General features: G+C 73.0%; 57 protein-coding genes (1 of these 57 running past the window's edge). 26 read left to right on the forward strand and 31 right to left on the reverse strand.

Annotation, left to right across the window (positions count from 1 at the left end; genetic code table 11):
• On the reverse strand, positions 1-693 hold the 5' end (the start) of the coding sequence (locus tag BSB02_RS27655; RefSeq protein WP_240506681.1) for a sensor histidine kinase. The gene continues 876 nt to the left of window position 1, outside the view; 693 of the gene's 1,569 nt are visible here — the first part of the coding sequence; it begins with the start codon at positions 691-693; the stop codon falls past the left edge of the window.
• Between the two features lie 107 nt (positions 694-800).
• Between BSB02_RS27655 and BSB02_RS27660 the strand changes: the two genes are divergently transcribed.
• A complete protein-coding gene (locus BSB02_RS27660) occupies positions 801-1,397 on the forward strand; it encodes a class I SAM-dependent methyltransferase (protein ID WP_084963469.1) in 597 nt (198 codons plus the stop codon).
• Positions 1,398-1,406: 9 nt separating this feature from the next.
• Positions 1,407-2,588, forward strand: coding sequence for an acyl-CoA dehydrogenase family protein (locus BSB02_RS27665; protein ID WP_084963471.1), 1,182 nt, complete (start codon positions 1,407-1,409; stop codon positions 2,586-2,588).
• Between the two features lie 15 nt (positions 2,589-2,603).
• Here BSB02_RS27665 and BSB02_RS27670 read toward each other — a convergent pair whose 3' ends face one another.
• Both BSB02_RS27670 and BSB02_RS27675 read right to left on the reverse strand, forming a co-directional pair.
• Entirely contained in the window at positions 2,604-3,029 is a 426-nt protein-coding gene (locus tag BSB02_RS27670) for a DUF6098 family protein (RefSeq protein ID WP_084963473.1), read from the reverse strand.
• Positions 3,026-3,586 carry a hemerythrin domain-containing protein gene (locus BSB02_RS27675; protein WP_084963475.1) on the reverse strand — a complete coding sequence of 187 codons (561 nt, stop codon included), beginning with the start codon at positions 3,584-3,586 and terminating at the stop codon, positions 3,026-3,028. The genes BSB02_RS27670 and BSB02_RS27675 overlap by 4 nt, the downstream gene beginning before the upstream one ends.
• A gap of 77 nt (positions 3,587-3,663) precedes the next feature.
• Here BSB02_RS27675 and rfaE2 point away from each other — a divergent pair, with 77 nt between their 5' ends.
• Both rfaE2 and BSB02_RS27685 read left to right on the forward strand, forming a co-directional pair.
• Positions 3,664-5,064, forward strand: a complete 1,401-nt coding sequence (gene rfaE2 / locus BSB02_RS27680; protein WP_084963477.1) for a D-glycero-beta-D-manno-heptose 1-phosphate adenylyltransferase — start codon at positions 3,664-3,666, stop codon at positions 5,062-5,064.
• Positions 5,065-5,075: 11 nt separating this feature from the next.
• Positions 5,076-6,110 (forward strand): glycosyltransferase family 9 protein, encoded by a 1,035-nt coding sequence (locus BSB02_RS27685; RefSeq protein WP_240506682.1) that lies wholly within the window; start codon positions 5,076-5,078, stop codon positions 6,108-6,110.
• On the opposite strand, the gene BSB02_RS27690 is transcribed toward BSB02_RS27685, so the two are convergent.
• The 5 genes from BSB02_RS27690 to BSB02_RS43160 all read right to left on the reverse strand — a co-directional run bounded on the left by BSB02_RS27690 (position 6,107) and on the right by BSB02_RS43160 (position 12,026).
• A complete protein-coding gene (locus tag BSB02_RS27690; RefSeq protein ID WP_084963481.1) occupies positions 6,107-6,877 on the reverse strand; it encodes an enoyl-CoA hydratase/isomerase family protein in 771 nt (256 codons plus the stop codon). The genes BSB02_RS27685 and BSB02_RS27690 overlap by 4 nt on opposite strands.
• Positions 6,865-7,782: an alpha/beta hydrolase gene (locus BSB02_RS27695; protein WP_084963484.1), complete on the reverse strand. Its 918-nt coding sequence runs from the start codon at positions 7,780-7,782 to the stop codon at positions 6,865-6,867. The genes BSB02_RS27690 and BSB02_RS27695 overlap by 13 nt, the downstream gene beginning before the upstream one ends.
• A gap of 10 nt (positions 7,783-7,792) precedes the next feature.
• A complete protein-coding gene (locus tag BSB02_RS27700) occupies positions 7,793-8,479 on the reverse strand; it encodes a gamma-glutamyl-gamma-aminobutyrate hydrolase family protein (RefSeq protein WP_084963485.1) in 687 nt (228 codons plus the stop codon).
• A gap of 154 nt (positions 8,480-8,633) precedes the next feature.
• Positions 8,634-9,329 (reverse strand): AfsR/SARP family transcriptional regulator, encoded by a 696-nt coding sequence (locus tag BSB02_RS27705; protein WP_158088737.1) that lies wholly within the window; start codon positions 9,327-9,329, stop codon positions 8,634-8,636.
• A gap of 42 nt (positions 9,330-9,371) precedes the next feature.
• Positions 9,372-12,026: a CHAT domain-containing protein gene (locus tag BSB02_RS43160; protein ID WP_206184925.1), complete on the reverse strand. Its 2,655-nt coding sequence runs from the start codon at positions 12,024-12,026 to the stop codon at positions 9,372-9,374.
• Positions 12,027-12,119: 93 nt separating this feature from the next.
• Here BSB02_RS43160 and BSB02_RS27715 point away from each other — a divergent pair, with 93 nt between their 5' ends.
• The 4 genes from BSB02_RS27715 to BSB02_RS27730 all read left to right on the forward strand — a co-directional run bounded on the left by BSB02_RS27715 (position 12,120) and on the right by BSB02_RS27730 (position 15,989).
• Positions 12,120-13,541, forward strand: a complete 1,422-nt coding sequence (locus BSB02_RS27715) for a S8/S53 family peptidase (RefSeq protein ID WP_084963488.1) — start codon at positions 12,120-12,122, stop codon at positions 13,539-13,541.
• A gap of 13 nt (positions 13,542-13,554) precedes the next feature.
• Positions 13,555-14,127: an RNA polymerase sigma factor gene (locus tag BSB02_RS27720; protein ID WP_084963489.1), complete on the forward strand. Its 573-nt coding sequence runs from the start codon at positions 13,555-13,557 to the stop codon at positions 14,125-14,127.
• Positions 14,128-14,134: 7 nt separating this feature from the next.
• Complete coding sequence (locus tag BSB02_RS27725; protein WP_084963490.1) at positions 14,135-14,599, forward strand: hypothetical protein; 465 nt, start codon at positions 14,135-14,137, stop codon at positions 14,597-14,599.
• Between the two features lie 313 nt (positions 14,600-14,912).
• Positions 14,913-15,989, forward strand: coding sequence for a globin domain-containing protein (locus tag BSB02_RS27730; protein WP_240506683.1), 1,077 nt, complete (start codon positions 14,913-14,915; stop codon positions 15,987-15,989).
• Between the two features lie 10 nt (positions 15,990-15,999).
• Here BSB02_RS27730 and BSB02_RS27735 read toward each other — a convergent pair whose 3' ends face one another.
• Positions 16,000-16,791, reverse strand: a complete 792-nt coding sequence (locus BSB02_RS27735; protein ID WP_084963492.1) for an SDR family NAD(P)-dependent oxidoreductase — start codon at positions 16,789-16,791, stop codon at positions 16,000-16,002.
• 36 nt (positions 16,792-16,827) lie between these two features.
• Positions 16,828-17,631 carry a helix-turn-helix domain-containing protein gene (locus BSB02_RS27740; protein WP_084963493.1) on the reverse strand — a complete coding sequence of 268 codons (804 nt, stop codon included), beginning with the start codon at positions 17,629-17,631 and terminating at the stop codon, positions 16,828-16,830.
• Positions 17,632-17,855: 224 nt separating this feature from the next.
• Between BSB02_RS27740 and BSB02_RS27745 the strand changes: the two genes are divergently transcribed.
• Entirely contained in the window at positions 17,856-18,116 is a 261-nt protein-coding gene (locus tag BSB02_RS27745) for a hypothetical protein (protein ID WP_143591231.1), read from the forward strand.
• Between the two features lie 47 nt (positions 18,117-18,163).
• Here the strand turns inward: BSB02_RS27745 and BSB02_RS27750 are convergent, their stop codons facing one another.
• Positions 18,164-18,592: a CBS domain-containing protein gene (locus tag BSB02_RS27750; RefSeq protein ID WP_084963595.1), complete on the reverse strand. Its 429-nt coding sequence runs from the start codon at positions 18,590-18,592 to the stop codon at positions 18,164-18,166.
• A 204-nt stretch (positions 18,593-18,796) separates the two neighbouring features.
• Here BSB02_RS27750 and BSB02_RS27755 point away from each other — a divergent pair, with 204 nt between their 5' ends.
• Positions 18,797-19,876, forward strand: a complete 1,080-nt coding sequence (locus BSB02_RS27755; RefSeq protein ID WP_084963495.1) for a WD40/YVTN/BNR-like repeat-containing protein — start codon at positions 18,797-18,799, stop codon at positions 19,874-19,876.
• Positions 19,877-20,038: 162 nt separating this feature from the next.
• Here BSB02_RS27755 and BSB02_RS27760 read toward each other — a convergent pair whose 3' ends face one another.
• From BSB02_RS27760 to BSB02_RS27790, 7 genes are all read right to left on the reverse strand, one after another.
• Positions 20,039-20,476 carry a VOC family protein gene (locus BSB02_RS27760; protein WP_240506684.1) on the reverse strand — a complete coding sequence of 146 codons (438 nt, stop codon included), beginning with the start codon at positions 20,474-20,476 and terminating at the stop codon, positions 20,039-20,041.
• 60 nt (positions 20,477-20,536) lie between these two features.
• A complete protein-coding gene (gene thyX / locus BSB02_RS27765) occupies positions 20,537-21,319 on the reverse strand; it encodes an FAD-dependent thymidylate synthase (protein WP_084963497.1) in 783 nt (260 codons plus the stop codon).
• A 56-nt stretch (positions 21,320-21,375) separates the two neighbouring features.
• Positions 21,376-22,161 carry an ABC-2 transporter permease gene (locus BSB02_RS27770; RefSeq protein WP_084963498.1) on the reverse strand — a complete coding sequence of 262 codons (786 nt, stop codon included), beginning with the start codon at positions 22,159-22,161 and terminating at the stop codon, positions 21,376-21,378.
• Complete coding sequence (locus BSB02_RS27775) at positions 22,158-23,105, reverse strand: ABC transporter ATP-binding protein (protein ID WP_084963499.1); 948 nt, start codon at positions 23,103-23,105, stop codon at positions 22,158-22,160. Before BSB02_RS27775 ends, BSB02_RS27770 begins: the two co-directional genes overlap by 4 nt.
• 51 nt (positions 23,106-23,156) lie before the next feature.
• Positions 23,157-24,302 (reverse strand): amidohydrolase family protein, encoded by a 1,146-nt coding sequence (locus BSB02_RS27780; RefSeq protein ID WP_084963500.1) that lies wholly within the window; start codon positions 24,300-24,302, stop codon positions 23,157-23,159.
• Between the two features lie 161 nt (positions 24,303-24,463).
• On the reverse strand, positions 24,464-26,659 hold the full coding sequence (locus tag BSB02_RS27785) for an anthranilate synthase component I (protein WP_084963501.1): 2,196 nt from the start codon (positions 26,657-26,659) through the stop codon (positions 24,464-24,466).
• 130 nt (positions 26,660-26,789) lie between these two features.
• Positions 26,790-27,548, reverse strand: a complete 759-nt coding sequence (locus BSB02_RS27790) for an SGNH/GDSL hydrolase family protein (protein WP_084963502.1) — start codon at positions 27,546-27,548, stop codon at positions 26,790-26,792.
• Between the two features lie 95 nt (positions 27,549-27,643).
• Between BSB02_RS27790 and BSB02_RS27795 the strand changes: the two genes are divergently transcribed.
• From BSB02_RS27795 to mctP, 3 genes are all read left to right on the forward strand, one after another.
• The gene (locus BSB02_RS27795) at positions 27,644-29,227 is read left to right on the forward strand and encodes a CocE/NonD family hydrolase (RefSeq protein ID WP_206184926.1); all 1,584 of its coding nucleotides are present in this window, start codon (positions 27,644-27,646) and stop codon (positions 29,225-29,227) included.
• A gap of 264 nt (positions 29,228-29,491) precedes the next feature.
• Complete coding sequence (locus tag BSB02_RS27800) at positions 29,492-29,695, forward strand: DUF3311 domain-containing protein (protein ID WP_084963504.1); 204 nt, start codon at positions 29,492-29,494, stop codon at positions 29,693-29,695.
• Positions 29,692-31,293, forward strand: coding sequence for a monocarboxylate uptake permease MctP (mctP, locus tag BSB02_RS27805; RefSeq protein ID WP_084963505.1), 1,602 nt, complete (start codon positions 29,692-29,694; stop codon positions 31,291-31,293). The genes BSB02_RS27800 and mctP overlap by 4 nt, the downstream gene beginning before the upstream one ends.
• A gap of 87 nt (positions 31,294-31,380) precedes the next feature.
• On the opposite strand, the gene BSB02_RS27810 is transcribed toward mctP, so the two are convergent.
• Complete coding sequence (locus BSB02_RS27810) at positions 31,381-31,962, reverse strand: TetR family transcriptional regulator (RefSeq protein WP_084963506.1); 582 nt, start codon at positions 31,960-31,962, stop codon at positions 31,381-31,383.
• A 37-nt stretch (positions 31,963-31,999) separates the two neighbouring features.
• Here BSB02_RS27810 and BSB02_RS27815 point away from each other — a divergent pair, with 37 nt between their 5' ends.
• Together BSB02_RS27815 and BSB02_RS27820 are read left to right on the forward strand one after the other, a co-directional pair.
• Positions 32,000-32,689 (forward strand): class I SAM-dependent methyltransferase, encoded by a 690-nt coding sequence (locus BSB02_RS27815; protein ID WP_084963507.1) that lies wholly within the window; start codon positions 32,000-32,002, stop codon positions 32,687-32,689.
• 51 nt (positions 32,690-32,740) lie between these two features.
• Positions 32,741-33,175: a PaaI family thioesterase gene (locus BSB02_RS27820; RefSeq protein ID WP_158088738.1), complete on the forward strand. Its 435-nt coding sequence runs from the start codon at positions 32,741-32,743 to the stop codon at positions 33,173-33,175.
• Between the two features lie 2 nt (positions 33,176-33,177).
• Here the strand turns inward: BSB02_RS27820 and BSB02_RS27825 are convergent, their stop codons facing one another.
• Positions 33,178-34,119, reverse strand: coding sequence for a GNAT family N-acetyltransferase (locus BSB02_RS27825; RefSeq protein ID WP_084963509.1), 942 nt, complete (start codon positions 34,117-34,119; stop codon positions 33,178-33,180).
• An 89-nt stretch (positions 34,120-34,208) separates the two neighbouring features.
• Positions 34,209-35,714, reverse strand: coding sequence for an MDR family MFS transporter (locus BSB02_RS27830; RefSeq protein WP_084963510.1), 1,506 nt, complete (start codon positions 35,712-35,714; stop codon positions 34,209-34,211).
• Between the two features lie 108 nt (positions 35,715-35,822).
• On the opposite strand from BSB02_RS27830, the gene BSB02_RS27835 reads away from it, so the two are divergent.
• Positions 35,823-36,368, forward strand: a complete 546-nt coding sequence (locus BSB02_RS27835) for a TetR family transcriptional regulator (RefSeq protein WP_084963511.1) — start codon at positions 35,823-35,825, stop codon at positions 36,366-36,368.
• A gap of 37 nt (positions 36,369-36,405) precedes the next feature.
• Positions 36,406-36,807 carry an ATP-binding protein gene (locus BSB02_RS27840; RefSeq protein WP_084963512.1) on the forward strand — a complete coding sequence of 134 codons (402 nt, stop codon included), beginning with the start codon at positions 36,406-36,408 and terminating at the stop codon, positions 36,805-36,807.
• Here the strand turns inward: BSB02_RS27840 and BSB02_RS40735 are convergent.
• The 3 genes from BSB02_RS40735 to BSB02_RS41625 form a co-directional block, all read right to left on the reverse strand.
• Entirely contained in the window at positions 36,795-36,944 is a 150-nt protein-coding gene (locus tag BSB02_RS40735; RefSeq protein WP_158088739.1) for a hypothetical protein, read from the reverse strand. The two genes, BSB02_RS27840 and BSB02_RS40735, sit on opposite strands and share 13 nt — an antisense overlap.
• 71 nt (positions 36,945-37,015) lie before the next feature.
• Complete coding sequence (locus BSB02_RS27845; protein ID WP_084963513.1) at positions 37,016-37,954, reverse strand: Ppx/GppA family phosphatase; 939 nt, start codon at positions 37,952-37,954, stop codon at positions 37,016-37,018.
• 9 nt (positions 37,955-37,963) lie between these two features.
• Positions 37,964-39,796: a cytochrome P450 family protein gene (locus BSB02_RS41625; protein WP_206184928.1), complete on the reverse strand. Its 1,833-nt coding sequence runs from the start codon at positions 39,794-39,796 to the stop codon at positions 37,964-37,966.
• Positions 39,797-39,858: 62 nt separating this feature from the next.
• Here BSB02_RS41625 and BSB02_RS27855 point away from each other — a divergent pair, with 62 nt between their 5' ends.
• Complete coding sequence (locus BSB02_RS27855; RefSeq protein ID WP_084963514.1) at positions 39,859-40,983, forward strand: UDP-N-acetylglucosamine--N-acetylmuramyl-(pentapeptide) pyrophosphoryl-undecaprenol N-acetylglucosamine transferase; 1,125 nt, start codon at positions 39,859-39,861, stop codon at positions 40,981-40,983.
• 6 nt (positions 40,984-40,989) lie between these two features.
• Here BSB02_RS27855 and BSB02_RS40740 read toward each other — a convergent pair whose 3' ends face one another.
• From BSB02_RS40740 to BSB02_RS27880, 5 genes are all read right to left on the reverse strand, one after another.
• A complete protein-coding gene (locus BSB02_RS40740; protein ID WP_169729445.1) occupies positions 40,990-41,859 on the reverse strand; it encodes a hypothetical protein in 870 nt (289 codons plus the stop codon).
• 55 nt (positions 41,860-41,914) lie between these two features.
• The gene (locus BSB02_RS27865) at positions 41,915-42,730 is read right to left on the reverse strand and encodes a hypothetical protein (RefSeq protein ID WP_240506686.1); all 816 of its coding nucleotides are present in this window, start codon (positions 42,728-42,730) and stop codon (positions 41,915-41,917) included.
• A gap of 225 nt (positions 42,731-42,955) precedes the next feature.
• On the reverse strand, positions 42,956-43,870 hold the full coding sequence (locus tag BSB02_RS27870; protein ID WP_084963517.1) for a DMT family transporter: 915 nt from the start codon (positions 43,868-43,870) through the stop codon (positions 42,956-42,958).
• A gap of 73 nt (positions 43,871-43,943) precedes the next feature.
• A complete protein-coding gene (locus tag BSB02_RS27875; protein WP_084963518.1) occupies positions 43,944-44,144 on the reverse strand; it encodes a dodecin family protein in 201 nt (66 codons plus the stop codon).
• Positions 44,145-44,172: 28 nt separating this feature from the next.
• Positions 44,173-46,032, reverse strand: coding sequence for an APC family permease (locus BSB02_RS27880; protein WP_084963519.1), 1,860 nt, complete (start codon positions 46,030-46,032; stop codon positions 44,173-44,175).
• A 42-nt stretch (positions 46,033-46,074) separates the two neighbouring features.
• Here BSB02_RS27880 and BSB02_RS27885 point away from each other — a divergent pair, with 42 nt between their 5' ends.
• Complete coding sequence (locus BSB02_RS27885; RefSeq protein WP_240506687.1) at positions 46,075-46,815, forward strand: nucleotidyltransferase domain-containing protein; 741 nt, start codon at positions 46,075-46,077, stop codon at positions 46,813-46,815.
• Positions 46,816-46,879: 64 nt separating this feature from the next.
• Entirely contained in the window at positions 46,880-47,554 is a 675-nt protein-coding gene (locus BSB02_RS27890; RefSeq protein WP_084963520.1) for a nucleotidyltransferase domain-containing protein, read from the forward strand.
• A 34-nt stretch (positions 47,555-47,588) separates the two neighbouring features.
• On the opposite strand, the gene BSB02_RS27895 is transcribed toward BSB02_RS27890, so the two are convergent.
• Positions 47,589-48,515 carry a GNAT family N-acetyltransferase gene (locus tag BSB02_RS27895; protein WP_084963521.1) on the reverse strand — a complete coding sequence of 309 codons (927 nt, stop codon included), beginning with the start codon at positions 48,513-48,515 and terminating at the stop codon, positions 47,589-47,591.
• A gap of 166 nt (positions 48,516-48,681) precedes the next feature.
• Here BSB02_RS27895 and BSB02_RS27900 point away from each other — a divergent pair, with 166 nt between their 5' ends.
• Positions 48,682-49,698, forward strand: a complete 1,017-nt coding sequence (locus BSB02_RS27900) for a hypothetical protein (protein ID WP_084963522.1) — start codon at positions 48,682-48,684, stop codon at positions 49,696-49,698.
• A gap of 447 nt (positions 49,699-50,145) precedes the next feature.
• Entirely contained in the window at positions 50,146-50,667 is a 522-nt protein-coding gene (locus BSB02_RS27905) for a hypothetical protein (RefSeq protein WP_084963523.1), read from the forward strand.
• Here BSB02_RS27905 and BSB02_RS27910 read toward each other — a convergent pair.
• A complete protein-coding gene (locus tag BSB02_RS27910; RefSeq protein WP_084963524.1) occupies positions 50,642-51,433 on the reverse strand; it encodes a class I SAM-dependent methyltransferase in 792 nt (263 codons plus the stop codon). The two genes, BSB02_RS27905 and BSB02_RS27910, sit on opposite strands and share 26 nt — an antisense overlap.
• Positions 51,434-51,522: 89 nt before the next feature.
• Here BSB02_RS27910 and BSB02_RS27915 point away from each other — a divergent pair, with 89 nt between their 5' ends.
• The 4 genes from BSB02_RS27915 (at position 51,523) to BSB02_RS27930 (ending at position 54,129) form a co-directional block, all read left to right on the forward strand.
• Entirely contained in the window at positions 51,523-51,942 is a 420-nt protein-coding gene (locus tag BSB02_RS27915) for a DUF6789 family protein (RefSeq protein WP_084963525.1), read from the forward strand.
• Positions 51,939-53,120 (forward strand): zinc-dependent alcohol dehydrogenase, encoded by a 1,182-nt coding sequence (locus BSB02_RS27920; RefSeq protein WP_084963526.1) that lies wholly within the window; start codon positions 51,939-51,941, stop codon positions 53,118-53,120. Before BSB02_RS27915 ends, BSB02_RS27920 begins: the two co-directional genes overlap by 4 nt.
• Positions 53,121-53,179: 59 nt before the next feature.
• Complete coding sequence (locus BSB02_RS27925) at positions 53,180-53,620, forward strand: DUF4383 domain-containing protein (protein WP_240506688.1); 441 nt, start codon at positions 53,180-53,182, stop codon at positions 53,618-53,620.
• A gap of 92 nt (positions 53,621-53,712) precedes the next feature.
• Positions 53,713-54,129, forward strand: coding sequence for a CBS domain-containing protein (locus BSB02_RS27930; protein WP_084963528.1), 417 nt, complete (start codon positions 53,713-53,715; stop codon positions 54,127-54,129).
• Position 54,130 lies beyond the last annotated feature (1 nt).

Below are 54,130 nucleotides of genomic sequence, written 5' to 3' on the forward strand. Positions count from 1 at the left end.
CAGCGCCAGGGACATGACGATGTTGGTGACCTCCGGCGCGTAGGTGTCGACGACCCACAGCAGGAGCCCCTCGGCCAGCACCACCAGGCCGGGCAGCCGCCTGGCCACGCCCAGCGCGAGCCCGGCCAGGACGACCATGGTGCCGTTGGCCCAGACCGGCAGCGCGCCGCTGTGCCAGTCCGGCCAGGTGCCGAGCACGGCCAGGGCCACGCCCGCGCCGGCCAGCAGGATGTCGGGGGTGATGTCGGGCTCGTCCAGCCGTCCGGCGGGGCCGCGCAGGTAGAGTCCGATGACCGCGGGCACCAGCGGGATGATCACGGCGTAGACGTAGGTGGAGGCGGTCCAGCCCACGCCGGGGTCGGCGATGTTGAAGGCCGTGGCCGCCGCGCCGGCGGCCACCACGGGCACCACCAGCGGCCAGCCGTGCCGGTGCGCGGCCACGCCGATGGCCACGAACAGCAGGATCTCGGCCGTGTTCGCGGTGAACGGGCTGACCTGGTCGAACAGCAGCACGAGGAACGCCATGACCAGGCTCACCGGCACCGGCACCCGCCTGACCAGCGCCATGGGCGCGCCCACGACCAGGGAGTAGGCGGCGCCGTACCCGCCCATGGCCTGGCCGGACACCAGCAGGTCCAGGCCGACGGCGGCGGCGGCGATCAGCAGGTCGGCCCACACCGTTCGCCAGCGCATGGCCTCACCGTATCGCCCCGGAGCAGGACCGCCGCCTCCTCCGACTGGCCGCGACCGCGACCGGAAGTAAGATCCGCCCGGTACGGCGGCGCCCCTAGCGTCATGGCATGCCCAACGACGCAGCCGTCTTCTTCGGGGAGTTCCTCCGCTCCCCCGCCACCATCGGCGCCTTGGCGCCCAGCTCTCCCCGGCTCGCCGAGGCCGTGTGCGCGCCGGTGCCGGAACGGGGCGAGCCGGTGGTCGTGGAGCTCGGGCCCGGCACCGGCCCGTTCACCGCGGCGATCCAGCGCCGCCTCGCGGGCCGGGGCCACCACCTGGCCGTGGAGCTCAACGAGCGGCTGGCCGGGCTGCTGGCCGCGCGGTTCCCCGGCGCGGAGGTGGTCCGGGGGGACGCCGCCGCCCTGCCCAGCCTGCTGGCGGTGCGCGGCCTGCCCGGCGCGGACGTGGTGGTCAGCGGCCTGCCGTGGGCGGCCTTCCCGCCGCTGCTGCAGCGCCGGCTGATGGACGCCGTGACGGCCGCGCTGGCGCCGGGCGGGGCGTTCACCACCTTCTCCTACCTGCACGCCGTCCCGCTGCCGGCCGCGCGGCGCTTCCGGTCGCTGCTGGCCGAGCGGTTCGAGGAGGTGGTGCCCGGCCGTACCGTGTGGCGCAACGTGCCTCCGGCGTTCGTCTTCCACGCGCGCCGCCCCAGAACTTCGTTCTAGCATGCGCGTATGGACTTCACCCTGCCCGAGAGCGCCCAGGCCGTGCAACGCGGCATCGCCGACATCTGCGCCCGCTACGACATGGACTACTGGCAGCGCTGCGAGGCCGACAAGTGCTGGCCCGAGGAGGTCTGGGCGGAGCTGGCCAAGGGCGGCTGGCTGGGGCTGGCCGTGCCGGAGGAGTACGGCGGAGGCGGCCAGGGCCTGCTGGAGCTGGCGGTGGCCACCGAGACGCTGGCGGCCTCCGGCGCCGCGGGCGGCTCGGCCTTCACCTACGTCCTCACCCCGGGCTTCGGCGCGCTGACCCTCACCAGGCACGGTACGGCGGAGCAGAAGCGCGAGCTGCTGCCGAAGCTGGCCACCGGCGAGATCGAGACGTGCTTCGCGCTCACCGAGCCGGACGCCGGCTCCAACTCCCTGGCGATCACCACCGCCGCCCGCCGCGACGGCGGCGACTTCGTCGTCAACGGGCAGAAGATCTGGATCACGGGCGTGCAGCGGGCCACGTGGATGCTGCTGGTCACCCGGACCGTCCCGGCGGCCGAGGCCCGGCCGCGCACCCACGGCCTGACGGTCCTGCTGGTCAACGTGCCGGAGGCGGTGGCCGCCGGGCGGCTGTCCTACCGGCCCATCCCCAAGATGGGCGCCAACACCACGCCCTCCAACATGGTGTTCATCGACGACCTGCGGGTGCCGGCCGCGAACGTGGTCGGCGAGGTCGACCAGGGCGCGGCGGTGCTGTGGGACATCCTCAACCCCGAGCGCGTCCTGCTGGCCGCCAGCGCGCTGGGCGGCGCGGAGGTCGGGCTGCGGGTCGCCGTCGACTACGCCAGGCAGCGGGAGGTCTTCGGCCGCCCCATCGGCGCCAACCAGGCCATCGCCTTCCCCCTGGCCCGGGTGAAGGCCAAGATCGAGCTGGCCAGGCTCATGCTCTACAAGGCCGCCTGGTCCTTCGACCGGCTGCTGCCCTGCGGCACCGAGGCCAACATCGCCAAGCTCGCCGCCTCCGAGGCGGCCTGGGAGGCGGCCGACGCGGCGTTCCAGACGCACGGCGGCATGGCCTACTCGCTGGAGTACCCGGTGGCCCGGCTACTGGCCGACGCCCGCATCGGCCGCGTCGCCCCGGTGACCGAGGAGCTGCTGCTCAACTACCTCGCCACCCAGGTGCTCGGGCTGCCGAGGAGCTTCTGACCGCCGGCCGGTCCCTCAGTCGGTGGAGTCGCGCCCGGCGTCGAAGACGGCGTGGTAGTGGGCACGCGCCTGCTCCACCAGGGCGTCCGACAGCCACGCGACCGGCTCGACGTCGACCAGCAGCGGCTCGTGGTCGGGGCCGCGGGCGACGACGCGGCCGGCCAGCACCCAGGGGCGGCGCTCCTCGTCGGCCTCGGCCAGGCCGGCGTACTTGCACACCTGCCTGGCCAGCCAGTCGCGCAGCGGCCTGGTCCACCACCGCTCGGCGTCCAGCACGGTCACCGACAGCCCCGGCAGCTCCAGACCGCTCTCGTAGTCCTTGCTCGGCCCCTCGCCGTCCCGGTCCGGGCCGTGCGAGTAGCGCAGGTAGAGGCCCGGCCGCCGGGCGACCAGGGCCTCCAGCTCCTCCAGCGAGTCGATCGTCGGCAGGTGCCCAGTCAGCTCTGCTTCCCCATCGCCTTGCGGATGACGTCCCTGGCCCGGTCCATGATGGCCACCGGCGTGCCCACCAGCACGTTGGCGGTGGCGGTCTCCACGCCCGCGTGCGGGTGCGTGGGCGCCAGCGCCTCGGCCGCCTTCACCCCGGCGGCCATCGCGCGCCGCTCCGTCTCGCTCGTCTGGGCACGCAGCTGAACGAACTCCTCCCGCTCCTCAGCCTCGGCGTGCGCCACGACGGCGGACTTCAGCGTCCGCAGGTTGGCCGCGAACTGCGGGTCGGTCACCCCCGCCTTCTCCATCTGGGTCAGCATGTCCTTGGCCGCGTTCTCCTCGGCCAGGCGCTCGTCGACCACCGCGTCCCCCGTGGCCAGCTTGCGCCGGGCGTAGGGGTGGACGATCTCCTCCTCGGCCGTCTCGTGCACGGCCAGCAGCCGCACCAGCCGCTGGAACGGCTCGGCCCTGGCGTCCACCGGGGCGGCCTCCACCTCGGCGAACAGCCTCTTGATCTCCTCATGCTGCGACAGCAGCAGGTCGATGACGTCCTTGTCGTTGTCTGCCATGGCGTTCCTTCCTTCGCGGAGGGTGCCCCTACCCGCCATCGCGTTTGGGAACCGCTTCGCTCGGTAGTCGCTTGGTTATGACTGAGGCCGTCGTGGTCGGAGACGTGATGCTGGACTCCTGGCTGGCGGGCCCGGCCAGGCGCATGGCGCGGGAGGCGCCGGTCCCGGTGGTGAGCGTCCAGAAGGTGGAGAACATGCCGGGCGGCGCGGGCAACGCCGCCGCCAACCTGGCCGCGATGGGGGCCGAGGTGCGTCTGGCCGGCGCGGTGGGAGACGACGAGCACGCGGCCACGCTGGCGCGGGCGCTGGCCATGCGGGGGGTGCGAGCCGAGCTGCTGACCGTGCCCGGCAGGCGCACCGCGCACAAGAACCGGCTGGTGACCAGCGGGCAGATGGTGGCCCGCTACGACGAGGAGGACGCCGCGCCGCTGCCCCGCGCCGCCGAGGAGCGGCTGGTGGCGTGGCTGCGCGAGCACGTCCCGGGCGCGGCGCTGGTGATCGCCTGCGACTACGGCGGCGGCGTGTGCACGCCGGCGGTACGGCAGGCGCTGGCCGGCGCGCGCCAGCTGGTGGTCGACGCGCACACCCTCGCACCCTGGCGCCCGCTCTCCCCCACGGTGGTGCTGCCCAACTACGCCGAGGCGCTGCGCCTGCTGGAGGAGGAGGGCGACGACGCCGACCGCGTCGGGTTCCTGCTGTCGCGCTCAGAGCGGCTGCTGGAGGCGACCGGGGCGCGGATCGTGGTCACCACGCTGGACGGCGACGGCGCGCTGGTGCACGCGGCGGGGCGGGAGCCGTACCGGACCTATGCCGAGCCCGCGCCGCCGCACCTGACCACGGGGGCGGGCGACACCTACGCCGCGGCCTTCGCGCTGTGGCTGGCCGAGGGCGCCACGCCGGAGGAGGCGGCCGACGCGGCGCAGGCGGCGGCCGGCGTGGTGGTCCGCAGGCCGGGCACCGCGATCTGCACCCGGCACGAGCTGCTGCGGGCGCTGCGGCAGCAGGATCAGGCTGTGCTGACGCCCGAGCGGCTGGCCAGGCGCCTGGACGCGCACCGGCGCGGGGGCGAGCGCATCGTGTTCACCAACGGCTGCTTCGACGTGCTGCACCGGGGCCACGTCAGCTACCTGGAGCAGGCGCGGGCGCTGGGCGACGTGCTGGTGGTGGCGGTCAACAGCGACGCCGGCGTGTCGCGGCTGAAGGGGCCGGGCCGGCCGGTCAACGGCTGCGAGGACCGCATGTCGGTGCTGGCGGCGCTGGCCGATGTGGACTACGTGACCAGCTTCGAGGAGGACACCCCCGAGCGGCTGATCCGCATGTTCCGCCCCGACGTCTACGTCAAGGGCGGCGACTACACCCGGGAGATGCTGCCCGAGACGCCCGTGGTGGAGGCGCTGGGCGGCGAGGTGCGGGTGGTGGGTTACGTGCCCGACCGCTCGACCACCGCGATCATCGAGCGGCTGGGAGGCGGCCGGTGACCGAGCCCGGCGTGCCTTCCGGGGCAGTCCCCGACGCGCTTCCCGATGTCCGTAGCATCGCCGTGCTGCGCGCCAACGCGATCGGCGACTTCCTGCTGGCCCTGCCCGCGCTGGAGGCGCTGCGCGCGGCCTACCCGGCGGCCCGGATCACGCTGCTCGGCCTGGCCTGGCACCGCGACTTCCTCACCGGGCGGCCGGGGCCGGTGGACGAGGTGGTCGCGCTGCCGCCCGACCCGCTGGCCGCCCCGCCGGGCGAGCGGCTGCGGGCCCGCCGCTTCGACCTGGCGGTGCAGCTGCACGGCGGCGGCCGCGAGTCCAACCCGTTCGTCCGCAAGCTCGGGGCGCGGGTGACCGCCGGGCTGTGCACCCCCGACGCCGAGCGGCTGGACCGGTGGCTGCCGTACCTGCCCTACCACCACGAGACGCTGCGCTACCTGGAGGTGGCGGCCCTGGTCGGCGCCCGCACCGCCGGCCTGGAGCCGCGCGTCCGCGTCACCGCCGCCGACCGGGCCGAGGCCTACCGCGTCGTGGGCGAGGTGCCCCGCGGCGCGGTGGCGGTGCACCCGGGCGCCTCCGACCCGCGGCGGCGCTGGCCGCCCGAGCGGTTCGCCGCGGTCGCCGACGCTCTGGGGCGGCCCGTCGTGGTGACCGGCAGTGAGGCGGAGCGGGAGCTGGTGCTGCGCACGTGCGAGGCGATGCGCGCGCCCGCGATCCCGGTCGCCGGGACGCTCGGCCTGGGCGGGCTGGCCGCGCTCTACCAGCGGTGCGACCTGCTGGTGGGCAACGACACCGGGCCGCGCCACCTGGCCGCCGCGGTGGGCACCCCGACGGTGTCGGTCTACTGGATGGTCAACCTGATCAACCACGGGCCCATCAGCCGGGCGCGGCACCGGCCGCTGGTCTCCTGGACGCCGGCCTGCCCGGTGTGCGGGGCCGGCAGCCTGGAACCGGCGGCCGAGCGGTGCCCGCACGACGTGCCGTGGGTGACCGACGTGCCGGTCGAGTCGGTGCTGGAGCAGGCCGTCCAGCTTCTGGAAGCCTCCTAGAAACGCGGCTGGCGCTTCTCGCGCAGGGCGCGGACGCCCTCGGCCACATCCGGCCCGGTGAAGCCGAGGAACTCCATGGCCAGGGAGGCGTCGAAGGCGGGGCCGGCCTGGCGCAGCCAGTTGTTCAGCGCGTACTTGGTCAGCCTGATCGCCTCGGCCGAGCCCTGCGCCAGCCGTACGGCCAGCTCCAGCGCCACCTCCTGGACCCGCTCGTCGTCCACGCACAGGCTGACCAGGCCCATGCGCTCGGCCTGCTCGCCCGTCACCGGCTCGCACAGCAGCAGGTGGTACTTGGCCTTGGCCAGCCCGCACAGCAGCGGCCAGACGATCGCCGCGTGGTCGCCGGCGGCCACGCCCAGCCGCGTGTGCCCGTCGATGATCTTCGCGGTACGGCCGGCGACGGAGATGTCGGCCAGCAGCGCCACCGCCAGCCCGGCGCCCACGGCCGGTCCCCGGATGGCCGAAACGATCGGCTTGGAGCAGTTGACGACGTTGTAGACGATGTCGCGGGCCTCGGCGAAGACGCGCATCCGCGTGGCGTGGTCGCGCATCATCTCCTCGATCATGGACAGGTCGCCGCCCGCGGAGAACGCCTCGCCCTCGCCCGTGACGACCACGGCGCGCACCGAGTCGTCGCGGTCCACCTCGGGCCAGATCTCGGCCAGCTCCCGGTGGCCGGTCATGTCGACGGCGTTGAGCCGGCCCGGCCGGCTGATGGTGATCCTCAGCACCCCCTCGGCGGGGGTGTCGGTCCTCAGCTGTCCCACAGGGCTCCCTTCAGCCGGTCCGCGACGTACTCCCGGGCCTGGGCGGCCTGGTCGAAGAAGCCGGGCAGGGCGAAGAAGCTGTGCACCGCGCCGTTGAACCGGCGCACCTCCACCGGGACGCCCGCCTGGGCCAGGCGCGTGCCGTACGCCTCGCCCTCGTCGCGCAGCACGTCGCACTCGGCGGTGACCACGGTGGCGGGCGGCAGGCCGGCGAAGGAGGCCAGCCGCAGCGGGGACAGGCGCGGGTCGGCCGGGTCGGCGCCGGCGGCGTACTGGCGGACGAACCAGGCCATCTCCTCGGCGTCCAGGCCGAAGCCGCTGGCGAAGTGCCGGTAGCTGGGGGTGTCCATGGCCACGTCGGTGATCGGGTAGACCAGCACCTGGTGGGCGAGCGTGAGCCCGGCGTCCCTGGCCTGCCAGGCGGCCACCGCGGCCAGGTTGCCCCCGGCGCTGTCGCCCATCACCGCGACCGTGCCGTTGCACTGGTAGAAGGCCGGGCGGGCGAACAGGTCGCGCACCACGCTCCAGGCGTCCTCGGCCGCGGCGGGGAAGGGGTGCTCCGGGGCGAGCCGGTAGTCCACCGACACCACCACGGCGCCGGTGCGGATGGCCAGGTCGCGGGCGAGCGCGTCGTTGCGCCGCACGCTGCCGAACACCCAGCCGCCGCCGTGGAAGTAGACGACCACCGGAAGAGCCTCCTGCCCAGGGTCGGCCCGGTAGATCCGCACCGGCACGTGCTCGACGAACTCGTCGCGGACCAGCGGCAGCCTGGGCCTGGGGCCGCGCTGCAGCGCGAACCCGTCGTGGGCGCGCATCTCGCGGATGGCGTCCAGGTCCAGCACGGACAGGTCGGTGTTGAGGTCGGAGGGGTAGCGGGCGACGAAGGCCGCTGCCTGTGGGTGCATAGCGCAAAATCTAGCGGGCGGCCTCGACGAAGTGCTCGAATACCCGGGAGTCGGGATCGCGCTCGGGGTGCCACTGCACGCCCACGCCGAAGCGGTGGCCCTGCAGCTCGATGCCCTCGACGATCTGGTCGTCGGCCCAGGCCACCGCCAGCAGCCCGGCGCCCAGGCGGCGCACCGACTGCTCGTGGGGCGCCACCACCTCCACCCGGTCGCCCACGGCCTTGCCGAGCTTGCTGGAGACGCTCACCTGGATGACGTGGCGCGCGCCCGGCTCCCCGTGCCTGTCGTGGTCGACCACGTCGGGCAGCCAGGGGATGAGCGTGCCGCCCTGGGCGACGTTCAGCACGTGCATGCCGCGGCCGATGGCCAGGATCGGCAGGCCGGCCTGGATCGCGGCGCGGGCCAGGGCCAGCTCGAACCGGTCGCGGCCGGGCTGCGGGTCCGGCAGGCGCTCGTCGTGGGGCTCGCCGTAGGTGTCGGCGCCCACCGGCGTGCCGCCCGCCAGCACCAGGCCCCGCAGGGTGCGGACGTAGTCCTCGACCGCCTTCAGGCCGATCGGCGGCAGGATCACCGGGGCGCCGCCGGCCCGCTCGACCGCCTTGGCGTACGCCGGGGGCGACAGCACCGCCTCCCTGACCCAGGTGTCCCACCTGGCGGCCTCGTGGTAGGCGGTGATACCGATCAGTGGACGGGACATGCGCTCTCCAGGCCGTGCTCTCCAGAACCGTGCGACCTCGGGTGTGCCGGCCGCCGGGCCGGAACAGGGGCACCAGGCCCATCATGGCGCACTCTATTTCGGTATTGTCACCAAAACTCGATTCCGGGGGGCGCGTATGTGAAGACGTCCCTTCTCACGCCTCGTGGGAGCCCTCCAGGGCGGCCAGCGCCAGGGCGTAGTCGCGCCGTGCCCGGGCCAGGCCCATGAGGTCGCCGCGGCGGCGGTTGGCCTCGATGAGCAGCCGCCAGGCCGCGTCGTGGTACTCGTCGACCTGCAGGCAGCGGGCGGCCGCCTCGGCGGCCTCGGCGAAGGCGCCGCGCTCCAGCTCCAGGGCGGCCAGGCGGGCGGCGGCGCCGGCGGCCTGGTGGCGCAGCGCCGACCGCTCGCGGGTGACCCACTCGGCCGGGCCGTCCTCGGGCAGCAGGTCCCCGGCATACAGGCGGACCGCCTCGCGCAGCGCCCCGGCGGCACGCTCCCCGCGCCCGGCCCCGGCGATCGCGGCGCGGAACAGCGCCACGTCGCAGGCGGCGCCCGGCGGCAGCTCCAGCCGGTAGGCCTCGTCCACCCGGCCGATCAGCGGGTGCCCGGTCCCGGCGGCCAGGAAGCCGCGCAGCGTGGAGACGGCGACGTGCAGCCCGCGCCGCGCGGTGGCCAGGCGCACCTCCGGCCACAACGCCTCGATCGCGCTCTCGCGGTGCACCGGCCGGCCGGCGTGCATGGCCAGCAGCCGCAGCAGCGTGCGGGCGCGCCGGCGCAGGGGCGACAGGTCGAGCGGAACGCCGTCGACCTCGATCGCGAAGTCGGCGAAGCATCTGACGTACAGGCTCATGCAAGCTATGAGCCGCATCCCGCCGGTTTGATACACGGCTGCTCAGGCCGCCCCGATGGCGCAGAACGCCCACCCGGCGGCCTGGTGCAGCGGGTCGGGCGGCAGCGCGGCACGCGCCTTTAGCAGGGCCTCGGCCGTGTCCAGCCCGCGGCCCAGCCCCTCGTGCAGCGCGGTCATCAGCGGCACCACGGCCCGGTCCGGCACGGGCGCGGTGCTGGCCACGATCCCCGCCGTGCCCCGCGGGAGCAGGGCCGCCGCCAGCCCCAGCAGCTCCTCGCCGCCGACCGGCTCCATCCGCCCGGAGTCGCAGCCGGCCAGCACCAGCCGGTACGGCGCGCGCTCCAGCCGCTCCACGTCGTGCACGGTCAGCGGCCCGTCGTGCAGCTGCAGCGAGGAGAACATGGGGCTGTCGGCCCGGAACGCTCCATGGGCGGCGATGTGCGTCAGGGCGCTGCCGTCCATGTGCTTGAGGACCGGCGCGGTGGCGGCCTGTTCGCCCTCCAGCACCGTGGCGGTGCCGTACAGCCGGGCCAGGATCGGCACCTCGGCGCCGCCACTGCCCAGGCCGGGCCCCCTGACCAGCACGACGGGGCCGCCGGGCGGGCGGATGCGGCGGGCGCGCAGCCAGGCGGCGGCCGACGGGCACACGCTCAGCGCCCGCTCGCGCAGCGCGGGCAGCAGCGCCCAGGGGACGTGATGGAGGCGGCCGGGCGGCACCAGGACGAGCGGGCCGTCGCCCAGGTGCGGGACGGCGGCGCCCAGCAGGGCCTCCTGCAGCCGCAGCGCGCCCTCCTCCAGGCGGCCGCCGGCCCTGCCGTACGCGGTCCTGCGCAGCAGGGACGCCGCGTGCTCGGCCTCGGCGGCGGCCCGGGCCGCCGTGCCCGCGTCGAAGGCGCGCACCCGGCCGCGCCCGCACAGCAGCACCTTCAGCCGCCCGTCGACGACCACGATCTCGGCGAGCAGCCGGTCCCCCAGCTCGCGCAGCAGCGCCGCCGGGTCGAACCGCGCCGCCGGATCGGACAGGGCCGCCGTCTCGCCCCGGCCGCGCAAGGCCAGCATGCGGTTCCTGATCGCCCGCTCCAGCCGCCGCTGCTCGCGTTCGAGGGCCGGGGCCGCCGTGCCCTCCGCGCGGGCCTCGTCGATCCTGCTGGAGATCTCGCGGAAGGCGGTCAGGTCGCGCAGCAGCTCGGGGTCCTGCGGCGGCCGGACGGGCGGCACGGCCAGCGCGGTGGCGCGCCAGCGCTCGCTCCACGCCAGCAGGCGGCGCGCGTCGTCCAGGACGGCGCGCTGGGCCAGGGTGGCCAGCTCGGCGCCCTGCGAGCCGACCCGGGCGCGCAGCTCGGCGGCCCCCAGCGTCATGCGGTGCTCGTCCAGCAGGTCCAGGCCGCGGCGGCAGGCCGCCAGCACCCCCGCCCTGCGGCCCGCCGTCTCCGCCAGCATGGCCCGGGCGAGCCAGCCGTCGACCCGGGCGTAGGCCGGGCCCCTGGTCCTGGCGCGGGCCGCCTCGGCCAGGTAGCGCGCGGCCTCGGCGGGCCGGCCCCGGGTGGCGGCCACGCGCCCGGCCAGCAGCCAGGCGCGCGGCGCCTCGGCGGGAGCGAGCTCGCTCAGCCGCCGGGCCACGCCGACGGCTTCACGCAGCGAGACCTCGCCCTCCCCTGCATCCCCTCCTGCGCTCTCGCCTGCGCCGCCGGGGACCTGCCCCGCCCGATGGCGAGCCTGGAGGGCGATGAGGCAGGCCGCGAGTTCCTGGGCCTGGCGGTGCTGGGCGCGGAAGGAGCGAGCCGCGGCACGGGCCCGGTCGATCGCCGCCTCCCACCGGCCGCAGGCCAGCGCCGCCCGGGCCGCGACGAGCAGGAGCTCGGCCCGCAGCAGCGGCGGCCCGCCCAGCCGGTCCAGACGCTCGATCGCGGCGCGCGCCTCCTTCAGCGCCTCCGCGGCCAGCCCGGCCACCAGGAGGATGCGGCCGCGCTCGACGGCCGCCTCGTGGGAGGGCGTGCCGAACTCCGCGAACCGCCGCTCGGCCCGGTCGAACAGCGCCAGCGCCGCCGGGACGTCTCCGGACCGGGAGGCCACGATGCCCTGGCTCAGCACCGCCACAGCCTTGTCGTGCTCCTGGCCGGTCGTCCCGAACAGGGTCTCGGCCAGCTGGACGTCGCCCCTGGCGCGATCGACGGACCCCAGCGCGAGATGGACGCGCGCCCTGATCGACACGGCACGCGCGAGCCAGATCGTGTCGGCGTTCCTGCGCAGCAGCGGGACGGCTCGCCGTAAGTCCTCCAGGGCCTCCCGGTGGCGTCCCAGGACCTCCAGCACGTAGGCGCGGCGGAACAGGATCCGCGGGAGCGTCCGGCCGCCCGACGGCGCCGCGGCCTCGGCCAGCGCCACGGCCCGCGCCAGCGCCGCGAGGCTCTGCCGTACCCGTCCCGCCCGGATGTAGGCGGCGCCCAGCGTGGCCAGGACGTCGGCCTGCCGGTCCGGCGACCCCGACAGCGCGGCGAGCCGCCGCGCCCGGCGCAGATGCCGCAGCCCGGACGCCAGGTCGCCGAAGTCGCGCTCCCAGATGCCGATGACCTGGTGCGCGATCGACGCCTCCGCGGCGGGCGGGCCGGACTCCAGCAGCCGGCGGGCCGCGGCCAGCGCCTCGCGCGGGCGGGCGAACACCATCGGCAGCAGATCCGCGGCACTTCCCGGGATCACGCCTGGATGCTAGATGTGGGCCAGCGGATGTATCAACCAGGGGCGGACCGGCTCGTTATCCACGACGGCTCAAGACATCCCGTGAGGAGCGCCATGCCAGACCGGTTCAGGGAGCAGTTCAGGGCAGTCAGCGAGGCCTTCGCCCAGCAGCGCGGGATCGGCCTGGCGCACGGCCCGGGGCCCACGCCGTACCTCTACGAGAAAGGGTGCGTGATCGCGCGGCGGGAGGCCCGCGAGGCCGTCCTGAACGTCCTGCGGGACAACGGCCACGGCGACCCCGAGGAGCAGCCGTTAGAGGCCTCCGACGTCGTCCGCTTCCGCTTCGGCGACGGCTCCCGCGGCGGGACCGGCGGCGACCCGGACGTCGAGGAGGTGCTCAACTCGCTGCGGAGCCGCGCCGAGGCCGTACCGGTCACGAGGAACCACATCGTCGGCATCTGCACCGCCAACATCTGCCCCGGCGACGAGCCCGAACCCTATCCCCTCAGCACCGAGGAGGCGCTCAACCCCAGGCTCGCCTGCCGCGTCAGGGTGCTGGTCGTGGACACCGGCCTGGTCCAGGGCATCACGTCGGCCTACCCCTGGATGACCGGCGTCGGCCCCGTCTCAAGGGACGAGCAGGGCCAGCCGCACAAGGGCTACCTCCCCCTGTACGGCGGGCACGGCTCCTTCGTCGCCGGCATCGTCAAGGCCGTCGCCCCGCACGCCCTCGTGGAGGTCGACGACTCCCTGCCCGCCTGGCTCGCCGGGGCCGCCACCGAGGCGGAGCTCGGCGACATCCTGGCGCGGGAGCTGGACCGCGACGCGGAGGATCGGCCCGCGGTCATCAACCTGTCGGCCGGCATGGTCACCGAGGGGAACCGGGCCCCCGTGGGGCTGGGCAGGTTCATGGACCTCCTGGCCGCCTCGCAGACCGTCCTGGTCTGCGCCGCCGGGAACAACGGGCAGGACGAGCACTTCTATCCCGCCCGCTACGCGGCCGACCCCCGCTACCGCCACAAGGTCATCTCCGTCGGCGCGCTGCGCGGGGACGGCTCGGGGCTGGCGTGCTTCACCAACCGGGGCGACTGGGTGAGCGTCTACGCGCCCGGCGAGCGGGTGATAGCGGCCTTCACGCCGGGCGACGACACCCCGCCGAGGTACGTCTACCGCCACAGCACCTTCCCGGAGTGCCGCTACCGCGGCGAGTATCCCGACTGCACCTGCGTCGTGCCCCGGCGCAAGGGCGCCCTGACCCTCCAGGAGGCCGGGCAGCCCGAGAGCCACGCCAGCGAGGAGGCCTACACCGGCTTCGCCCGCTGGAGCGGCACGTCCTTCGCCACGCCGATGGTGGCGGGCATGCTGGCCAACCACCTGCTCGCCAACCAGATCCTCGACGCGGAGGGCCGCATCGACCCGGCGCGGGCGGTGGCGGACCTGATGGCCAAGGTCGTGCCCCTGCCGCTGCCGGACGGGACGCGCGTGCCGACCCTGGTGCCCGCGACCTGGCGCAGCGGCCCCTACGAGAACGTCTGACCGGGGAGGAACCTTGGACCACGAGGCCATCGGCCGGCTCTTCCGGGCCGCGGCCGCCGGCGACGCGGCGGCGTGGAAGAGCTTCGTCGAGGCGCTGAGCCCCCTGGTGTGGTCGGTCGTGCGGGCCCACGGGCTGCCCGAGGCCGACGCGGGCGAGGTCTACCAGACGACGTGGTTCCGCCTGGCCCAGAACCTCGGGCGGATCCGCGAGCCCGAGAAGGTGTCCACGTGGCTGGCCACGACGGCGCGCAACGAGGCGCTGAAGGCGATCCGGGCCAGGCGGCGGCTCGTGCCGGGCGACGAGGACGCCTTCGAGCGCGTCGCCGACGAGCGGACGCCCGAGGCGGCGGTGATCGAGGCCGAGGAGGAGGCCGCGGCGGCCGAGCGGGACCGGCGGCTGTGGCAGGCGTTCCAGGAGCTCGGCGCCAAGTGCCGGCGGCTGCTGCGCATCCTCATCGGCTCCCCTCCGCACAGCTACCAGGAGGCCGCCGCGGCCCTGGGGCTGTCGGTGGGCAGCATCGGGCCGATGCGGCAGCGGTGCCTGCGGCAGTTACGGCTGCTGCTGGCCGAGCGAGGGATGGGATGAGCCGGGGATGGACGAGGACCTGTCGCAGGACGACCTGCTCGAGGCGGAGCTGCGCCGCGCCGCGGCCGTCCTGGACCCGGTGCCGGCGCACCTGGTGCGGGCCGCCGTCGAGGCCTTCGCGCTGCGCGGGCTGGAGGCGGAGCTGGCCGAGCTCACGTTCGACTCGCTGGAGGAGGCCGCCGCGGTCCGGTCGGGGTACGGCACGCGGCTGCTGACCTTCGCGGTCGCCGGCCGTACCGTCGACGTGGAGCTGTCGGGCGGCGAGTGGCCGGGCGGGGAGGGCGTGCGGCTGCTGGGCGGGGTGCACCCGGCCGAGCCGGCCGAGGTGGTCGTGGAGGGGCCGCTCGGGTCGCTGGCCGTGCGGGCCGACGAGCTGGGGCGGTTCTCGGCCGAGGGGGTGCCGCTCGGGCCGTTCAGCCTGCGGGTGCGCTTCTCCGACGCGGTCGTCGCCACCGAATGGATCACGGTGTGAGGTTTCCTGCCCATTCCCCACATCAAATGCGATGATTTTTCGCCTTTTTTCGGACAGGCTCTCATCGGTAAATAACATTACCGTTACGGATAGTTATGATTGTTCGCCTTTTGGGGTGAAACGGTTGTGACGTCCGAGAGGTGGTGTAAGACTCGCAACCGAGCGATCGGCTGCGCCGGGGCCAGGCCGGGCGCTCGTCACCCGGAACGTCAGGGAGGTGGAGCGACACGCCCGGAATACCATTCCGGGCAAAGGGTGGGGTCAAAGGTCTATGTCGTTGAATCCGCGTCTCGTCAAGGAGAGTTTCTCCGTCGTGGAACCGGTCGCCGACAAGGCGACGGCGTACTTCTACGGCCGGCTCTTCGCCGAGAACCCGCATCTGAGGGGAATGTTCCCGCCGGCCATGGACGTGCAGCGAGACCGCCTGTTCAGCGCGCTGACCCGGATCGTGTGGAGCCTGGACAGCCCCGACAGCATGGCCTCCTATCTCGGCCAGCTGGGCAGGGACCACCGCAAGTACGGCGTGGTCGCCGAACACTACACGGCGGTGGGCAACGCGCTGCTCGCCACCATCAGGCGGTTCGCCGGCGAGGTGTGGAGCAGCGAGATCGAGGCCGCCTGGGTCGCGGCCTACGGGGTCGCCGCGAACCTCATGATCGAGGCCGCCGACGCCGACGCGGGCGTCTCCCCCGCGTGGTGGCTGGCCGAGGTCGTCGACCACGAGGTGCGCAGGCCCGACATCGCCGTCATCACGCTGCGGCCCACGCAACGCCTGCCGTACACGGCCGGGCAGTACGTCAACGTGCAGACCGCCCGCTGGCCGCGGGTGTGGCGGACCTTCTCCATCGCCAACGCGCCGCGCCCCGACAACACCATCCGGCTGCACGTCCGGTCCGTGCCGGGCGGGTGGGTCTCCACCTCCCTGGTGCGCCACACCCGCATCGGCGACACGCTCATGCTGGGCCCACCCATGGGGACGATGGCGCCTCCCGAGCGCGGCGACCGGGACATCCTGTGCGTGGCGGGCGGCACCGGGCTGGCGCCGATCAAGGCCGTCATCGAGCACGTCATCGACTCGGGGCAGCGGCCGAACATCCACCTGCTGTACGGCGCGCGCACCGCGGCCGAGCTGTACGACCTGCCGGACCTGATCAGGATGGAGTCGTCCTTCCCGTGGCTGCGGGTGCTGCCGGTGGTCTCCGACCAGCCCTCCTACGACGGGATGCGCGGCCGGCTGCCCGAGGTGACGCGGCGCTTCCACTCCTGGGCCGAGCACGAGGTCTACGTGTGCGGGCCGCCCGCGATGGTCAACGAGACGGTACGGCGGCTGCAGGCCGACGGGGTGCCGCTCTCGCGCATCCACCGCGACGTCGCCCACGGCGAACGCTAGAACCCGCGCGTCACACCGTCTTGAGCATCCCGCCGTCGACGAAGTACGTGGAGCCCACGCAGTAGCCGGCCCGCTCCGAGCACAGGAAGACCACGAAGCTCGCGATCTCCTCCGGCGTGGCGAACCGGTTGATGGGAGCGTGCTCCCCGGCGACCTCGTCCAGGTACCCCCGCCAGTCGCCGCCGCTGCCGGCGGTGAGCTCCTTGGCCGTCCGCACCCAGTCGGGGGTGAGGACCAGGCCGGGGTTGACGCAGTTCACGCGGATGTTGTCCGCGACGAGCTCGGTGGACAGCGCCTTGGAGAACATCATCAGCGCGGCCTTGGTCACGTTGTAGATCGGCTCGTACCACAGCGGCTGCACCGCGCAGATCGAAGCGTTGTGCAGGATGACCCCGCCGCCGCGCCGCCGCATGCCGGGGACGAGGCCGCGCGCCAGCCGCACCGCCGCCATGACGTGCAGGTCCCAGTAGGCCTGCCACTTGTCGTCGGGAGCGTCCATGACGGTCTCGTTGGACCCGGCGCCCGCGTTGTTGACGAGGATGTCCGCGCCCGCGAAGGCCTCCTCGGCCGCCGAGGTCAGCCGCGCCGTCCCCTCGGCCGTCGCCACGTCGCACGCGACGGGCACGACCCGCACGCCGTACGTCTCCCTGATGGCGCGCGCCGCCTCCTCCAGGCGGCCGGCGCCGCGCGCCGCGAGCACCAGATGCGCGCCCTCGGCGGCGAGGCCGCGTGCCACCGCGAGGCCGATGCCCGCGCTGCCGCCGGTGATGACGGCGACCTTGTCTGCCAGCCCGAGTTCCACGAGACCTCCCCAGCTCGCTCGTCCATGGAACAGGCCCTACCCGGTCAGGAACGCCTGGGCGGTCTGCTCGTCGGCGGGCCACAGCGTCTCGATGGCCAGCTCCGACACCGTCACGTCCAGCGGCGAGCCGAACGTGGCGATCGTGGTGAACATCGACAGCACCATGTCGCCGTGCCTGATCCGGATCGGCAGCAGGATGTCGCCCGGTCCCGGCACGTGCGCGACGTTGAGCTCCACACCCGGGTAGGCGTACCCGGCCAGCTCGTCGTGCAGCTCGGTCAGGCGGCCGTCGCCCGACGCCTCGGCCTGGCGGCGCAGCCGGTGCAGCAGGTGGGCGCGCACCTCGGCGAGGTTGACCAGCCTGCGCGCCATCCCGTCGGGGTGCAGGGTGAGCCGCAGCACGTTGACCGGCTCCTTCTCCAGCAGCTCGGGGGCCACGGCGGCGCCGAAGAAGGTCCCGGCCGCGTCGTTGGCCGCCACCAGGTTCCACGCCGCGTCGACCACCACCGCCGGGTAGGGGTTGTGGGCGCCGAGGATCTTGTCGATCGCCTGCCGTACCACGCCCATCTCCGGGGCCTGCACCTCGCGCTCGCGGAAGACGGGCGCGAACCCGGCGGCCACCAGCAGCCGGTTGCGGTGCCTGAGGGGGATGTCGAGCTCCTCGGCCAGTTTCATCACCATCTCGCGGCTCGGCCGGGCGCGCCCGGTCTCCAGGAAGCTGATGTGGCGCGCCGACACCTCGGCCTCGATCGCCAGATCCAGCTGGCTCACCCGGCGCCGCTGCCGCCAGGACCGCAGCAGCTCTCCGAAGGACTCCTCATGTACGGCAAGCGCTCCCATGTCCAGGGACGTTACCGGGATCCCGGAACGGCCACGATTACGCGGCAGGTAAGGGCGAAGCCTCTGGAGAACCTTGGAGAGCCGGTCGAGGCTCTCCCGGGTGAGCCGTAGCCGGGCATAGGCTGGGGTACGAAGGGCGCGTCCGAAACACGCGGCTCCACAGCGAGGACGAGCAGGCATTCCGATGGGTGGGTGACTGCCCGGCCACGGGCGGGAGGGGGACCATGTCTCCTCATGCACACGCCGGCGGTATGTGGCCCCGGCGGCGTTCATCCTCCGGATGGCCGACGGCCAGTGAGACCCCGGTCGAGGCGGCGCACATCCTGCTGGGCGCGATCGGCGTCTTCATCGCGATCGGGTTGGGGATCATGAGCCTGGCGGCGGGCGTCCCGCTGCTCGCCGCGGCGAGCGGCGTCGTGATCTGCCTCATCGCGGTGGATGTCTTCCGCGCCGCCCACCGTCGTTCCAAGGGCGCCGGCGGCTGAGCCTCGGCGTCGCCGCCTTTGCCGCGAGGCGAGCCGGTCGGCTGCGGTCAGGAGCGGGCGTAGACGCGGTGGACGAACTCGGCCAGCTTGTTGTCCGGCAGCTCCTTGGCCAGGTCGGCCTCGCTGATGATGCCGACCAGCCGATGCCTGTCCAGCACCGGAAGCCGCTTGATCTGGTGCTCCCCCATCTTCACCAGCGCTTCCTCGATGCTGCTGTCGGCCTCGACCCAGACCAGCCCGCGGGCGAGCTCGCCGGCGGTGACCTGGTCGAGATCCCGTCCATCGGCGCAGCAGCCGATCACGATGTCGCGATCGGTGATGATCCCCTTGAGCCGGTCGCCGTCCCCGCATACCGGCAGCGCGCCGACGTCGAGGTCACGCATCAGCTGCGCCGCGGTGTGCAGGCTCTCGTGCTCGCCGATGCACCGCACTCCCTCGTGCATCACATCCCGCGCCGTCTTGGCGGTTCCGCTCATGTCCATCGGTCCCCCCGGCACGTTGTCCTGTTCCGTGTCCAGTTCCGTGTCCAGTTCCGTCCCTCTCCCCTACCCGACGCCGATGCCGTATTCCAGATTCCAGGTGACCGTCCCGCCATCGGATGCCCGGCGGGCGATCGCGGAAGACGCCGGAGATTGTCGGTGGGCCGTGGCACGATGACCGCAAGCGAAGGGAGCAACACCATGAGCGATTCGCTGCTGGCCATCGGCACGCGCAAGGGCCTGTTCCTGGCCCGCTCCCGCGACGGCGGCCCGTTCGAGGTCGACGAGATCCAGTTCTCCACCGTGGGGGTGCCCAGCGTGGCCGTCGACACGCGCGGCGACACGCCGCGCCTGCTCGCGGGCATCGAGTACGGACACTTCGGGCCGTCGGTGGTGTATTCCGACGACCTCGGCCGCACCTGGCAGGAGGCCGACAGGCCGCCGGTCGCCTTCCCCGAGAGCACCGGCGCCACGCTGGAGAAGGTGTGGCAGCTGCTACCCTCCCCGTCCGAGCCGGGCGTCGTCTGGGCGGGCGCGGAGCCGGGCGCGCTGTTCCGGTCCGAGGACGGCGGCGTCACCTACAGCCTCGTCGAGGGCCTGTGGGAGCACCCCCACCGGGCCCAGTGGCAGCCGGGCGGCGGCGGGCTGTGCCTGCACACCGTCCTGGCCCACCCGGCCGACCCCAAGGTGCTGGGCGTGGCCGTCTCCACGGGAGGCTTCTACCGCTCCACCGACGGCGGCGCCTCGTGGGAGGCGGCCAACCAGGGCATCCGCGCGCCGTTCATGCCGGAGGGCCAGCAGTATCCGGAGTTCGGGCAGTGCGTCCACAAGGTGAGCTACCACCCGGCGCGCCCGGAGCGGCTGTTCCTCCAGCACCACTTCGGCGTCTACCGCAGCGACGACTTCGGCGGCTCGTGGACCGACATCGGCTCCTCGCTGCCCTCCGACTTCGGCTTCCCCATCGCCGTCCACCCCTCGCGGCCCGACACGGTCTACGTCATCCCGCTCAACGCCGACATGGACCGCACGCCGGTGGACCACCGCTACCGCGTCTTCCGCAGTGACGACGCCGGGGCCTCCTGGCAGCCGCGCAGCGAGGGCCTGCCCGAGGAGCCGGTCTACGGCACGGTGCTGCGTGACGCCATGACGGCCTCGGAGGCGGGCGTCTTCTTCGGCACCCGTGACGGCTTCGTGTACGGCTCCCGCGACGACGGCGACACCTGGACCGAGATCGCCCGCCACCTGCCCGACGTGCTGACGGTGCGGGCCGCCGTGCTGTAGCCCTGCTGGAGCCGGGGCGGCCGGGTTTCGCCTGGCCGCCCCCGGCCGACCGCCTTACCACCCGGCCGTCTCCGCCTGGCTGCCCTCCACCTGGCCGTCCTGGCGTCTCCGCCCTGCGGCCCCCACGCGGCCGCCCTCCACCCGAGTGGGCGCGAGTGGGCGTCAGCTCACGCAGAACTCGTTGCCCTCCGGGTCCCGCATCGTGGCCGCGTAGTAGTCGGAGCCGCCCACATCGCTTCCCTGGACACGCACGACCGTGGCGCCCAGCTTCACCAGGCGCTCCACCTCGGCGTCGATCACCGCGCGCCGTTCGGCGACCGGAGCGCGCCGCCCTCCCGTGACGTCGAGGTCCAGGTGGACGCGATTCTTCACCACCTTCGGCTCCGGCACCTGCTGGAACCAGATGCGCGGCCCCACGGCGCCGGGATCGACCACCGAGTCGTACCCGATCCCCTCGCCGACCTCCTCCTCGGGCACGCCCTTGCTGCGCCAGTAGTCCGCCCACGTCGCGAAGCCCTCCGGGGGCTCCTCCAGCCGGTAGTGCAGAGCCTCGGCCCAGAACCGGGCGAGCCGGTCGGGATCGGCGCAGTCGATCGTCACTTGAATCCTCGTCGCCATGGCCGCCATCCTGCCCGAGGACCCCGACATTTTCCGGAGGGGTCAGACCTTGCGCCAGCCCGGGATCCAGGCGCCGTCCTCGACGGTGTAGTCGCCGAACAGCGCGGGCGCCTCCTTGCGCATGAGCTCGCCCACCCGGTGGAACAGCAGGCGGATCTCCTCCTCGGCCCCCGCCGCCGTGCGCGCCTCGATGGTGTGCCGGAGCGTGCGGACGTTGGCCGTCCACACCAGCCCGGTGGCCACGCCCTCGGGCGCGAAGCGGCGCATGAAGGAAGTCTTGTGCTTCTTGTCGGCGAACGGCACGCCCTCCTCGTCCAGCCCGAAGTGCTCGGCCATCCAGACCTGGAACTCCTCCAGGCGCCGCAGCATCTCGGTCGCCCTGTCCATCAGCTCCCGGTCCTCCCGCGCCCACTGCGGGAACCAGAAGGGGATCTCGGTCAACCGGACGAACCGCAGCGACTCCTGCGAGATGGCCACGCCCGGGCGGTGCCGTACCAGCTCATGAGTCAGTACACGGCTCACGTTGTGCAGCACGAAGCTGAAGCTGATGTGCTCCAGGACCGAGCCGTGCGCGCTGGCCAGGATGTTGCGCAGGTAGTCGATCTGGTCCGTCCTGATGCGCGTCACGTTGGGGTTGAGCCCGGGCTCGAAGGAGCGATAGCACAGCCGTCCGGCGAACTCGGCGAGGTTCTGCGCGTCGAGCTCGCCGCGGTCCAGCCGCTCCAGCCACCGCTCGCCGCCCACCTCACGCAGGTACCGCGCCAGCTCGTCGTAGTCCAGCTCCGGACGAGCGATCAGGAACACCTCAGGCTCAACAGCACGCATGACCTGCCCGTTTCTGTAGACGATGTGACCGCCCTAGCAAATCACAGCCCACAGCCTCACGTGATGTCGCGCCTGACGGTGGTCAGCGACGCGACGGCGGCGAACACCAGCGCGTAGCCGAGCAGGACGGCGGCGCCCGCCCAGGCGGGAAGCAGGTAGTCCAGGCTGACCGGCCCGAGGTCGGCCTGCGGGTTGGTCAGCGCGGAGGCCGCGCCCGCCGGGGTCCACCGGCCCACCGGCTGCAGCGCCGGGACCGCGTTGACCAGCGGTTCGAGCACGAACATCCAGACCGCGACGGCGACGATGGCGACGATCTGGTTGCGCACCAGCGCTCCCACGCCGATGCCGAACAGCGTGTAGAGGACCAGGGTGGCCAGCACGCCGGAGACGATGCGCGGGATGCCGCCGTCCGTCACCAGCAACTCCCCGCCCGACAGCAGCACGGCCGGGACGACGGCCAGCGCGAACAGCAGCAGGATCGCCAGCCCGAAGACCAGCCCCACCAGCACGCCGGCGCCGAGCTTGGCCGCCACCACGCGGCTGCGGCGCGGGGTGACGAGGAAGGTGCCGGTGATCGTCTGGTAGCGGTATTCGGTGGTCATCATCGTCACGCCCAGCACGGCCACGAGGATGCCGCCGCCTGTGGCCTGGCCCCAGACGATGCGCTGGAACTCGGGCGTGTCCCTGGCGGGGAAGGGCGGGGCGGCGCCGCCGGACTCCATGCCGGCGAAGGCGATGACCACGCCCAGCACCATGGCCAGGTAGCCGAGCAGCACGATGAGCATGATCCACCACAGCCGGGTGGTGAAGAGCTTGAGCAGTTCGGCGCGGATCAGCTTCATGCGACCGTCGCCCCCTCGCTCTGCCCCGCTGTCTGCTCCACGGTCTGTCCCACCGGCTCCCCCTCGGTGAGCTCCAGGAACACGCGCTGCAGGTCGGATCGCTCCTGCGCGAGCTCGGTGACGACGACCTGCTCCTCCAGCACGATGCGCCCGATCCGCTCGGCCTCCAGGCCGCGCACCCGCAGCAGGCCGTCGGCGGCGGGCTCCACCTCGCCGCCCGCGCGTTCCAGGGCGGGCCCCAGCCTGCCGGGGTCGAGGGTGCGGACCCGGATGGGCGTCTGGCCGCCGGAGGTCAGTTCGGCGAGGCTGCCCTGCCGTACCAGACGGCCCCTGGCGATGATGACCACGTTGTCGACGGTCTGCTCGACCTCGGCCAGCACGTGGCTGGAGACCAGGACGGCGGCGCCCTGTTCGTGGGCGAGGAAGCGCAGGAAGCCGCGCAGCCACTGGATGCCCGCCGGGTCCAGGCCGTTGGCCGGCTCGTCGAGGATGAACACCTTGGGGTGGCCGAGCAGCGCCGCGGCCAGGCCCAGCCGCTGGCGCATGCCCAGGGAGAAGCCTCCCACCCGCTTGCCGGCCACGTCGGCCAGGCCCACCTGTTCCAGCGCCTCGGCGGCCCGCTGGAGCGGCAGGCCGGCGGCGGTGCACATGATGCGCAGGTGGTTCAGCGCCGTGCGGTCGGGGTGGAAGCCGGTGGCCTCCAGCACCGCGCCGACCTCGGTCAGCGGGTGTCCCAGGTCGGCGTAGCGGCGGCCGTTCACCAGCGCGGTCCCGGCGGTGGGCGTGACCAGGCCGAGCAGGCAGCGCAGCGTGGTGGTCTTCCCGGCGCCGTTCGGGCCGAGGTAGCCGGTGACCGTGCCGGCCTCCACGGTGAACGACACGCCGTCGACGGCCTTGACGGTCCCGAACGATTTGCGTAAGTCGCTTACCTCGATGGCGCTCATGGTGCGATCATTATGGCCCACTTGTGGCTCAGGGCGTATGCGCGTCCGGTCTCAGATCCGGTAGATCCGCCGCGCGTTTCCCGAGCCGATCATGTGGGCGATCCTGGCGGCGTCGGCGGCGTTCCACTCCCCGTCCTCCAGGCGGCGTGCCAGCACCCTGGCCAGGCCGTGCCGGTGGTAGAGGGCGCCCAGGTGGCAGGTCTCGGCCACGCCGTAGCAGTCGGAGCTGAACAGCATCTTGTGGAAGGGCGCCAGCTCCAGCGTCTGCGCCAGCACGGCGGCCGAGCCCGCGGCGGTGTGGGTGAGCGACAGCCCCAGGTCCACGTAGACGTGGGGGTAGACGCCGGCCAGGTAGGCGGCCTGGCGGTGGTAGGGGTAGCAGTGCAGCAGCACCACCGGCACGCCGAGCGGCTGCAGCTCCCGGATGAAGCCGGTCAGCAGCGACGGGTCGGCGCGGTGCAGGTCCAGGTCGGGGTCGCCGAACCCGGTGTGGACCTGGAGCGGCAGCCCGCGCTCGCGGGCCACCTCGACGCCGGACCACAGCAGGTGGCGCAGCAGCACCGGGTCGGTCAGCCGCTCCTTGGGGTCGGCCAGCCGCCGGTTGGCCGCCGCGATGACCGCTCCGCGGCTGGGCCTGGCGGGGTCGAAGTCGAGGCCGGCCCGGTAGGCGATGATCGTCTTGAGCGCCACCGCCCGCGCCGCCCGGGCGGCCAGCTCCTCGGCGAGGTTGTCCATGTAGTCGACCGCGAGGGGGGCGATCTCCGCGACGTCCTGCTCGATCTGCTCGATGCGGACGATCTCGTCGGCCGCCGCCCCGCCGTGCCTGCCCATCTCGGCGGCGGTGAGCACGCCCGGCTCCTCCAGCCCGGTGTCGACGAGGAAGGCGACCACGCCCGCGGCGCGCAGCAGCCGCCGGTTGACCTCCTCCGCGCCGAGCTCCTGCCGCCTGGCCAGGTAGACGGCGGGCGGCGCGTGCGGCTCCAGGTCCAGGACGGGGGCGCACCAGCGGCGGATGGCCGCGCCGAGGGGCGTGTCGAAGTGCGTGGTGCCGGGCGGCGCCGGGCCGGCCCCCTCGGTGATCAGCAGCTCGAACCGGGCGCGGCTGAGGTCGTCGCGGCGCACCCCGTGGCAGTGGTGATCGACGAGGGGGGCCAGCAGGGCGTCACGCACCGCATCGGGCAGGTCTACGGGGAGCATGCGCCAGACTTTAGGGGCTCTTCCCGCCCCGCGTCTGTGCCTTGGCGGATAGTGCGGATTGTCGCCTCTGTGCCCCCAGATTGCCGCCTCTGTGTCCCCTCTGGGCCCCTCTCATGCCCTCTCAGCGGTACGGCGGCGGGGCTCCGCCGTACCGCGTCGGCCTAGCGGCGGGCCAGGCGCAGCACGTTGCCGATGATCTTCGCGCCCGCGCCGCCCTCGACGGTGAGGATCGACTCGGGGTGGAATTGGACGGCGAAGCGGCGGTTGGCCACGTCCTCGATGGCCATGACGTTGCCGTCGGGCGTCACGGCGGTCGCGGCGAAGCCGGTCACGCCGTCGCGCTTGGCGTGCAGGGAGTGGTAGCGGGCGGCGGTGAAGACCTCGGGCAGCCCCTCCAGCAGCGCCGAGTCGCCCTGCCGCGTCACCTGCCCGCGCTTGCCGTGCTCGGGGTAGTCCAGCAGCTCCAGCCGGCCGCCCGCGTGCTCGACCATGGCCTGCAGGCCCAGGCACACGCCGAACACGGGCAGGCCGCGGGCGTAGATCTCGTCGATGAGCGCCGCCATGCCGAAGTCCGAGGGCCAGCCGGGGCCGGGCGACAGCACGACCAGGTCGGGCGCCAGGGAGTCGAGCATCTCGGCCGGGAAGCCGTGGCGCAGCGTGGTGACCTCGGCGCCCTGCTGGCGGAAGTAGTCGGCCAGGGTGTTGACGAAGGAGTCCTCGTGGTCGACCAGCAGCACCTTCATGCCGACGCCCGCCCGCTCGATCTTCGGCGCCTCGGCGACGGCCGCCGGCCGGTTGACCGCCTCCAGGGCGGCGAGCAGGGCGCTGGCCTTCAGCTCGGTCTCGCGCTCCTCGGCGGCGGGGTCGGAGTCGAACAGCAGCGTCGCCCCGGCCCGCACGGTGGCCACGCCGTCCTTGATCTGGGCGGTGCGCAGGGTCAGGCCGGTGTTCATGGAGCCGTTGAAACCGATGAAGCCGACGGCTCCGCCGTACCAGCGCCGCGTGGTCTCCTCGTGGTCCTCGATGAACTGCATCGCCCACGCCTTGGGCGCGCCGGTGACGGTGACGGCCCACATGTGGGTGAGGAAGGCGTCCAGCGCGTCGAACTCCGGGCGCAGCCGGCCCTCGACGTGGTCGACGGTGTGGATGAGGCGGGAGTACAGCTCGATCTGGCGGCGGCCGATGACCTGCACCGAGCCGGGGACGCAGATGCGGGACTTGTCGTTGCGGTCCACGTCGGTGCACATCGTCAGCTCCGACTCCTCCTTGACGGAGGTCAGCAGCGTGCGGATGGCCTCGGCGTCCTCGACCGGGTTGGCGCCGCGGGCGATGGTGCCGGAGATGGGGCAGGTCTCGACCCGGTCGCCGGTGACGCGGACGTACATCTCGGGCGAGGCGCCCACCAGGTGCTCGCCCTCGCCCAGGGAGATGAGGAACTCGTACGGCGCGGGGTTGGTCTGGCGCAGCGACCGGTAGAAGGCGGGCGGGTCGGTGCACACGCCGTGGAAGGCCTGGCCGGGGACGACCTCGAACAGGTCGCCGCGCTTGAACTTCTCCTTGGCCGCCGCGACGACCTTCGCGTAGGCGCCTTTTTCCGGGTTCTTCGGGATCTCGGCGGGTACGGCCCGCGGCAGCGTCTCGCCGGTGCGGGGCAGGCCGCGCGTGGAGACGCCGTCGACCGTGAACTCGTAGCGGTACTCGAGGCTGGTCTCGCGCTGCCGGTCGATGACCACGAGCCGGTCGGGCAGGTGCAGCACGAGGTCGCGCTGGTCGGCCGGCCGGGTCAGCGCCAGGCGGATCGGCTCGAACTGGAAGGCCAGGTCGTAGCCGAAGGCGCCGTACAGGCCCAGGTGCGGGTCCTCGCCCTTGAAGGCGGCGATGACCTCGCGGATCGCGGTGAAGACGGTGGGCCTGCGGCTGCGCATCTCCTCCGGCAGGAGCTCCTCGGACTCGGGGATGTGGACCTCGACGAACGTCGCGGCCGGCTCCGAGACCGGCTTGCCGGCGGCCAGCAGGCAGGAGGCGACCGCGGGCAGCACCACCCGGCCGCGGTCGTTGAGGGCCCTGGCGTGGATCGTGCGGCCCTTCGCGACCAGCTCCAGGCAGGGGTCGACGTAGCCGAAGGCCCATCGGCTGTAGCGGCCGGGGTAGTCCATGCCCGAGGAGAACGCGCCCCCGCGCCGGCTCCCCAAGGCGCTGACGATCTCCTCGAGCGCGGCCTCCGGCACCTCGCGTGCCTCGCGCTCGACGCCGATGCCGCCGGCTGTCGTGTAGCCGGTGGTATATCCGGTGGTCTCCACTGCTGCCCCTTTGTCACCTGGTGAGCCCCGGGGGCGGAGAACACGAAAGGCCGCCATCCGGGGCGGCCGTCCGTTTGTCAGGATATGCGAACCACGCGCCGCCTAGGAGCGGCGCCACCACTGAAGCTGCAGGTCGGTTCGCATGCAGACCAGGGTAGCCGCCCCGCCAAGATCGCGCAACGACCGGTCAGCACAGCGGGGCGAGCTGGGGCCGCTTGGGGTCCAGGCCGTCGCCCGAGGAGCGGCCCTGCACGCGCCGGGTGATCCACGGCGCGAGGTGGTGGCGTGCCCAGCGCAGGTCGGCGCGGCGCGCATGGGTCCACACCGGCGGCGGCAGATAGGGGTACGGCTCCCGCCAGTCCTCGGCCACCGGCACGCCCAGCACCTCGGCCGCGCGCAGGGCGACCCGGCGGTGGCCGTCGGGGCTCAGGTGCAGCCGGTCCTCGCTCCACGCGCGCGGGTCGCGGAAGATCCGCATGGGCCACAGGTCGACCAGGAACGTGTCGTGGCGGCGGGCGATGTCGTGGATGTGCAGGTTGTACTGCTCGATCTTGCCGTGCGCCAGCCGCATGACCGGCACGTGCCGCACGTCGAAGCCGGTGAACAGCAGCACCTGCGCGCCCGCCTCGCGCAGCCGGGCCACGCCCTCCTCCAGGCGCCGGGCGACCGCCTCGACGCGCGCGCCGGGACGCAGGATGTCGTTGCCTCCCGCGCACAGCGACACCAGCTCGGGCCGGAAGGAGACCGCCCGCGGCACCTGCTCGCGCACGATCTGGTCGATGAGCCGGCCGCGGACGGCCAGGTTGGCGTAGCGCAGCCCGGGCTGGTCGGCCTCGATGTGCTCGGCCAGCCGGTCGGCCCAGCCGCGGAAGCCCGCCGGGCCGGGATCGTCGAGCCCTTCGGTGAAGCTGTCCCCCAGAGCCACATACGATCGGATTCGTCCCATGACCCGATACTGTGCCAAGGCGACGTCACCCTACGCGACCGTAACAATGCGCCCCCGGTCTACCCCCCCTCGGCGCGATCTGTTACTCGTTGGTAATGGCGTATCGCGTCCGGGTCCACCGTGACCTCCCCGTCCCCATGCCCGACGGCGTGGTCCTGCTCGCCGACCGCTACGAGCCGGTCGGCGCCGGGCGCGCGCCGGTCGTCCTCATCCGCTCGCCGTACGGCAGGCGCGGCGCGTTCGGCTGGGCCTACGGGCGCGGCTTCGCCCGGCACGGCTTCCAGGTGGTGCTGCAGAGCTGCCGCGGCGGCTTCGGCTCCGGCGGGCGCCTGGACCCCCTGGGCGACGAGCACGACGACGGCCTCGCGACCCTGGAGTGGATGCGAGGCCAGAGCTGGTACGGCGGGGCCTTCGCCATGCACGGCCCCTCCTACCTCGGCTACACGCAGTGGGCGGTCGCGCCGTGGGCCGGGCCGGACCTGAGGGCGATGGCGGTGCAGATCAGCGCCTCGCAGTTCCGCGACGCCGCCTACGTGGGCGGGGCGTTCGCGCTGGAGTCGACGCTGAGCTGGACGACGCTCACCGACGGGCTGGCCGGCCGGTTCGGGGCCGCCGCCCCGCTCACCGCGCCCCGCATGACCCGGCGCGCCGTGCTGTCGGGGCGGCCGGTGGCCGAGCTGGACCTGGTGGCGGCCGGCAAGCCGCTGCCGTTCTTCCGCGACCTGGTCGCCCACCACGCCGATCCGGCCACGCCGTACTGGGGCAAGAGGGACTTCTCCGCGGCGGTGGCCGAGGTGGAGGCGCCGGTGAGCATGCTGGGCGGCTGGTACGACGTGTTCCTGCCCTGGCAGCTGAAGGACTACCTGACGCTGCGGCGGGCGGGACGGCGCCCGCGGCTGACGATCGGGCCCTGGTACCACGTGGACGTACGGCACGGGCGGCACTCCTTCGCCGACGCGCTGACGTGGTTTCGCGCCCACCTGCTGGGCGACCCCTCGGGCCTGCGGGAGCCGCCGGTGCGGCTGCACGTCACCGGGGCCGGGGAGTGGCGGGACTACCCGGACTGGCCGGTGCCGGGCATGCGGGCCGAGCGCTGGCACCTGCAGCCCGGCTTCGGCCTGAGCGCCGCGCCGCCGGAGCCGGCCGGGCCGGACCGCTACCGCTACCATCCGGCCCATCCCACGCCGGTGATCGGCGGGCCGGCGCTGCTGTCCGCCTCGCGGCCCCGCGACCAGCGTCGCCTGGAGGCCCGGCGGGACGTGCTGGTCTACAGCAGCGAGCCGCTGCGCGCGGAGGTGGAGGCGATCGGGCCGGTCTCGGCGCAGCTGTACGTCGGGTCCAGCACGCCGTACGTGGACGTGGTCGTCCGGGTGTGCGACGTGCACCCGGACGGGCGGTCGATGAACGTGTGCGAGGGGGTGCGGCGGCTGTCGCCCGCCGACGGGAGCGGGCATCCGCGCAGGGTCGAGGTGGAGCTGTGGCCGATCGGGCACCGGTTCGGGCGGGGGCACCGGATCAGGGTCCACGTGGCCAGCGGCGCCTATCCCACCATCGCCCGGAATTTCGGGACCGGGGGGTTGATGGAGGCCGACATGGGGGCCGGCATGGTCCCGGCGGACGTGGAGGTGTTCCACTCCCCCGCCCATCCTTCCGCGATCGTGCTGCCGCGCGTGGCCTGAGACCCCGGGTCCGCGACCTGCGGGGACGATGCTGCCGTTCACCGACGAGACCTGACCGTTCGCCGATAGACGTTCCCCATCCGCAGGCCGGCCAGTTTAGGGTGCTGCCGGAGGCGTCTGCCCGTCCACATATTGGGACAAATATGTCCAAACCGTAATACGGGTGACGCTGTGGCGTGAATCACGGAGCGGTTACCCTCCCAAACCATTGATGCCTCACCAGGGCCGGACCCCGCCGGCCTCGGACACGTATCGGAGGGGTCGATGACCACCCGGGAAACCCGGACGACCGATCGCAACCCGTGGAACTGGCTGCTGCTGGTGCCCGTCGTGGTGCCGCTGCTGACCTTCCTGTTCAACGCCGACGAGCCCCGCCTGTTCGGCTTCCCGCTGTTCTACTGGCTCCAGCTCGCCTTCATCGCGCTGGGCGTGGCCACGACGACGATCGTCTACAGGATGACCAAATGACCACCGAGCTGATCATCTTTGTCCTGCTCTTCCTAGTCGTCAGCGGCATGGGATTCGTGGCCGCCCGCTGGCGCAAGCCCGAGACGATCGACAGCCTGCACGAGTGGGGCCTGGGCGGGCGCAACTTCGGCAGCTGGATCACCTGGTTCCTCGTCGGCGGCGACCTGTACACCGCCTACACCTTCGTCGCGGTCCCGGCGCTGGTGTTCGGCGCGGGCGCGATGGGCTTCTTCGCCGTGCCGTACACGGTGATCATCTACCCGATGGTCTTCCTCATCCTGTGCCGGATGTGGTCGATCTCGCACGTGCACGGGTTCGTCACGCCCGCCGACTTCGTCCGCGCCCGCTTCGGCTCCCCGACGCTGGCGCTGGCCGTCGCGATCACCGGCCTGGTGGCCACGATGCCCTACATCGCGCTGCAGCTGGTGGGCATCGAGGCCGTACTGCAGTCGATGGGCGTCACCGGCCACCTGCCGATCATCATCGCCTTCGCCATCCTGGCCGCCTACACCTACCAGTCGGGCCTGCGCGCCCCCGCGCTGATCGCGTTCGTCAAGGACACGCTCATCTACGTGGTCATCCTGGCGGCGGTCATCTACATCCCGATCAAGCTGGGCGGCTGGGGCACGATCTTCGACGCGGCCGGCAAGAAGTTCGCCGCCACCCCCGCGCAGAACGACGGGCTGTTCCTCAACGCCGGCAACCAGCTGCAGTACGCCACGCTGGCCTTCGGCTCGGCGCTGGCGCTGTTCCTGTACCCGCACAGCCTCACCGGCGTGCTGGCCTCCAAGAACCGCAACGTCATCAAGCGGAACATGTCGGCGCTGCCCGCCTACAGCCTGCTGCTGGGCCTGATCGCCCTGCTCGGCTACATGGCCATCGCCGCGGGCACCAAGCCCACGGTCGGCTCGAACGGCAAGCCGATCAGCAACACGGTCGTGCCCAACCTGTTCGACCAGATGTTCCCCGACTGGTTCACCGGCATCGCCTTCGCCGCCATCGGCATCGGCGCGCTGGTGCCCGCCGCCATCATGTCGATCGCCGCGGCGAACCTGTTCACCCGCAACATCTACCGCGAGTACATCAACAAGAACGCCACCGACGCCCAGGAGGCCCAGGTCTCCAAGGTCGTCTCGCTGGTGGTCAAGGTCGGCGCGGTGCTGTGCATCCTGCTGCTGGACCCGCAGTTCTCCATCGACCTGCAGCTCATCGGCGGCGTGATCATCCTGCAGACGCTGCCCTCGGTGGCGCTGGGCCTGTACACGCGGTGGTTCCACAAGGGCGGCCTCATCGCCGGCTGGGCCGCGGGCCTGGCGGCGGGCATGTGGATGCTCTACACCATCCCCAACCCCGCCACCGGCAAGGCCCACTTCGGCGGCTCGGCCTTCTCGCTGGCCAACCTCGGCCTGGACACCAAGACGACCGTCTACGCGGGCATCCTCGCGCTGGCCGTCAACCTCATCGTCGCGGCGATCGGCACGGTCGTGCTGCGCGCCATGAACGTGGCCGACGGCGAGGACGCCACCAAGCGCTCGGAGTACTTCGCCGACGAGGGCGACCCGCGCGTGAAGGACCTGGACCTGTCGGCTCCTCACTGATCCGCCGGTCCGCATCCCGTACGGCGAAGCCCGCTCCCGAGCCGGGGGCGGGCTTCGCCGTACCGCCCCCGGAAATCACCGGAGGACTCAGCGGCGGACCACCGCGAACGCGGCGGCGATGACCTCCACCAGGCTCTCCACGACGGCCGAGCGGTGCACCTCCGGGTGCTCCAGCCACCAGTCGCCGGTCGTCTGCACCATGCCGACGAAGGCGTGCCCCAGCACCTGGGCCCTGACCGGGTCGGGCACCACGCCCTCGGCCGCCAGGACCTGCCCCAGCTCCTCCCCCAGCCCGCGCACCAGCGACGTCATGTGGGAGCGCATGCGCGAGTCCTCGGCGCTGGCCCGGTGGAACAGGAAGCGGTAGAGGTTGCGGTTGGCGGTGATGAGGTCCAGGTACACCTCGATGGTGGCCCTGGTACGGCCCCGCACGTCGGCCGAGGGCTTGGCGAACTCCGGCCGCAGCTGCGCGATGACCCTGCGGACGTGCCGGTCGGCCAGCGCCTCGTACAGGCCGCTCTTGTCGCCGAAGTGGCGGTAGAGGATGGGCTTGGTGATGCCCGCCTCGGCGGCGATGGCGGCCATCGACGCCTCCGGCCCCTCGCGCCGGATGACCCGGTCGGCGGCGTCCAGGATGGCCCTGCGCCGATCAGGACTCCTCCCACTCACGCCGCAAGCATAGGCCGGGGCCCGTAGATTCCACCTTATGGAGATCACACCCAACAGCGGCACAGGTCCCGGCGCGATCACGCCCGACGGTTCCCCGGTGGAGTTCTACCGGCTGCTCGGCGCCGAGGAGGAGGCCGACGTCGTCGCGGGCGTCGTGCCGGCGGGCGGCACGATCCTGGAGCTCGGCTCGGGCACGGGTCGGGTGACCCACGCCCTGGTGGAGCGCGGTTTCCGGGTGGTGGCGGTGGACGAGTCGCCTGAGATGCTGGCCCACGTGCGCGGGGCGGAGACGGTCTGCGCCCGGGTGCAGGAGCTGGACCTGGGCCGCCGCTTCGACGGCGTGCTGCTGAGCTCGTACCTGGTCAACGTCCCCGACGACGCGCTGCGCCACGACTTCCTGGCCGCCTGCGCCCGGCACGTGGCCCCCGGCGGGTCGGTGCTGGTGCAGTGGCAGCCGGCCGAGGCGCACGAGCGCTGGCAGGCCGGGCGGGGCCGCACCATGGGCGACATCGGCATCCACATGGTGGCCCTGGAGCGGGTCGCGCCCACCCTCTTCAGCGCGACCATGGAGTACCGGCACAGGGACCGGGTCTGGACGCAGTCGTTCACCTCCCGCCAGCTGACCGACGAGGAGCTCGCCGCCGAGCTGGCCCGGGCGGGGCTGGCCCTGGACCGCTTCCTCACCGAGGACCGCACCTGGGTGCGCGTCGTACCCGTCAGTGAGTAGGCCGCCGGGCCCGCGACCGGCGGCCGAACTTCATTCGGTACCCTGCTGGTCGTGACCGTGACCGGAGCAGACTTCCTACGCGCCATCGCCGCCGGGACCGTCGAGTCCTCCCCGCACCTGGCCCACCTCGGCCTGCGGCTCACGCACGTCGAGCCGGGCCGCGTCACGCTGGAGTGGCGGCCGGGCGCCGAGCTGACCAACCGCTCCGGCGTGGTCCACGGCGGCTTCATCGCCACCGCGCTCGACGACGCCTGCGGCATGGCGAGCGGCAGCGCGGCCGAGCGGCCCACGCTGCACCTGACCATGAACCTCAACGTCGACTACCTGCGCCCGGTGCACGCCGGGCGCGCCTACGCGGTGACGGGCGAGGTCACCCACGGCGGGCGGACCAGGGTGCTGACCCGCGCCGCGGTGACGGACGAGGAGGGACGGCTGTGCGCGCAGGCCACCTCCAGCCTCACGCCCAACCGTGCCGTCACGCCGTAGCGTCACACGGGGAGGCGGCGCCGCCACACGTCGATCGCCAGCACCTGCCGCATGCCCGCGGAGGTGTACAGGCCGAGCGCCGGGGTGACGTTGTTGGCATCGACGTGCAGGATGGTGCCCTTCCTGCCCCGGGCGGCGTCGCGGGCGAAGGCCGTGCGCAGCAGCAGGCGCGCCAGCCCCCTGCCGCGGAAGCGGGGCAGCACGCCGAGCATGGCCACGTAGCCGCAGTCCTCGTCGGCGGCGAACTGGTTGCCGGCCAGCAACGCCGCGGCCGGCTCGCCGTCCACCCTCGCCACCAGGCCCTGCGTCCAGTCGTGGGTGCTGGAGGCCTCGCGCCGCTCGTGCCAGCCGGCGTAGGAGGAGGGCACGAAGCCGAAGTGGTCGGCGAAGGATTCCTCGTGGATGGCGTGGGCCTGCCTGCGTGCCTCGTCGGTGAGGGTGGGGTGCAGGGTCACGCCGGGCGGCGGGTCCGGCTCGGGCACCGGGCCGTCGAAGTCGATGCGCATCCGGTGGAAGCCGGTCGCCGGGGCGAAGCCGTGCGCGCGGGCCCGCTCCTGCTGGGCGGTGTCGGCGCGGTAGACGCCGACGTCGAGCGTGACGGCCTGGTGTCCCAGCTCGCGGGCGATCTCGCGGGCCCGCCCGATCACCGTCGCCCACAGCTGTTCGGCGAGGTCCTCGCCGCCCGGCCGGACGATCACGTCGATGTCGACGTTGTCGCTGTCGCCCTTGCGGCAGGCCCACGCCCAGCCGGCCGGGCGCCCGTCGGCGTCGTGAGCCAGCCAGCCGTCCCTGTCGAGGTCGAAGCCGGGCTCGGCCAGCTCGTCGGCGATGTCGTCCAGGGTGGCGTCGACGAAGCCGAGGACGGCTGTGTGGGCGGCCGTGACGAGCCGGAAGATCTCCGCCGCGTCGCCGGGGGCGGGGCGGCGGAGCGTGTAGACGGACATGAGCGCGATTGTCCTGGATCGCGGGCGATCGCCGCCTCTGGTTTTCCGGCCCGGCTGTTGGTTTTCCGCCCGGCTGTCTTCCGGCCCGCTCACCCCGCGACGGGAGCCGCCTCCTCCTGCTGCTGCGCGGGCCGCCCGTCGCGCAGCGGCACCTCCTTGACGAACACCGCCAACAGGGCGACCAGCGCGGCGAAGAAGATCGCGCAGAAGAACACGGCCGAGATGGCCGAGGCCAGCGACTCCAGCAGCCCGGTGCGGATCCCGGCCGGCAGCCGGCCGATCGCGGCGGGGTCCATCTGCCCGCCGCCTCCGGCCAGCCGCTCGGCGGCCTGGGCGCCGAAGTGGCCGGTCAGCCCGGTCTCGAAGCGGTTGTTGAAGATCGCCCCGAAGGCCGAGACGCCGAACGAGCCGCCGATGGAGCGGAAGAACGTCGCGCTGCTGGAGGCCACGCCCATGTCCTTGGGCTCGACGCTGTTCTGGGCGATGAGCATGGTCATCTGCATGAGGAAGCCCATGCCGGCGCCCAGCACGGCGATGAACAGGCCGGTCTGCCAGGAGGGGGTGGTCACGTCCATGAGCGACAGCAGCCCCATGCCGAGCGTCATGCCGACGCCCCCGGCGATCGGGTAGATCCTGTAGCGGCCGGTCGCGGTGACGGCCTTGCCGACGACCAGGGAGATGCCCATGGCGGCGCCCATCATGGGCAGCAGGAGCAGGCCGGAGTTGGTGGCGCTGGCGCCCTGGACGGTCTGCTGGAACAGCGGCAGGAAGTTGATCGCGCCGAACATGGCGAAGCCCAGCAGGAAGCCGATGGCCGAGACCAGCGTGAAGTTGCGGTTGCGGAACAGCCCCAGCGGGATGATCGGGTCGGCGGCCCGGCGCTCGACCGGCACGAAGACGGCCAGCGACACCAGGGCCAGGGCGATGAGGCCGAGGATCTGCCAGGATCCCCAGGCGTACTCGTTGCCGCCCCAGGTGGTGATGAGGACCAGCGCGGTGATGCCGACGGTCAGCACGATCGCGCCCAGCCAGTCGATCTTCACCCGGGTCTCGCGCCTGGGCAGGTGCAGCCGCAGCGCCAGCAGGACCAGGGCGACCGCGCCGACCGGCAGGTTGACGTAGAAGGCCCAGCGCCAGTCCATGGAGTCGGTGATGAACCCGCCCACCAGCGGCCCGGCGATCATGGCGAGGGCCATCACGCCCGCCATCATGCCCTGGTACTGCCCGCGCTCGCGGGGCGGGACGAGGTCGCCGATGATCGCCATGACGTTCACGATCAGGCCGCCGGCGCCCAGGCCCTGGACGGCGCGGAAGGCGATCAGCTGGCCCATGTCCTGGCTCATCCCGCACAGCGCGGAGCCGGCCATGAACAGCACGATGGAGACCAGGAAGATCGTCTTGCGTCCGAAGAGGTCGCCGATCTTGCCCCAGATCGGGGTCGACACCGTGGTGCCGAGCACGTAGGCGGTGACCACCCACGACAGGTGCTCCAGGCCGCCCAGCTCGCCGACGATGCGCGGCATCGCCGTACCGACGATCATGTTGTCCAGCATGGCCAGGACCATGGCGAGCATGAGCCCGGGCAGGACCACCATCACTTCCCGCCGCCGTGTCACGACATACCCCCGCGAAGCTTGCTTACTTGCCGACCGGCAAGGATAATCATGCTTACTTGCCGGCCGTCAAGTAGATAATGGGTGCCTGTGCGGGAAGACACCAGGACGAAGATCCAGCAGGTAGCGCTGCGGCTGTTCATCGACAAGGGCTACGAGGCGACCTCGCTGCGGGAGATCGCCGAGGAGCTCGGCGTGACCAAGGCCGCGCTCTACTACCACTTCAAGACCAAGGACGACATCGTCGCCGGCCTCGCCGAGGACCGGGTGGAGGCGATCGCGGCCCTCGTGCGGTGGGCGCGCGAGCAGCCCAAGACCCGCCGGATGCGGGTGGAGCTGATCACCCGCTACGCCGAGCAGCTGGCCGGCCAGCACCACCACGAGATCATGCGCTTCCTGGAGCGCAACCAGACCTCGCTGCGCGACCATCCGGCGATCCTGCGGATGCGCGAGACGATGCTGGAGCTGGTGGGCGAGCTCAGCGAGCCGCAGGATCCGCTGGCCGTACGGCTGCGCCGGGCGATGGCGCTGTTCTCCCTGCACGCCGGGGAGTGGCTGACCCAGCACTACGGCGCCTCGCCGGAGGAGCGCCGGGCCGCGGCCCTGGAGGTCGCCCTCGAACTCGTCGAGCGGTGACGGGCATGCCCGCGCGGCGGCTGGGCACGGAAACAGCATGGAGGCCACGATCGCCGTGCGACTGCCACGAGATGCCGCGAGCGTCCCGCTCATCCGCCAGACGCTGGAAGCGACCCTGTCCTGCCTGGGAGTCCTCCCGCGCATCAGGGAGGACATCGAGCTGATGCTGACGGAGGCGTGCACCAACGTCATCAAGCACGCCGACCCCGCCGACGAGTACACCGTCAGCGCCTCGATCCACCGCGACCTGTGCGTGATCCGGGTGAAGGACACCGGTCGCGGCTTCGACCCGCGCCAGGTCCGCCCTGCCTCCTCCGACTCCGAGAGCGGCCGGGGGCTGCAGATCATGCGGGCGCTGGCCGACAACGTGCGGTTCATCAACCGGCGGGAAGACGGCGCGCTCGTATGCCTGGAGAAGAAGCTCGCCTACGCCCCCTGAAACCTCTCGCCGCGCCTGGTGGCGACGGCCAGCACGCCCAGCGTCACCAGCACCACGACGGACAGGAGGAAGACGGCGAGAACGATCATGACCCCGACGATGGCGAACGTCGCGAGCACACCCAGCAGCGTCCACATGCCATCTCGCCCTGCCCCCGGCAAGGCGACCTAATCCGACTGATCCGGCAATCCTCCCAGAGTGCCCTGTATCAGGTCACATGGTCCGGCAGCATGTCCAGCCTGCGCAGGATCACACCCTCCCGCAGGGCCCACGGGCACACGTCCAGCCGGTCGACCTCGAACAGGTCCATGGCCGCGTCGGCCACGATCGCCCCGGCGGCCAGCTGCAGCGCCCGCCCGGCCGACACGCCCGCCAGCTGGGTGCGCTCCTTGGCCGCCATCTCGGGCAGCCGGGCCGCCCACTCCGCCATGGCCTCGCGCGACAGCGACCGGGGCACATACAGCCCCTCGCTGGAGGGCGCCGCCCCGGCGATCCTGGCCAGCTGCTTGAACGTCTTGGAGGTGGCCACCGCCCGGTCGGGCCGGCCGTAGCGGGCGACGCCGCCGACCGTGCGGGCGATCTCCGCGCGCACGTGCTTGCGCAGCTTGCGCACCTCCTCGGCGGAGGGCGGGTCGGAGGTGAACCAGTCGCGGGTCAGCCGGCCAGCGCCCAGCGGCAGCGAGACGGCCACGTCCGGCTCCTCGTCCACGCCCGCCGCGATCTCCAGCGAGCCGCCGCCGATGTCCACGGCCAGCAGCCGGCCGGAGGACCAGCCGAACCAGCGCCGCACGGCCAGGAACGTCAGCCTGGCCTCCTCCTCCCCCGCCAGCACCTGGATGTCGATGTCGCAGCGGGAGTTGATCTCGGCCAGGACCTCCTCCCCGTTGGCCGCCTCCCGCACCGCCGAGGTCGCGAAGGCCATGACCTCCTCCACGCCCTTGTCCTCGGCGATCTGCAGCGCCTCGGCCACGAAGGCGGCGAGCCGTTCGACGGCCCGCTCGGCCAGCCGGTTGCCGTCGTCCAGCAGCTCGGCCAGGCGCAGCTCGTCCTTGTGCGAGTAGGCGGGCAGCGGCCGGGCGCCCCGGTGCGCGTCCACGACCAGCAGGTGCACGGTGTTGGAGCCGATGTCGAGTACGCCGAGTCGCATGCCCGCACGCTATCGCCCGGCCGGCCGTACGGCGAAGCGCAGGGCGAAGTGGTCCAGCGTCCCCGGCGGCGGGTCGGGCAGGCGGCGGGGGTGGACCAGGGCGACCCGGCGCTCCCGGAGCAGGGTCTCCAGCAGGCACGTGCCGGCGAGCATCGCGAGCTCCATGCCGGGACAGCGGGCGTGCCCGGCGCTGAACGGCACTCCGGCGGTCAGGCCCGGCCGGAAGCCGTCGGCCGCCTGGCGGTTGGCGTAGGGGCTGTGGACGGCCACCGTCGCGCCCTTCGGGCTGTCGCGCAGGATCGCCAGCGTGGTGGGCCACAGCCGTACCGACTCCAGCAGGGTGTCGCGGATCGGCGCGCCCGGGTGGGCGGCCAGCAGCGCCAGCGCGCGGAAGGCGGCGGCGCCCACCGCGTCGAAGGCGAACAGCCAGTGCGGCACCTGCCCTTCGCGGTGGACGCCGGGGTCGGCGGGCGTCTCGTGGACGAGCGCGGCCAGGCTGCCTGGCTCGGCCCGGCTCAGGTGTCCCTCCAGCTTCCGCTGGAAGCGGGCCTGCACGTCGGTGCGGCGGCCGCGCAGGTGAACCCAGTTGGCGTCGCCGCGCAGCCGGTTGAGCAGCCAGGTCAGCTCCTCGTCGGCGCGTGCGCCGTCGCCCAGCACGATGCGGCGGACGATCCGCTGGTGCACCGGGGAGAAGTCGTCCCAGGTGAGCCGTCCCTCCCGGGGCAGCGCCGCGACCTCCTCCTCGATCACCGCGCGGAACCGGCCGGCCAGCCGGTGCTCGGGCCGTCCGGTGTCGAGCACGGCCTCGTTGAACCGGCGGCGGCGCGCCCGCAGGTCGGGGTCCCGGGTGATGAGCACGCCGTCGGGCTGGAAGCAGGCCAGCGCGGCGCGCTTGTCCCTGGTGGCCGGGTGGAAGCCGGGGTCCTCCAGCACGCGGCGGACGTCCCGGTCGGTCAGGGGGAGCACGAACCAGCCGCGCAGCGGCACCCGCACCAGCAGGGGGCCGTCGCCGTGCTTGGCGCGCAGGGCGCGCAGCAGCCTGGTGGCGCGGCCGTCGGCGTCGATCAGCGCGGCCAGGCGGACGCCGAGGCGGCGGCGCAGGACCACGCCCTGCAGGAGCGTGGGCAGCAGCAGCTCCAGGGCCAGGCGGGCGCGGTCCAGGACCGTGGCGTGGGGCAGCCGGCCCGGCTCGCCCCCGGCCCGGGCTCCGGATCGAGCCTCCGCCCCGGCAGCCCCGGGAGCCCCGGCGGCCTTGCGGCGGCCGCGGCGGGAGGCGGCGTAGGCGGCCTTGCGCAGCCGCTGGATCAGCCCGCGCGGCCGGATGGCCGGGTGGTAGTTGACCGTGGGGTCGAAGTCGGCCTCGCCCTCGGCGGGTTCCAGGACGCGCAGCAGCGCGATGCGCGTGCGCCCGGCCTTGATGGCGAAGGCCAGGGGCGGATGGACCGCCGCCGGATCGGCGGGCCGCGCGGGACCGGCCGAGCCTGTGCCGGTCGGTTCTGTGCCGGTCAGCAGCGGCTCGGCGGTGAGGCGCGGCCGCAGGATGGTGGAGTAGCGGCGCCTGGCGAAGTCGCGGCCGGGCAGCGAGGACAGCAGCAGGTCCAGGTCACGCCCGCCGGCCCCGCCGCCGGGGATCTTGACGGCCAGTCCGAGCACGTCGGGCAGCCGGCCCGGCAGGGAGGCTCCCTTCGACAGCCGCACCAGCACCCGGTGCCTGCCGCTGTCGAGCACGGGGACGCCGAGCGGCGGGTGGTGCAGCACTTCCAGCTCGCCGGTGAACAGCCGGCCGGAGGTGTGCAGGGCCCGCCCGCGCCTCAGCTCAGCAATGCGGGCGATCGCGGACATAAGCCCCGAACTACCCGCGCCGGAAGTCACGACACCCCGCCGCGCGGCCATAATCTGATCGCATGCGACTGCTCATCACAGGCGGGGGCACCGGAGGCCACACCTATCCGGCCCTCACGACGCTGGCGGCCCTCCAAAGACGCGGGATCCCGCACGACGTCCTGTGGGTGGGCACGGCGAACGGGCTGGAGGCCAGGATCACCGCCGAGCACGGCATCCCGTTCAAGGCGATCACGACCGGCAAGCTGCGCAGGCGGCCCAACCTGCGCGAGCTCGGCACCAACATCGCCGACCTGTTCCGCATCCCGCTGGGGGTGTGCCAGGCGATCGGGCACGCCGCCCGCTACCTGCCCGACGTGGTGCTGTCCACGGGCGGGTACGTGGCGGTGCCGATCGGCGTCGCCGCCAAGATCATCCGCCGGCCGCTGGTCATGCACGAGCAGACCACGGTGGTCGGCCTGGCCAACCGCATCCTGGCGCGGCTGGCCACGCGCATCGCGCTGAGCCACGAGTCGTCCATCGAGCACCTGCCGGCCTCGGTGCGCGACCGGGTGGTGATCACCGGCAACCCGGTCCGGCCCGAGCTGCTCCACGGCAACAAGGCGGCCGCCTACGACTTCTTCGGGCTCACCTTCGAGGTGCCGGTGGTCTACGTGACCGGCGGCGCGACCGGCAGCCTCCAGATCAACACGCTGATCTCCGAACTGCTGCCCCGGCTGCTCCCCCACGCGCAGGTCGTCCACCAGTGCGGCCCGGCCTGGATCGACCAGATGCGGGCGATCGAGCTGCCGCCCGAGCTGGCCGAGCGCTACCACCCGCTGCCCTACGTCGGCAAGGAGCTGCCCGACCTGCTGGCCGCCGCCGACGTGGTGGTCTCACGCAGCGGCGCGGGAACGGTCTCGGAGCTCACGGCCGTCGGCAAGCCGGCGGTGCTGATCCCGCTGATCCCCACCGGCGGCGACGAGCAGCGCAGGAACGCCGCCTACCTGGCCGAGCACGGCGCCGCCCGCGCCCTGCTGGAGCCCAAACCGACCGCCGACATGCTGCTGGCCGAGCTGATGCCGCTGCTGTCGGACCCGGGCCTGCGCGCCACGATGGCCGAGGCCGCGCGCAAGCTGGGCCGGGTCGACGCCGCCGACGCGCTGTGCGAGGTGCTGCTGGAGACCGCGCGGGCGATCGGCAAGTAAAGCCGGTCAAGGCGCCAGGTGGCGGAACGCCTCGTGCGCCGAGCGCAGGCTGCGCCGCAGCGCCCGCTCCAGGTCCCCGGCGTCCTCGGCGAGCCTGCCCAGTTCCGGTACGGCCAGCGCGTCGGCCCCCGACTCGGCCACCAGCTCCTCGTACTGGGGCAGGCGGCTGCGCAGCTGCTCGATCTGGTGGCGGGCGCGGTAGGCGCGCTCGGCCTCGGCCACGTGGGCGGCGTAGGTCTCCAGCGCCTCCACCCGGGCCACCACCGCCGCCTCGCTGCTGTCCAGCGCCCTGGCCAGCGGCTCGGCCACGGCCGCCACCTCGGGGGTGATCTCGCCCGCCACCAGCTCGCGGTGCTCGGTGCGCAGGCCGGACAGCTTGGCCAGCAGCCGGGCGATCTCCCACTCGTGCGCGGGGAGCGTCACGGCGTTGCGCGCGCCGTCCAGCAGCCCCTCGGTGTTGACATCCGACTCGGTGATCGCGCGGATCGCGCGCTGGGCGCGGCGCAGCAGCCGCCGCGAGGCCTCGTCGAGGTCCTCGACCAGCACGTAGCGGCCCTCGTGCCAGCGGGCCTGCTGGTAGACGGCTCGCCCGGTCTCGGTCTCGTCGTGGTAGGAGTCCCTGGCGAAGATCAGCGCGAAGGCGGCCAGGGCCGCGCCCGCCACGAGCAGCGAGCCGACGCCCGCGACCGCCATGCCCGTCAGGACGAGGATCCCGCACACGAACAGCGCCACGCCGAGGTCGGGGATCCGGCTCGCGAGGTGCCGGCTCCGGGGCTCGGGCACCCACCCGTCGCGGACACGCGCCAGCAGGCTGGCGTTCTCGCGGAGCAGCCGAGCCTCGTCCTCCGGCACTTCCGGATCAACCACGACATCCATTACTGCGCGATCCTATGGCGGGGCATGTCCGCCTGCCAGCGCTCCGGCCAAGCGGTCATCTCTCGAGATAGCGGAAGGCGTCGCGGGCCGACAGCACGCTGCGCCGCAGGGCCTGCTCCAGGCGGTCGGCGTCCTGCGAGAGCCGTTCGATCTCCGGGCCGATGTAGTCCTGGGCGCCGGACTCGGCCAGCAGTTCCTCATAGCGCGGCAGCTTGGCGCGCAGCTGCTCGATCTGGTGCTGGGCGCGGTAGGCGCGCTCGGCCTCGGCCACGTGGGCGGCGTAGGTCTCCAGCGCCTCCACCCGGGCCACCACCGCCGCCTCGCTGCTGTCCAGCGCCCTGGCCAGCGGCTCGGCCACGGCCGCCACCTCGGGGGTGATCTCGCCCGCCACCAGCTCGCGGTGCTCGGTGCGCAGGCCGGACAGCTTGGCCAGCAGCCGGGCGATCTCCCACTCCTGCTCGGGCAGGATCACCGTGTTGCGCGCCTCGTCGAGCAAGCCCTCCTGGTTGACCTGGGAGCTCATCACCGAGTCCACCGCGGCCTGCGCCCGCCGCATGAGGCGCATGGACGCCTCGTCGAAGCGGTCGAGCAGCACGTAGCGGCCCTCGTTGGCGCGCGCCTGCTCGTACACCCGCCGCTCGGCCTCGGCGCGGCGTTCGGCGTCGCTCATCGGGTCCCCCCTGACCAGCGAGCCGAAGAACAGCAGCGACAAGCCCAGCATGACCAGCGCGAAGGGCGCCAGGATCTCGGCGTCGAACAGCATCAGCGCCATCACCAGCGAGGTGAGCGCCGCCAGCGCCCGGGCGGCCTGGTAGCCGGTCCTCGCGATGGCCCGCCGGCGGTCCCGGGGCGGGACCCAGCCGTTGCGCATGCGTACTAATAGCGGAGCGTTGGCACGCAGGATCGTCGCGACCTCCGGAGCGACTTCCGGACTCACTACCACACTCGAGCCACGTCCCGCCACGCGCACGCCCCCAACGTTCCGGGTATTTCGGATACTACGGATACATATGGGCGAATGTCAGCCATTTATATCCCGGTACGCCGGGGAGAAACCTCGCCGGAGCGGCAATGCTCGCCGTACCAGGAAACCGGCTCAGCGGCGGGAGATCGCCACGCCGGCCAGGCACAGCGCCCCGCCCGCGAAGGTGAGCCAGCCGGGCAGCTCGCCCAGCAGCGCCCACGACATCAGCACCACCAGCGCGGGCACGGCGTAGGTCGTGGCGCCCATGTTCCCGGCGGTGGTCCTGGCCAGCGCGTAGGCCCAGGTGGTGAAGGCCAGCGCGGTCGGGAAGACGCCGAGGTAGACCACGTTCAGCGTGGCAGTCAGGGGTGCGGAGGCGGCCTCGGCGACCAGCTGCCCGGCGAACGGCAGGCACGCCAGCGCGCCGATGGCGCAGCCGAACGTCGTCACCTGCAACGCCGAGGCGTGCCGCAGGGCGGGCTTCTGCACCAGGATGGCCACCGCCCAGGAGGCGGCGGCCACGACGCACAGCACGACGCCCAGGATCGAGGAGGCCCCGCCCTCCGACATGGAGGCACCGACGACCACCGCGCCGGCGAAGGACACGCCCATGCCGGCCAGCAGCCTGCGCGGGAAGCCCTCGCCCAGGAACAGCCCGGCCAGCAGGGCGATGAGGATCGGCCCGATGTTGACGATCATGGCGGCGGTGCCCGCGTCGACCTTCGTCTCGCCCCAGTTCAGCGCCACCATGTAGACGCCGAACCACAGCACGCCGGAGATCGCGATGCCCGGCCAGGCGCGCCGGTCCGGCCAGCCCTCGCCGCGCAGCACCAGGATGACGCCCAGGGTGAGCGCCCCGGCCAGCAGCCGGCCGAGCGCCAGCGCGCCGGGCGAGTAGTGCTCGACGGCGGCGCGGATGGCGACGAACGCCGACGCCCACAGCAGGACCGTCACCGCGGCGGCGGCCAGGGCCCGGCGGTCGGCGCGCCCGGCCCTCCCAGCGGTTTCGGCGATCTCGGCGCCCTCGGCGGCGGGGAAAGAGCTCATGGGCCGACGCTAGCGTGAGCAAGGTTTGACGCTCATCTAAATATCCGAGGGCGGCCGGGGCACCGGACGGGTCTCACGTCTCGTACTTGAACGACAGCGAGAGCTTCGTGCGGTAGGTGAGGGTGCCGTCCTCCAGGTGGAGGTCCTGCTTGACCACCTCGGCGACGCGGAGGTCGCGCACGGTCTGCCCGGCCTGCTTGACCGCGTTGGCCGCCGCGTCCTCCCAGGAGGTCGTGCTCGTGCCGATGACTTCGATCACCTTGTAGACGCTCATGCGGCCCACCTGCCCGGGGGCGGAACGGCTAACCCACGTGGACGTGCGGCCTGCGGCGCAGGTCCGGCTCGGCCTGCCGGATCACCTCACGGGTCAGCGGCGGCACGTCGCCGCTGCCGAGCACCAGGTAGCGCAGCAGTGCCCCGATCGGGTTGCCCTCCGCCCAGTGGAAGTAGACGTGGGGTCGCCGCCCGGTCAGGTCGCGCAGGTGGAGCAGGATGGCGGCGATGGTGTTGGCGATCGCGGGACTGTGCGCTTTGAGGATCTTGTAGCCGTGCCGCTCCTCCCCCTGGACCTGCACGTCGTGCTCGAACTCCGACGCGTCGCCGAGCGTGACCTCGAGGAAGACCATCGGCTCGTCATTCGGCAGATGATGATAGTCCCGCATTTCACGGTCCTTCTCGCGATACTCCGCCGGGTCGCGGGCGTCGGGCTCGTTCGCGATGATGCGCAGCTCCCCCGGCGGCAGCGAGGCGAGGATGCGCTCGGCCTCCTCGTCCAGGTCGACCTTGGTCACGCGCAGCTCCGTGGACCGGGTGGCGCGCGAGACCAGCGAGGTGGCGACGGTCGCGATGACGAAGAAGATCGCGATGCCCAGGCCGTCGGGGCGTTCGATCACGTTCGCCACGAACGCGTAGGCGAGCACCACCGCGATGACGCCGAACACCACCGAACGCCGGGAGATCGTCACGGCCACCGCGGCGGACAGGATGAGCGCGAGCACACCGGTGGCGTAGGCGCCGCCCTGCGCCTCGACTCCGGCGCCGAAGCGGATTGTGACGAGGAAGGAGACGGCGGTGAAGACGAGCACCAGCGGCCGGATCGCGCGGGCCCAGTCGGGCGCCATGCCGTAACGGGGCAGATAGCGCGGCACGATGTTGAGCAGCCCCGTCATGGCGGAGGCGCCGGCGAACCACAGGATGGCGATCGTGCTGATGTCGTAGGCGGTGCCGAACCAGTCGCCCAGGTACTCGTGGGCCAGATACGCCAGGGCGCGGCCGGATGCCTTGCCGCCCTCCTCGAACTCCTGGTGCGGGATGAGCATGACCGTGACGACGCTGCTGCTCATGAGGAACAGGCTCATGATGAGCGCCGCGGTGGTCAGCAGCTTCCTGGTGCCCTTGATCCGCTGCTCGAGATCGCCCTCGACCTGCGGCATGACGGCCACGCCGGTCTCGAACCCCGACAGGCCCAGCGCCAGCTTCGGCAGCACGAGAGCCGAGGCCGCGATCATGGCCAGCGGCGTGGAGTGCCCGGCGGTCAGCGCGTCCTGCCAGTCGCCCACGAAGCGCGGGTGGGCGGCGATCTCCGCCAGGGCGCGGCCGATCACCACGAGGTTCAGCGCGAGGTAGACGGCGACCAGCGCGATGGCCAGGCCGATGGCCTCGCTGAAGCCGCGCAGGAAGATGGCGCCGAGGGCGGCGATGAGCACCAGCGTGATGATCACCTGCTGGCCGCGCAGCGCCTCGGGGAAGAACGGGTTCTCCAGGATGTGGGCCGTGGCGTCGGAGGCCGACAGGGTGATGGTGAAGACGAACGCGGTCGCCACGAACCCCAGCAGGACCAGGACCAGGAGCTTGCCCCACCAGCTGGGCAGCAGCCGCTCCAGCATGGCGATGGAGCCCATGCCGTTGGGGGACTCGGCCGCGACGGCCCGGTAGGTGGGCAGCGCGCCGAACAGCGTCAGGGCGACCAGCAGCAGCGTCGCGATCGGCGACAGTGCTCCGGCGGCCAGTGCCGCGATGCCGGGCTGGTAGCCGAGGGTGGAGAAGTAGTCGACGCCTGTCAGGCACATCACCTGCCACCAGGCGTGCCGTTTCCCCGGATGCTCATCGTGCATCCCGGACTTAGGCTGCATCCCGTGCAGCAGCCACCCACTCAGCGACATCAACCCACCTCTATCGAAATCAGGCAGAACCCTACTCCCGCCTTGCCCGGCTGGCTCGCCGACGTCCCGGCCGGCCAGCCGTACCCGCCGGTCTTCGCCACCGTGAGCGGCGCCCACCTGTACGGGTTCCCCTCGGCCGACTCCGACGTCGACCTGCGCGGCGTGCACTTGCTGCCGGTCGAGCGCGTGGTCGGCCTGCGCGAGCCGGAGGAGACGGTGAGCCGGTCGTGGCGGCGCGAGGGCGTGGAGGTCGACCTGGTCACCCACGACCTGGCCAAGTTCTGCCGCCTGCTGCTGCGGCGCAACGGCTACGTGCTGGAGCAGCTGCTCTCCCCGCTGGTGGTGGCCACCTCGGCGGTGCACGAGGAGCTCATCGCGCTGGCCCCCGGCTGCCTGACGCGCCACCACGCCCACCACTACCTGGGCTTCTCGCGCACCCAGTGGCGGCTGTTTCAGCGCACCGGCGAGCTCAAGCCGCTGCTGTACACCTTCCGGGTGCTGCTGACCGGCACGCACCTCATGCGGACCGGCGAGGTGGTGGCCGACCTGACCGCGCTGCTGCCGTACGGCCCGCCGTACCTGGAGGAGCTGATCGAGGCCAAGCGCGCGGCCGAGCACGGCGCGCTGCCCGCCGACGCCCCCGATCGGGTACGGCTGGCGCGGGACGTCGCCGCGCTGACCGCGACGCTGGAGCAGGCCATGGCGGACTCGCGCCTCCCCGAGAGCTCCGGCGCCTTCGACGCGGTCGAGGACCTGGTGGTACGCACCCGGTTAGGCCGATAACCCGATGACATCTCATGATCTGTTCGGGTAGCGTGGCGCGGCCGAGCCGTACGACGAGGAGGCGGTGGAGCTGGCGGCGCTCATCCACGACGACCTGATCCTGTCGGTCGTGACCGGCTCGCGCGCCTACGGCCTGCAGACCGACGCCTCCGACACCGACCGGCGCGGGGTGTTCGTCGTGCCGACCGAGGCGCTCTGGCGGCTGGACAAGCCGCCTGCGCACCGCGACGGGCCGCTGCCCGAGCAGTTCTCCTGGGAGGTGGAGCGCTTCTGCGTCCTGGCCCTGGAGGCCAACCCCACCGTGCTGGAGTGCCTGTGGTCGCCGCTGGTGGAGGTCGCCACGCCGTTCGGCGAGGAGCTGCTCGGCCTGCGCGGGGCGTTCCTGTCCCGGCGCGCCCACGAGACGTTCGCCCGCTACGCGGAGGCGCAGTTCCGCCGCCTGGATCCCGACCGGCCGCGCTGGAAGCAGGCCATGCACATGATCAGGCTGCTGATGAGCGGGCTGCACCTGGTCAGGCACGGCGTGCCGCTGGTGGACGTGAGCCACGAGCGCGAACGGCTGCTGGCGGTCAGGCGGGGCGAGCTGTCCTGGGAGGAGGTCGCGCGGTGGCGGGCCCGGCTGTCGGCGGAGCTGGCCGACGCGCTGCCCGCCGGGGTGCTGCCCGCCGTACCGGATCGGGGTCGCGTGGAGGACTTCCTCATCCGGGTACGGCGGGCGCACCTGCCGGCCGACGGCTGACGGCACCGGCACAGCCGCGGCCGGCGGCTCCGGCTCACTCCTCGGCGGACAGCACCAGCCGCACCGAGGTGTTGACGTAGCCGGCCCGCTCGAACGCCCTGGCCATCGGCGTGTTGCCGAAGTCGGTGTCGGCGCGGACGACCTCCGCGCCGCGTCCGGCGTGGAAGCGGGTGATCTCGTTCAGCAGGTCGACGACGTAGCCCTTGCCGCGGTGCTCGGGCACCACGCCGAGGTAGCCGACGACGGGGCCGGAGTTGTTGGCCGAGGGTACGGCCACGCCCACCAGCTCGCCGCCGGGGGTGAACGCCAGGCGCCACCAGTCGCGCTCGCCCCGCATGGACTTGTAGTCCTCGACGTCCTCACGCGCCTGCGCGACCGGGTCCATGACGGCCAGGGCGCGGCGCGTGTAGGAGTCGAGCGTGCCCTCGGCGACGCGGCGGAAGGCGTCCACGACCACCTCGTCGTCGGGCTCCGGCCGGAACACCAGCCGGGCGGACGGCGCCGGGACGCCCGCCCGCGGCGTCCACTCGTAGCGGTAACGCTCCAGCTCGTGGGTCATGCCGAGGCGGGAGACCGCCCCGGCGCGCCACGCGACGGCGGCGGCCGCTTCGGGCCTCTCACGCCAGCCGTTGGGCAGGAACAGGTGGTACTCGGGCTTCGTGCCGAACTCCTCGAACGCCGCGGCCAGCAGGGCGGAGGCCAGCCCCACCCGGTCGGGGACGGACGGGTCGACCCACAGGCAGTCCATCGACTCGGGGACCTCGCGGGAGGCCAGGCCCCAGAAGACGGCGCGGGCGCGGATCCCGCCGTCGTCCTCGGCGATCCACATCCACTCGGGACGGTAACTCCCCAAGGCGGACTCGCGGCGGATGCGGGCCGAGTCGGCCCAGCTGACGGGCTCGTCGACGGCGACGGCGAGCAGGCGGTCGAGGTCAGCCCCGACCGTCGGGCGGAAAAGCATTGATCCTCCGAAAGGCGACAACAGAGGCGCAGGGCGCCGGGTACAGGACAGCGAACATGAGGGCGCCTCCTTTCTTCCGGATGATCGGATCGTCCGGGTGACTCTAGCACCGCCCCTTGGGATCCGCATGCCCCCTTCCGGCCGGGATTCGGGCCAAGATGGAGCCGTGCACACCTTCGACGACATCGTCCTGCCCCTGCTGCCGCCGATTCACCTGCCGCCGGACAGCCGGCTCGCCGCCGCCGTGCGCGCCACCCCGCTGGCGGCCGACTTCCTGAACCTGCGGGGGCCCCGGGAGCTGGCCGCCCAGGCAGGGCTGGCCGCCGCCGACGGCGGGGCGGGGCCCGAGCTTGAGGTGCTGCGCTCGGGGTCCGACGAGGAGGTGCTGCGCCTGTGGTCCGAGGTGTGCTTCCTGGCCGTGCACCCCGACGAGCTGGGCAGCCGGGACAGCGCCGTGTGGCTGGTGGAGCTGTTCCTGGCCGGTGAGCCGCTGCGCGGGCGCGCCGAGACGCTGGAGCCGCTGGGGCTGGTGGAGCAGCGGGGTGAGCGGGTCACGCTGACGCCGCTGGGCCGCTGGGCGGCGCGCCACCTCATCGCCGGGCTGTTCGGCCAGGACGTGCCCGTCTTCGGCTCGCTGGCCGGCCGGGACGCCGCCGCGTTGCTCCACGCGCTGCGCTCCTACCCCGAGGACGAGCGCCGCCAGGAGCTGGCGGGCTGGCTGGAGGGCCGGGACCCGGCCAAGGCGGCCCAGGAGATCGCCGGCGCCCTGGCGGAGGCGACCCCGCTGGCGCGCACCGTGGGCATCCAGCTGCTGCACTCGGAGCTGGGGCCGGAGGGGCGGGGGGCGCTGCGCGGGCTGCTGTCGGCCCCGCGCATCGGCGCTCTGGTGGCGGCGCGGCTCGGCGAGGACCGCGGCTCCTCGGCCGAGGAGATCGCGTGGGTGCTGGTGGACATGGCGGCGTCGATCCTGGAGTACGGCGGGGACAGCGAGCAGGTGGCGGAGGCCATGTCGCTCGGCATGGACCCGGGGGAACTGGCCGAGACCATCCCGATCGTGGCCTTCGGCGGCCATCCGGAGACCGAGCGGGTGCTGCTGGCCCTGCTGGACCGGCATACCGACCCGCGCATCCTGTCGGCCGCGCGCAAGGCCCTGCGCCGCTTCCGCGGCCTGTCCGAGCGCTGAACTTCGCGGCTCCTCACCGACGTCCCACCCCTTCTCACCCGAGGCTGACCACCTCAGGGGTGCGGGAAAGGGAAGGGCGGGCTACTCGCCGACGTCCCCACTCCTCCCACGCGAGGCTGACCACCTCAAGAGTGCGGGAAGACAGGAAGGGGGCGGGCTGCCCGCCTGGCGAGGGCTGCAGTGCGAGGCCGGGCCGTAGCGCGAGGCGAGACCGCAGCGCGAGGCGAGAGCGCGGGGCGAGGCGAGAGCGCGGGGCGAGGTCGTGCCGAAGGCCCCGCGGCCGTGCGCCGAAGCGAGCAGCCGAAGCCCTACCCCTCTTTCCCTCATTGGTTTCCCCCTTCCGCAATGGTTTCCCCTTTCCCGCATTGGTGAGGTGGGGACCTAGGGGGCGGCGGGGTGAGGAAACGGCGAGGCTACGATTCCGCAGATCCCGGTAGGTTGGTCCCCATGCACGCCATCACCCCGCGCGCCGACGCGGTCCTCGGCGACGTCTTCGGCTGCGAGTGCGGCGCCGTCCTCGCCGATCGCATGGCCGCGGAGCTGCACGCCGCGGAGAACCACCGCTGCACCACCTGCCTGGGCACCGCGCGAGAGGAACTGGCCGCCGGGCTGGTCCGCGGGTGTTCGGCCTGCGCGGGCACGGGACGGCGGCGCGAGCAGATCATGTGGCAGCTCGCCCACGAGGAGGCCGAGCAGCGCATCACCGTCACCCTGGTCCGCGACGTGATCGCCGGGTTCGGCGGCCCGTTCCGCCTGTCGGAGGCGGCCGACGAGGTCCGCGCCAGGCTCGGCCTGCCGGTGGGGCGGCTGCCGGTCGGCCCGCGCGTGCGCGATCTGCTCCTGCAGCTGCAGATGTGGGGCGAGATCGTCATGGTCTCCGCCCCCGACTTGCTGATCGACGACGTGCCGACCTTCCTGTACGAGGATCCCAGCTGGCAGGTGGTCAGGACGCTGCGACCCGGCAGATGACCTCGCCGTGGAGGACGCTCAGCCAGCCGTCCTCCGCCTCGGCCCAGGCCAGCCAGCCCCGCGAGATCCGCCGCAGGTCGGCCTCGGTGGCCATCCCCATGGCCAGCGCCTGCCCCGCCATGTCGGAGTGCAGGATGCGCTCGGCCCACATCCCACCCCACCACGCCCTGTCCTGCGGCGTGGCGAAGCACCACGTCGACGACGTGGCCCGCACGTCGGCGAACCCCGCCTCCCGCGCCCACGACAGCAGCCTGCGCCCCGCGTCCGGTTCTCCGCCGTTGGCGCGGGCCACCCGCTGGTAGAGCGCCATCCACTCCGCCAGCTCGGGCAGGAGCGGATACCACGCGAAGGCGGCGTAGTCGCTGTCGCGCACGGCCACGATCCGCCGCGCCACGCGCCCCATCTCCCGCAGCGCCCCCACGGGGTCGGCCACGTGCTGCAGCACCTGGTGGGCGTGGACCACGTCGTAGGAGCCGTCGGGGAAGCCGAGCGCGTGGACATCGGCCACCGCGAAGTCCACGTTGGCCACGCCCCGCCGTACCGCCTCGGCCCTGGCCAGGTCGAGCGCGTCCGCCTTGACCTCCGAGGCGGTCACGTGACGGACCAGGCCCGCCAGGTCGGCCGTGATCGTGCCGGGGCCGCTGCCGACGTCCAGGAGCGTGTCGTCCGGGCGCAGGTGCGGCAGCAGGTGGGCGGCCGAGTTCTCCGCCGTGCGCCAGCGGTGGGAGCGCAGCACCGACTCGTGGTGCCCGTGGGTGTAGGTCATGACCGCACCCTATCGCCAATCCCACCATGTGAGCAGAATCGTCTCATTTTGCGAGACATTAATGGCGCCTCCGTGGGCAGGGGCGCGGAATGATACGCAACCTGCTGCGAGGGGCCGCCGCCGGCAGCATGGCCACCACCGCGATGAGCACCGTCATGCTCGCCGGCGACCGGCTGGGGCTGATGAAGGACCAGCCGCCCCGGCGCATCGTGCGCCGGGTCTGGGGCCGGACCGGGGAGAAGCCGCTGGCCGCCGCCGCCCACCTCGGGTTCGGCTCGGCGGGCGGCGCGCTGCTGAGCGCGGTGACGCGCGGCCGCGGCGTGCCCGCGCCCGTCGGCGCCGCCTACGGGCTGGCCATCTGGCTGGCCTCCTACCAGGGCTGGGTGCCGGCCATCGGCGCCATGCCCCCGGCCCACCGCGACCGTCCCGGCCGTCAGGCCGTCATGATCGCCGCTCACATCGTCTACGGGATCGTGCTCGCGCGATCCTTGAGGAGGGACCGCTCGTGAAGGCGCTCACCTGGCACGGAAGACGCGACGTCCGGGTCGAGGAGGTGTCCGACCCGGCCATCAAGGAACCCACCGACGCGATCGTCAAGGTCACCACGTCCGCCATCTGCGGCTCCGACCTGCACCTGTACGAGGTGCTGGGGCCGTTCCTGCACGAGGGCGACATCCTGGGCCACGAGGTCATCGGCGTCGTGGAGGAGGTCGGCTCCGACGTCGGCCAGATCAAGCCCGGCGACCGCGTGGTCGTGCCGTTCAACATCGCCTGCGGCCACTGCTTCATGTGCCAGAAGGAACTGTACGCGCAGTGCGAGACCACCCAGGTCAAGGAGCACGGCACGGGAGCCGCCCTGTTCGGCTACACCGAGCTCTACGGCTCGGTGCCCGGCGGGCAGGCCGAGTACCTGCGGGTGCCGCAGGCCCAGTTCGGCCCCGTCAGCGTGCCCGCCGAGGGCCCGGACGAGCGCTTCGTCTACCTGTCGGACGTGCTGCCGACCGCCTGGCAGGCGGTGGAGTACGCCGACCTGCCGCCCGAGGGCGGCAGCGTCACGGTCTTCGGCCTGGGGCCGATCGGGCAGATGAGCACCCGCATCGCCCGCCACCGGGGCCACCGCGTCATCGGCGTCGACGGCGTCGACGAACGGCTGGAGATGGCCCGCCGGCACGGCATCGAGGTGCTGGACGCCCGCGAGAGCGGCGTCGCCGAACGGATCAAGGACCTCACCGGCGGCCGCGGCACCGACTCGGTCATCGACGCGGTCGGCATGGAGGCCCACGGCTCGCCGGTCGCCAAGCTCGGCCACGCCGTCACCGGCCTGCTGCCCGACGCGCTGGCCGCGCCGCTCATGCGCACCGCGGGCGTCGACCGGCTGGCCGCGCTGCTGGAGTCCATCGACGCGGTACGGCGGGGCGGCACGATCTCCGTCGTGGGCGTCTACGGCGGCATGGCCGACCCGCTGCCCATGCTGCGGATCTTCGACAAGGGCATCACGCTGCGCATGGGCCAGGCCCACGTGCGCCGCTGGATCCCGCACCTGATGCCGCTGGTGCTCGACGAGGCCGACCCGCTGGGCGTCATGGACCTGGCCACGCACAAGCTTCCGCTGGAGGAGGCGCCGCACGGTTACGAGATCTTCCAGAAGAAGCGCGACGGCGCGATCAAGGTTCTGCTCACCCCGTAGGAAGGTGACAGATTCGTCACCGTGGGTAGAGGACAGGCCCATCACCTCAAGGAGGCGACATGACTCCTCCCGCCGCGATGACCAGAAGCCCCATGCAGCTGGCGGCCCTGGTCGTGGGCCTGGCCTTCCTCCTCGTCGGCGTCCTGGGCTTCATCCCGGGCGTGACCTCCAACATCGGCGAGCTGGAGTTCGCCGGTCACCGGTCCGACGCCATGCTCCTGGGCGTCTTCGAGGTCTCCATCCTGCACAACATCGTCCACCTCCTGTTCGGCGTGGCGGGCGTCCTGCTGGCCAGGACCTGGGGCGGCGCGCGCGCCTTCCTCGTCGGAGGCGGCGCGATCTACCTGGTCCTGTGGCTGTACGGCCTGCTGATCCCGCACGACAGCGCGGCCAACTTCGTCCCGGTCAACACGGCCGACAACTGGCTGCACTTCGCGCTGGGCGCGGTCATGGTCGTGCTCGGCCTGGCGCTCGCGCGCCGCAGGACCGGCGTGCTGTGAGCACGCCCGCCCATCACCCCGGCCCCGGGAGGCTCCGCCGACCGGGGCCGGCTCCCATGTGCGTGGCTCCCGTATCCGGGTAGCGGGAGGGCATGGCCAAAACCGTAGCGGACATCATGACCGCGCATCCCGCGAGCGTCGAGGCCGGCCAGCCGGTCTCCGTCGCCGCGGCGCTCATGCGCGACAACGACACCGGCGCCGTCGTCGTCACCGACAACGGGCGCCTCAGCGGCATCATCACCGACCGCGACATCGCCGTGCGCGTCGTCGCCGACGATCGCGGTCCCGACACGCCGGTAAGTGAGGCGTGCAGTACCGACCTGGAGACCGTCGGCCCCGACACCAGCATCGAGCAGGCCGTCCAGCTCATGCGCGGGCACGCCCTGCGCCGGCTGGTCGTCGTCGAGGAGGGCCGCCCGGCCGGCGTCGTCAGCCTCGGCGACCTCGCGATCGAGCGCGATCCGGACTCGGCCCTGGCCGACATCTCGGTCGCCGAGGGCAACCAGTGAT

Origin of the sequence: Thermoactinospora rubra (assembly GCF_002093975.1) — a bacterium.
Taxonomy (GTDB): Bacteria; Actinomycetota; Actinomycetes; order Streptosporangiales; family Streptosporangiaceae; genus Nonomuraea; species Nonomuraea rubra_A.

What these genes read in the sequence shown, in the direction of transcription:
- thyX (WP_084963497.1), bottom strand. Translation starts at nt 21,319, where the DNA reads ATGCGTGCTGTTGAGCCTGAGGTGTTCCTGATCGCTCGTCCGGAGCTG.
- BSB02_RS27880 (WP_084963519.1), bottom strand. Translation starts at nt 46,032, where the DNA reads ATGTCGCTGAGTGGGTGGCTGCTGCACGGGATGCAGCCTAAGTCCGGG.
- BSB02_RS27915 (WP_084963525.1), top strand. Translation starts at nt 51,523, where the DNA reads ATGATACGCAACCTGCTGCGAGGGGCCGCCGCCGGCAGCATGGCCACC.
- BSB02_RS27780 (WP_084963500.1), bottom strand. Translation starts at nt 24,302, where the DNA reads ATGCTCCCCGTAGACCTGCCCGATGCGGTGCGTGACGCCCTGCTGGCC.
- mctP (WP_084963505.1), top strand. Translation starts at nt 29,692, where the DNA reads ATGACCACCGAGCTGATCATCTTTGTCCTGCTCTTCCTAGTCGTCAGC.
- BSB02_RS40740 (WP_169729445.1), bottom strand. Translation starts at nt 41,859, where the DNA reads ATGGATGTCGTGGTTGATCCGGAAGTGCCGGAGGACGAGGCTCGGCTG.
- BSB02_RS27875 (WP_084963518.1), bottom strand. Translation starts at nt 44,144, where the DNA reads ATGAGCGTCTACAAGGTGATCGAAGTCATCGGCACGAGCACGACCTCC.
- BSB02_RS27785 (WP_084963501.1), bottom strand. Translation starts at nt 26,659, where the DNA reads ATGGCGGCCTTTCGTGTTCTCCGCCCCCGGGGCTCACCAGGTGACAAA.
- BSB02_RS27750 (WP_084963595.1), bottom strand. Translation starts at nt 18,592, where the DNA reads ATGAGCGGAACCGCCAAGACGGCGCGGGATGTGATGCACGAGGGAGTG.
- BSB02_RS40735 (WP_158088739.1), bottom strand. Translation starts at nt 36,944, where the DNA reads ATGTGGACGCTGCTGGGTGTGCTCGCGACGTTCGCCATCGTCGGGGTC.
- BSB02_RS27705 (WP_158088737.1), bottom strand. Translation starts at nt 9,329, where the DNA reads ATGAGCCTGTACGTCAGATGCTTCGCCGACTTCGCGATCGAGGTCGAC.
- BSB02_RS27815 (WP_084963507.1), top strand. Translation starts at nt 32,000, where the DNA reads ATGGAGATCACACCCAACAGCGGCACAGGTCCCGGCGCGATCACGCCC.
- BSB02_RS27795 (WP_206184926.1), top strand. Translation starts at nt 27,644, where the DNA reads ATGGCGTATCGCGTCCGGGTCCACCGTGACCTCCCCGTCCCCATGCCC.
- BSB02_RS27925 (WP_240506688.1), top strand. Translation starts at nt 53,180, where the DNA reads ATGACTCCTCCCGCCGCGATGACCAGAAGCCCCATGCAGCTGGCGGCC.
- rfaE2 (WP_084963477.1), top strand. Translation starts at nt 3,664, where the DNA reads ATGACTGAGGCCGTCGTGGTCGGAGACGTGATGCTGGACTCCTGGCTG.
- BSB02_RS27695 (WP_084963484.1), bottom strand. Translation starts at nt 7,782, where the DNA reads ATGCACCCACAGGCAGCGGCCTTCGTCGCCCGCTACCCCTCCGACCTC.
- BSB02_RS27930 (WP_084963528.1), top strand. Translation starts at nt 53,713, where the DNA reads ATGGCCAAAACCGTAGCGGACATCATGACCGCGCATCCCGCGAGCGTC.
- BSB02_RS27855 (WP_084963514.1), top strand. Translation starts at nt 39,859, where the DNA reads ATGCGACTGCTCATCACAGGCGGGGGCACCGGAGGCCACACCTATCCG.
- BSB02_RS27840 (WP_084963512.1), top strand. Translation starts at nt 36,406, where the DNA reads ATGGAGGCCACGATCGCCGTGCGACTGCCACGAGATGCCGCGAGCGTC.
- BSB02_RS27905 (WP_084963523.1), top strand. Translation starts at nt 50,146, where the DNA reads ATGCACGCCATCACCCCGCGCGCCGACGCGGTCCTCGGCGACGTCTTC.
- BSB02_RS27845 (WP_084963513.1), bottom strand. Translation starts at nt 37,954, where the DNA reads ATGCGACTCGGCGTACTCGACATCGGCTCCAACACCGTGCACCTGCTG.
- BSB02_RS27825 (WP_084963509.1), bottom strand. Translation starts at nt 34,119, where the DNA reads ATGTCCGTCTACACGCTCCGCCGCCCCGCCCCCGGCGACGCGGCGGAG.
- BSB02_RS27895 (WP_084963521.1), bottom strand. Translation starts at nt 48,515, where the DNA reads ATGCTTTTCCGCCCGACGGTCGGGGCTGACCTCGACCGCCTGCTCGCC.
- BSB02_RS27870 (WP_084963517.1), bottom strand. Translation starts at nt 43,870, where the DNA reads ATGAGCTCTTTCCCCGCCGCCGAGGGCGCCGAGATCGCCGAAACCGCT.
- BSB02_RS27790 (WP_084963502.1), bottom strand. Translation starts at nt 27,548, where the DNA reads ATGGGACGAATCCGATCGTATGTGGCTCTGGGGGACAGCTTCACCGAA.
- BSB02_RS27675 (WP_084963475.1), bottom strand. Translation starts at nt 3,586, where the DNA reads ATGGCAGACAACGACAAGGACGTCATCGACCTGCTGCTGTCGCAGCAT.
- BSB02_RS27770 (WP_084963498.1), bottom strand. Translation starts at nt 22,161, where the DNA reads ATGAAGCTGATCCGCGCCGAACTGCTCAAGCTCTTCACCACCCGGCTG.
- BSB02_RS27740 (WP_084963493.1), bottom strand. Translation starts at nt 17,631, where the DNA reads ATGGGAGCGCTTGCCGTACATGAGGAGTCCTTCGGAGAGCTGCTGCGG.
- BSB02_RS27910 (WP_084963524.1), bottom strand. Translation starts at nt 51,433, where the DNA reads ATGACCTACACCCACGGGCACCACGAGTCGGTGCTGCGCTCCCACCGC.
- BSB02_RS27865 (WP_240506686.1), bottom strand. Translation starts at nt 42,730, where the DNA reads ATGCGCAACGGCTGGGTCCCGCCCCGGGACCGCCGGCGGGCCATCGCG.
- BSB02_RS27745 (WP_143591231.1), top strand. Translation starts at nt 17,856, where the DNA reads ATGTCTCCTCATGCACACGCCGGCGGTATGTGGCCCCGGCGGCGTTCA.
- BSB02_RS27715 (WP_084963488.1), top strand. Translation starts at nt 12,120, where the DNA reads ATGCCAGACCGGTTCAGGGAGCAGTTCAGGGCAGTCAGCGAGGCCTTC.
- BSB02_RS27800 (WP_084963504.1), top strand. Translation starts at nt 29,492, where the DNA reads ATGACCACCCGGGAAACCCGGACGACCGATCGCAACCCGTGGAACTGG.
- BSB02_RS27755 (WP_084963495.1), top strand. Translation starts at nt 18,797, where the DNA reads ATGAGCGATTCGCTGCTGGCCATCGGCACGCGCAAGGGCCTGTTCCTG.
- BSB02_RS27830 (WP_084963510.1), bottom strand. Translation starts at nt 35,714, where the DNA reads ATGGTGGTCCTGCCCGGGCTCATGCTCGCCATGGTCCTGGCCATGCTG.
- BSB02_RS27700 (WP_084963485.1), bottom strand. Translation starts at nt 8,479, where the DNA reads ATGTCCCGTCCACTGATCGGTATCACCGCCTACCACGAGGCCGCCAGG.
- BSB02_RS27725 (WP_084963490.1), top strand. Translation starts at nt 14,135, where the DNA reads ATGGACGAGGACCTGTCGCAGGACGACCTGCTCGAGGCGGAGCTGCGC.
- BSB02_RS27775 (WP_084963499.1), bottom strand. Translation starts at nt 23,105, where the DNA reads ATGAGCGCCATCGAGGTAAGCGACTTACGCAAATCGTTCGGGACCGTC.
- BSB02_RS41625 (WP_206184928.1), bottom strand. Translation starts at nt 39,796, where the DNA reads ATGTCCGCGATCGCCCGCATTGCTGAGCTGAGGCGCGGGCGGGCCCTG.
- BSB02_RS27660 (WP_084963469.1), top strand. Translation starts at nt 801, where the DNA reads ATGCCCAACGACGCAGCCGTCTTCTTCGGGGAGTTCCTCCGCTCCCCC.
- BSB02_RS27665 (WP_084963471.1), top strand. Translation starts at nt 1,407, where the DNA reads ATGGACTTCACCCTGCCCGAGAGCGCCCAGGCCGTGCAACGCGGCATC.